The organism is Candidatus Tiamatella incendiivivens (assembly GCA_015522635.1).
GTDB lineage: Archaea > Thermoproteota > Thermoprotei_A > Sulfolobales > Acidilobaceae > Tiamatella > Tiamatella incendiivivens.
On record WALW01000023.1, the window covers coordinates 1 to 57,671 of the forward strand.

Below are 57,671 nucleotides of genomic sequence, written 5' to 3' on the forward strand. Positions count from 1 at the left end.
GGCGAAGCTTGAGAAGAGCCAAAGTGAAAGCCATATTATCGCTATAAACAGTATTCTACTCTTCTCGTTTACGGCGAGGGATCTCCTCAGCTTCTTTATAGCTCTGTAAATTGGGAATATCAACGCGTTATCCTCCACTACCTTATTATTCTACGATGAATCCAAATTATTAAAACTAGGAGTCTCAGTTGTTGTGTCTTAGGTGTTAAGTAAGGGTGCTTGTGTTGAGAAAGATTAACGGTTTACTATTGTATCCAATAGGATATGTATCTATTGACGACTTGGTCAGAGCTCGGTTATTGATCGATGAGGCTTTTCATAAACGGGTATCTACTTATATTGCTACTGCTAAAACTAATCCTCCTGTGCATCTTATTGATTGGAATAGAATCCAGTATAATGCTGAAGAAGTTACATTATGGGTTTCTGAGAAGAGTAGGACTATTCTATCGTCAGGTTTTCTCGTTGTGGGAGTATGTGGATGTGATGCTTATGTGAAGGGGTTGAACTTCGTTTTTGGCCTAGCTATTCCGAGGTTAGGTGTTGCTACAGTTTATACTAAGAGGCTTGAAACAGGAGATCACGAATTGTTTATTAGAAGGCTTGCTAAAGAGATTGCCCATGAGACCGGGCATCTCTTTGGGTTGGATCACTGCAGTTCTAGGAATTGTGTTATGAGTTTCAGTAACAGCATAAGTGATGTTGACAGGAAAAACTATAGGTTCTGTGATAATTGCTGGAGTAGAATAGAAAAATTGCTTAGTGACTAGATATCGACGACGAATGTTAAAACCCAGCAATCTCCCTCCCTATGTATACTCATCTGAGAGTATGTCATGGCTTTAACTATAGTCCTATGCTCGTGTTTCTCTGGATCAAACTTTTCACCGCATACCATTCCTCTGAGGATATATGAATCAGTCTTGCATTGTATTTTATTCACTCTGAAGTATCCGAAGATCAATCCTTCTACGTCGATGTAGTAGAGTAGCTCTTCTATCCACCTGTATAGCAGATTCTCCAGGTCATAACCTTCTATATAGACATCCATCTCCTTTTCACAGGCCACTTCCGAGGTATCCGTTACAACCTCGAAAACAGCCTTTGCAGCTTGCTCGAAGGCTTCTTCTAGACTCCTCCCCCTAGCTTCTATTAACTCATCTGCCGTGTGCTCTTTACTTATGAATCCGGGGCAGGAGGCTTCCGTCAACGTTAACCCTTCGCTACCCCGAGCGGTTTTAATCTAACCACAAGTTTCCCTATACCTACGGCGTTCGCAACTTCCGCTACTTTATCAACATTCTTGTAGGCTTCAGGGGCCTCCTCTACTATTACTCTCTTGTTTGCCGCGCGTATGTAGATGCCTAGTTTAGACAGTTCCCCTAGAACGTCTCCCACAGTCATGGTTCTCAGTGCTTTCTTCCTGCTCATCCATCTTCCTGCACCATGTGGCGCTGTATACCAGCTCTTCGCTCCATCTTCGCTCCCAGCTAATATATAGCTTGCCGTTCCCATGCTACCAGGTATCAACACCGGTTGTCCCACATCTTTGTAGTCCTGCGGTATATCAGGATGGCCCGGTGGAAAAGCTCTGGTTGCTCCTTTCCTATGTACTATAAGCTTCACTCGTTTACCATCTACAATATGCTCCTCAATCTTCGCAATATTGTGTGCAACATCGTAGACCAGCTTCAAACCAAGCTTATCCGCGTCTGTATGGAAGACTTTCCCGAAGCTCTCACGGGTCCAGTAACTAATAAGCTGCCTATTGGTCCAGGCAAAATTGGCTGCAGCAGCCATTGCACGTATATATTTCTGTGCCTCCTCACTAGAATAAGGCACACTCGCTAACTCTCTATCGGGTGGAACTGTACCATACTTCCTCATAGCCCTCTCCATAACTTGGAGGTAATCACTAGCAACCTGGTGGCCGAGACCTCTACTACCAGTATGAATCATAACAGTTACTTGGCCTTCACGGGTGAACCCAAAAGACCTAGCTATCTCCTCATCATAAATCTTATCCACAATCTGGACTTCCAAGAAATGATTACCCGAACCTAACGTACCGAGCTGCTGAGCACCCCTCTGCTTAGCCCTTCTACTAACCATAGAGCTATCCGCTAAACCCCAACTACCATGCTCCTCAATATGCAGAGGATCATCACTCCAACCGTAACCCTTACTAATAGCCCACTCAACACCCTCATCCAGCACCCTATCAAGCTCTTGTATAGAAACCCTAACCTTACCGCTGCTACCCAACCCGGAAGGAACATTACGGAACAACTCATCAACAAGCTCCCTTAACATAGGCTGCACATCGCCAACATCTAGATTCGTAACCATAACCCTAACGCCACAATTATGGACAATTACACCGTTTGCAATGAAATTATGTGCGAAATGACCAACACCAATATCATAGACCTCCTCAGCGTCACTAGGGATTTTCTCGGTTTTTTCAATGATATCAATAACAAATCCTCCCGATGTGCAATATTTCTTAACAAAGTCATCAAAGGTTCCCAACTCTTTCGCAATAAGCCTGTTCATTTCTACCTTCGAAAGGTTTAAACTTCCATATTGTTCTATTAACTTCAGCTTTCTCTTCACATACTCCGTATAGTAAAGGATCTCTTCTTTATTCTCAGTATATTCGTACCCGATTTTGCTTAAGAAGCTATATAGATGTTTCGTATTAGATGGAATTACAAGTCTATAAATCCAGTTATCACCTGTTGATGGTTCTACTTTTCTAATGAAGGCTGAAATACCAAATTCTTTAAGCATATCCCTAATATCTTCAAGGAATTCGATAGCGTTGATTTCTAAGTTTTTATTCCCAGAAATCGTGTAGTTAATAACATTTAAAGGATATAGATGTCTCCTAGTACGTTGAGCTGGTTCGCTTCCATCCGCTCCAAATAAGCCTGCTAGAAAATTTCTTTTCACCCACAACGGGCCTTGTTTTATCCAATCTGGAATTCTAAAGTTGACATTCTGTCTTCTTCTAAGTGGAAAGCCGAGTTTAAGAATTAGTAGTGCAAATGCCTTTGAGTTTATGTGCAATGAATGCTTTGTCCCAATTGTTTCTTTACCTTTAACTACTATTTTCCTCTTACGTGAATATATTTTTGAAACTTTTATTCCTAGATTTTCTTCTAGATCTCTTTTTAATTCTTGAAGCCCTCTTTCTCCGCCATAAATAGCGATAGTAAATCTTTCTCTCTTTTTATCCTTGTATAATTCGGTGTATTTGTATATAGTTCCATTGCTTAATAAGTATCCGAAGAGTCTTGCTATTATTGCAAGTTTTAAGTCCATGGAGTGTAATGGGATTAAGTTTTTTTTCTTAAGGTATTTGATGATTTGGCTGTTTTCATTTGTGAATGCCTCTTCATCTAAAACTAACTTACTGTTACCCTCCTCATAATCTACACCCTCGAAGGGATGCACTATGATTTTATCGCCAGCCTTAATTTTTAACGCAATCTTATATCCCTCTGGAGTAAGAATCGGATGATCTTCCGAGACGATAATTTGTCTGCCCCACTTAGTCTGTATTCTGTATAAAAACTCGTCAGCAGGTCTTGATGCTAGGAGAGTGATTTTAGAGGAATCATTATGTCCCTCTTGTTGATTGAATATTTTTAATTTCAATGCCTTTATTCTTCCTTCCTTTGCCCATTTTACTATATGTTTTACATGCATTCTAAAGCCATAGTGGGTCAAAACGTTTGTACTCGGATGTAAGCAATTCACGTCATAGCCGACGCCGCCTGGGCTTATGACTCCGTCTTCTTCAATGGACATTGCTGCTACTCCTCCTATTGGGAACCCGTAGCCTTGGTGTCCGTCAGGCATTACTAGGCTGTGCTTTTGTATTCCTTTTAGGCATGCTGTATTTGCGGCTTGTTTGAGGGTTAGGTCTTGTTTCATTTTGTCTATCAGGAAGTCGTCGGCGTAGATTATGGTTGGTACCTTCATGCATGGTTGATATTCTTTTGGTATCATCCATTCGTATTTGTTTATTCTTTTTAATGGTGGTGTTGTCAATTGTTTCACCCCATGTATAGTATTGTATTATTTGGTGTTGTAGATTTTATTATATTCTAGTTCGTATATGATTGTATTTGTCGGTGTTTGCTTGGGGATAGTGTTGCTCGAGGTTGAGAAGAAGATTATTATTCCATGCGATTTTATGGAGAGTCTTCGGGTCAGATTAGAGAAGGCCGGTTTTTCCTTGGAGTGGAATGGCTTGGAGGTTGACAGATATTATCAGCATCCTTGTAAGGATTTCTCTGTAACTGATGAGGCGTTTAGGCTGAGGGAGGTTATTAGCGGTGGAGTTAGTCGATTCGTGTTGACTTGGAAGGGTCCTAAGGTTGGTGTAGGTGTTAAGGCTAGGGAGGAGGTTAACTTTGGGTTTGACGGTGATGTTGGTAGGCTCGAATCGATATTAAGTCGCCTTGGTTTCTCTGGAGTAGCTGTTGTGAGGAAGGAGCGGTCTGTTTATTCTGGGCTGGATGTTAAGGTTTACTTGGACCATATCTCCGGATTGGGTTGCTTTGTGGAGGTTGAGGCTTTGGGGGAGTATTCCATTGCTAAGACTTTTGTTGACAGGGCTGTGCATATACTGGAATTGGATTCCTATCCTTCTACGGTTAAGAGCTATCTAGAACTCGTATCAGAGAGATAATTAGCCAATCGTCTATAAGAGATTAGCTTGTTGTCGGAGTAACCTTATATACTATGCTCTCACTGTTTCTACATGGAACAATCCAAACTAAGGTGGATCATTTTGTCCGAAGAAAAGAAAATTGACTGGTATAGTATATCCGAGAAACTTCACAAGTTCTATGGAGGTAAAATAGAAACTATACCCAAAGTACCTATTAGAACATTGAATGATTTCGCTATATGGTATACTCCAGGCGTAGCCGAACCCAGCATGAGAATCGCTAAAGAACCGGAGCTAAGCTTCGAATACACAAGCAGGTGGAATAATATTGCAATAGTAAGCGATGGAACTAGAGTGTTAGGTCTAGGGAAAATAGGTCCCGAAGGAGCATACCCTGTTATGGAGGGAAAAGCCCTCATATTCAAATACCTGGGAGGAGTAGATGCAGTACCACTCGTTCACAGAGCAAGGGATCCTGAGAAATTCCTAGAACTCCTCGAACTAATAGAACCATCATACGGAGGAATAAACCTCGAAGATATAGAGAGCCCTAAATGCTTCTATATCCTTGATGAAGCGAGGAAACGGCTAAAAATACCTGTCTGGCACGACGATCAACAGGGAACAGCAGCTATTACGTTAGCTGGACTTATAAATGCATTGAAAATCGTTAACAAGAACATAAAGGATGTCAGAATAGTTTTAGTAGGAACAGGAGCAGCTAACGTCGCACTCTACAGGATACTGAAACCCTTCGGTGCAGATCCTAAGAAGATAACTGCAATTGACAGTAAAGGTGTACTCCACCCTGATAGGCCCGATATAGACAAGCTGATGGTTTCGAATAAGTGGAAATACCAAATAGCCATTGAAACCGAGGGCGGAGGAATACGAGGTGGGGTTCCCGAAGCAATGGAAGGTGCAGATGTGGTTGTTGCTGCGAGTAAACCAGGTCCCGGGACAATAAAGAAGGAGTGGGTTGCGAAAATGGCTAAGGATGCTATAATATTCCCTATGGCTAACCCTGTCCCAGAAATTTGGCCTTGGGAAGCCAAGGAGGCTGGTGCAAGGATCGTTGCCACAGGAAGAAGCGATTTTCCCAACCAGGTAAATAATAGCTTAGTATTCCCAGGAGTATTCAGGGGAGTACTAAACGTTAGAGCTAGAACTATAACAGATGAAATGGCTATCGCGGCTAGCTTGGAAATAGCAAAGTTCGCGGAAGAGAAAGGTATACATGAAGAGTATATTGTGCCAACTATGGAGGAATGGGAGGTGTATCCCAGAGTAGCTACAGCTGTTGCTCTTAAAGCAATAGAGCAAGGCCTTGCGAGGAAGGTTATGACTAGAGATGAAATATATAATATGTCACTTGAAATAATCAAGGCAACAATGGGGAAATACCAACTTCTCCGCAAGAACGGGTACATAAAAGAAATACCAAAAGAGGTGAATGCTTAATGTATGAGCCTGGTCTAACTGTAAAGGAAGCAGAAGCAAAACATATAGAAGACCTTGTAGACATGACTGTAAGATTCTACAGGTTCAATGAGGAATTCGATCCAGCATACTCTACTAAGCCAGAAATTGATGATGTAGCGAGAGCATACATACAAGAGAGCCTAGAAAAGGAAGACATAATCCTCCTAGTAGCATGCTGGAACGATAAGCTCGTTGGTTTTGCAAGGATAGAGATTAGAAGAAACAGACTTATTAAGAACGAAAAATATGGAACTCTGATTGAATTATACGTTAAACCTAGATACAGAAGGCAGGGGATTGCATGGAAACTTATAGAAGAAACCAAGAAAAAACTAGCGGATAAAGGCATCTACCATGTAGTAGCACAATTTCCTGCGATGAACATTATAGCGGAGAGGTTCTACAAGAAACATGGTTTCAGGCCGTGGACACAGATATTTATACAAGAGGTGGGGTGAAATGTCGTCTAAATCTATAGTTATAAGGAAGCCTGCAAGGGAAGACTCCCAGGTCATGGTTGACCTAGTCGCTAGACTAAAATTTCTCAATGAGGAACTTGATCCTAACTACAAAACGGTAAGTGAATTACAGAACGTAGCTAGAGAATACGTTGAAGAGGCTATAGGGGATCCTAATTCAATTATACTTGTTGCTGAGGATGAAAATACTGGCCAATTGATTGGCATCCTTAAACTAGATATCGAGGATAGACGCTTCTACGAGCCCAAGGTTGCAGGTGTTATAACAGACCTATATGTACATCCTAGTTACAGGAGGAAGAGATTGGGTGTTCTCTTGATTGGTAAAGCAATTGAAGAACTTAGGTCTCGTGGAATTAAAATGATTGCAGCTATCTATCCTGTGAATAACATTATCGCAAGGAGATTTTATGAGAATCTCGGGTTCACAGACCTAGAAGTCGAAGTTTATAAAGAAATTTAAACCCATTTTCTCTTTTTCAATTCTGAGACTACTTCACTAACTAATACATTGGGATTTTTGGAGGCATCTAGAACTAGGAACCCGTATAGTGATGCTAATTCCAGATATATTTTCCTTATATTCTCAGAAAACACCTTGTCCTCTAGTGCTTGCAATCTAGCATCTCCGCTTCTAGCCTCTGCTTCCCGCGGATCTATATCAAGTAGAATCGTTATGTCGGGTCTGACCGCGTAACGGTTTATTTCTTCCACCCATTCTCTTTCAGCCCCCCTAGCAGTCTGGTAAGCTATACTCGAGTAGACGTATCTATCTGTAATAACCCATTCCCCGTTTTCCAAGTTAGGTTCGATGAAGCTTCTTATATGAAGAAGTCTATCAGCTGCGAAGAGAAGCGCCTCAGCATACCCGTCAACCCCTTTACTAGTCGCCTCATTTATTACGTGCGTTATAAGCGGGTGCCAAGGTTCTCTAGTAACTACATTCCGTATTCCCATTCTCGCGAGCTTTATGGAAAGCTGTTTTGCTAGAGTAGTTTTCCCCGATTTATCTATACCTTCTATAGCTATGAATTTTCCCTTACTCATAAATCTCCACCCATCCTCCAGGCTCTATTATTACCTTCCTTAGAAGTCGCGGGGTTCCATAGAAATCTCTAGGCATACCATCTAGGAGTGGTATATCACTTATAACTGCACCTGTTATGATTATCGGCTCTGCCTTATGCATAACCAATGCAAGAGGCTGTTTTCTATTGAATTTTAACGCGTACATTATATAGGATCCAACGGTGCTACCACGCCCTTCAGGTGCGAATAAAACTCTATTAGATACTATTTCACCTTTAACCCTAGAGTCTGGTTGAACTAAGACGCCTGTTTCAGGGTCAACGTCTCCTAGGAACGAGATAGGGTTCTCGACCACCAATCCCCCCCCTTCGATTATTGTTGAAGTATCTACTATCGGCTTCAAATGCAACCTCAATAAGCCATCACCTGAACGATAAATCAACCAGCTTATTCACTGAAGCCAAATATGACTCTAAACCATGTATCCTTTTCATATAGAACATTGTTTTGAAAGAATTTGTAGCTACAGATGCGTTGGTTTCCTTCCATCCAGGACTTACCACTATACAAGTATCTCTCATAACACGAATGTTCTTCTTCTTCAAAATGCCGATAATGCCCTCCGATAACGCTTCATTGTAAACGGATCTACTAGCTGCTACCCAAAAACTATTCACTGCTCGTCCCGGGTGGTTAAGAGCTATTCTCGCGATATCCCTAAGTTCCTCAACGCTCACATGAGGACATCCCAAAAAGACAATATCTGGCCTAGAAGCCGGCTCATATTTCTCAAGTTCAGTTATAATATCGGCTTTCTCTACAGTTATCTCCTCTTCTATTCTAGTTTCATCCATGTTTACCTTAGTTATTCCTGGGATTATGCACATCTCGATATTCCCGACTGCCCCAGCAGCAGCACACATCGATTTTACCTCAGGTTCCCTTATACCTATTATACCCTTGATAAGTGGCTGTTTAATCCTTGTTTGCATTGCTATTATCTCCCCTAATATGCTTGATACCGCTTGGTCATTCTCATAGTACTCTACGTTGAATCTTGTTCTTGGGAGTCTGTTCTCTGGTATGTGGACACCAGAGTAATAGGTCTCTCCCGCTATCGCAGCCATGAGAGCCAGAGGTCCACCTTCCCTGTTAGTCCATGCACTAATGTAGGTATTAGCATAGCCTACAGCACTAGACTCTCCCCATGCTAGATGCCATCCAGACTGGACTCGGTCTACGTAGTAAGGTGTACAAGTCATAACAGGCTTTCCACCCATTGAAGCTATATTATCAATTATTTCTTTTTGCTTCCTGATGAACTCTGGTGTGACTCCGGGTATACCCGTTGGGTCATCAAGGTCGAGTCCTATAGGGTTAATTGTGGTAGGTACCTTGAATTTACCTCCTTTCTCCATTATTTCACGGATAAAATTTAGGCCTGGATCACCTATGTTGTTATATGATATACCTGATATGTGTGCGTGATTTATTGGTATAAGTTTCTCAGCTCCCAATGCTTCCCCTACTTTGACTATAACTTCATATGCTATTCTAATTGCTTCACCATACTCCCCGGCGAGCGCGGCTTCCTCCAGCCTCGTGAGATACAACAATTCCCCCCTCTTTCACTGCAGATGTTAGTTGCTGCATCCTGGTATGGATGCTTTCTCAAAAGTCTCCCCTCCTTGAAGTGGCTTGGTCGCATCTATGCCTATTTTCGCGGTTAAACCATCTTCCGCTGATGGATCTAGAGTTGAACCCCTAGCATTTCGAAGCATAATGAGATCCTTATCCGCCTGGAACCTCGTCGCGATCGCCCATTCAACTTGGTACGGGTCATCAGTGTCTATATCTGCGTCGACTACCACAACATGTTTTAGACTGGGATGACCAGCGAATGCTGCTAGAATAGCATTCTTCCCATCTCCATCGTTATTCTTTGTTATGCTGACTACTGCATGAAGCCATCCCCCACTGGCAGGCGTTAACGATACCTTATGAACTTTTGGAACGACCCGCGACACGCTCTGATATATCGAGGCTTCTCTAGGGAACCCCATTAGAAAGGCGTGTTCCGTTCCACCAGGAAGAATCACTTGAACATATGATGACGGTTTATAGAATATTTTCTCAATTACTATTTTGGGTTGAAGACGAGATCTATCGTAAGTTCCCATTGCATCAACAAATGGACCTTCACGGGTCCTCTCTGGAGTAATCCATCCTTCCACTACAATTGAAGCCTCTGGAATAGGATGTCCGTGTATTGGTGAACCATAGAGTCCTCCACCAAGTATCCTTGCAGAGTGAGACAGTTCAAATACTCCCATCGGAGGACTGGTAGCTGCTGCAACAATGTGCAGGGGATGTACTCCCATAACGATAGTTATGGGTAGATTCACACCTTTCTCCGATGCTTCTCTAGCCATGAAATACAAGTGCCTTGGGACTAATCTAATCGCTATTTCACCAGTATCTGAAAGCATTATCCTGTGAATACTGGCATTACAAAGTTCATCTTTGCATGATACAACTATAGGACTAGTTAAATAATAACCACCATCTCTTTTATAGAATTTTATCCAAGGCAAAATACAAGGGTCTCCAGTGATTTCATAGCTTCCAGGGAGATCTCCATTAACATGTTTTTCAATTTTATTGTTAAACGATGTTATTACCTGGTATGCATCAACAGGGTCTCCTGGTTTACCTAAAAGAGCATAGAGAACGCTTTTCTTAGCTATTAATCCAGCCACTATGGTGTAGGGAGAATCTTTTAGCTTGAAAAAAACAGGAACCTGCTCAGCCTCAGATTTCTTTATCAGGCATGCAGCCTCATATTTCCTGTTAACAATAGGGAGTTCCTGGCTGTAAATAGGAATCAAACCTTTATCTTCCAAGTAACTCTCAAGTGTCGCCTTGTTCAAGAATTCTCAGCCCTCATAACGTTAAGTTGGATGGGTATTCTTATAAATAAGGGTTAGTTTTAAGGGTGGTGAACTCGAGAAAATAGGATAAAAGAGGGTTAAGCTTTCCCTAAAGCATTGAGAACTATTTCCACGATCTTCTCTAATTCAAGTGTTTCCTTTGCACCGTCTAGCATAACTAAGCGAACTTCACCGGTTTGCTTGTCTTTCACCCTCAACTCGTCAACTGCTATAAGCTCATCCCCCTTCTTCTCATGCCTTCTATAGATATCAAGTAACTGTATTCCCTTCTTAGAAAGTAAATCTCTCAACTTCAACGATATCGTCGAGGCCATACTCCACCACCTTGTAATCTCAATAGTTCCACGTACCTCTCCCGGGTTAAAAATTTAGCCAGTAAAAACGGTGGTTGCAATGAGTGAAAGCCGGGTATTAGTCAAACTTGACGTGTTTAGACTAGCATTCTACCTAGCAAGGAAGAAGAAAGCTAAGTATATAAGAATTAGGGATCTCGCTGAAATGCTGGGTGTCTCAACACGTAGTGCAGGTAAACTCCTTGCAAGAATGGAAAACTACGGGTTGGCTAGGAGGTACAGTAACACTGTTTACGAAGTAGTTTCATCTCGAGAGAAAATAAGGGAAGTCATTTAGATGTTCTTCTGCACTTCTCGTAGGAGCTTCTCTAATATTTCCAAGCCTTTATCCACTTCTTCCCTGGTTATAATTAGGGGAGGAGCAACCCTTAAGGTTGAAACGCCAGCGCTAATTATTAGAAGACCACGTTTAAACGCATTATTGATTATCCATGACATTTCCTTCCTTGCAGGTTCCTTTGTTTCACGGTTTTTAACGAGTTCTACGCCTATCATTAATCCTTTACCCCTTACATCGCCTATCAATTCCATGGAATCCTTCAACTCTTCAAACCTCTCTACGATATACTCTCCCTGAACAGCAGCATTCTCCAGCAGGTTCTCCTCTCTGATAACTTCTATGACGGCTTCAGCTGCAGCTAAAGACACGGGATTTCCCCCGAAAGTACTAGCATGGCTTCCAGGAGGAAGATTCATTACTTCTGCTTTTCCACCTATAACACCCAACGGAAGGCCCGAGGCTATACCTTTAGCGCTAGTAATAACATCTGGTTCCACATCCCAGTGATCAACAGCATACCACTTGCCGGTTCTCCCGACTCCAGACTGGACTTCATCGACTATCAGTAAAATACCATGCTCATCAGCAAGTTTCCTCAAGTTAGGCAGAAAGTTATCCGGTGGTACAATATATCCACCTTCCCCCTGTATAGGTTCAATAATAAAAGCAGCTACCTCAGAGGGGTCAACTATCTTAGATAAAATCCAGTCTTCAATGTATCCTATAACAGCATCACTGCATTCTTCTGGAGTTTCAACCTTGAATGGGCATCTGTAACTATAGGGGTAAGGTACATGTATTATTCCCGGGACGAGGGGCGAAAACCACTTCCTTTGCACAGGTTTACTTGCAGTTATACTTACTGCACCCAATGTTCTGCCGTGAAATGCTCCGAGGAAACCAATGATGTACTGTCTCGTACCCTTGAAATACCCTCTAGCAACCTTAACCGCACCCTCTATCGTTTCGGCACCGCTGTTAGCATAGAATAGCCGGGAGTCCGATTTGAACGGCATTATGCTCTTAATCTTCTCTCCGACCCTAATTGCCTCCTCATAGTAGAAATCCGTTAGACTGTAATGGAGAAGTTTCTCTGATTGCCTTTTGATAGCTTCTACGATTTTGGGGTGAAGATGACCAACATTCATGACTGCTATACCGGAGTTGAAGTCCAAATAACGGTTGCCGTCAACATCAGTTACCATAGTACCTTTGGCGGTAGCTACGACGAGAGGATACCATCTGACAAAGCTTTGCATAAGAATATTCCTGTCCTTCTCAAGGATCTCTCTGGCTTTAGGTCCTGGTGGTTCCACAATAATATAAGGAACTTCCATTTTTAATATACACCTCCAAAACGCAATTAATTAACATGGATAATTCCGTATAATATAGGTTGGTGGGACTTAAGTGGAGCTGGAAATCGAAGAAATTATCATCCTAGGAAATAATATAGTCGGTTCGGAGAAGAGATACAAGATCCGTCTAAAAGGAACAAACATCACATTAAACGTAAGAGCTGAAAACGACGAGGACGCCATAGAAAAGGCTATGAAAATAATTAATGGTCTCGAGGGATGAGAGTTACTTAACTTTCACATCAGACTCGCCGGTAATCCAATAAACGCCGTCATCCCTCACTTCTCTCTTCCATATAGGAGCTTCATGCTTAACCAACTCAACAAGCTCCTTCAAAGCAGCAAATCCAGGGATGCGGTTACTAGTTCTCACAATGGCAATAAAAGTGATATCTCCAGGCTTCCGGGTTCCCATATAGTGAATTAATGCAACACTATCTAAACTGTATTTCTCCATGACACTCGAAGCAATATCTCTAAGCCTATCCTCCAAGCTTTCATGCGCCTCGTATTGAAGCTCAGAAACAACTCCACCATTATTCAGCTTCCTGACTGTACCAACGAAAAACAATGTAGCACCGCTCTCATTGCTAGAGTCCAACATCTCGAATAACTCGTCAAGCGAGAAAATGTCATTCTCGTCTGCAATACGTACATAAATACGGGTTCCACCAGAGGAGGGGGGTAAAATATCAATTCTCCCTTCCCTAACCACATCGTTCATCCTTAACCGCCTCCCTTTCTCGTCTAGAACAATGATCCCCTTAAGTTTGGATAAGACTATAGATAACCCTTCATTTAACCCAGTTATAACATTTAGAAGCTTCCTCACGTTGCATTCATCATTGCAGTCAATAACTAGTTCCCTTGAACCAGCAAGTTCAGCTAAGACTGCATAAAGCCTAACTTGAACCCTCAAAACTTATGCACCGCTAGATATCCTTCTCCTTAACCTTAGAAGCCTTAAGCTTATCGAGTTCATCCAAGACTTCGTTAATAGCACTTCTAGCACAGTCCTCATCAAGCCTCTCCAGTAAAAGTCTAAGGAACTTTGATGCACACCTATTGCTATGGAAATACAAGGTAAAACCCGATTTGTTCAGGACTATTCCCTGTCCTATCGGGAACTTTCTACCACAAACATTACATTCATAATAATCTTCAGGCAACTCCGATCACCCATTTGTCCCCTAAATCTAAGAACCATCAACGAATAGAAATATATAAGCTAGATATCCACAATTCTCGGGAGGTAATAGGTGTAGCCTTAATAGATAGTATTTAACGGCACGAATGGGATGGAAGACGATGATGTCTAAGGAAATAGTGGAGTTAATAAGGAAGAAAGGATGGCAAGGACTAAACCAAATCCAGCTCAAAGCTTATAACGAGATACTGGAAGGTAAAAACACGCTTATAATAGCCCCCACTGGAAGTGGGAAAACGGAAGCAGCGATCCTTCCGCTACTAGACATGATGTTAAAAGAAAACTCTAAACCTGTAACAATCCTATATATAACGCCTCTAAAGGCCTTAATCAACGACCTCTACGAGAGAATAAAATGGTGGGCAGTACAACTCGGTTTCACTGTTTCGAGAAAACACGGGGACGTCTCAAAAGGAGAGAGGGCCAGGAGAACCAGGAAGATACCTCATATCATAATAACCACACCTGAAAGCCTGAAAATAGATCTAGACTGGGCGAGTAGTTTTAGGGTTAACTACAGGAACCTGAAATTCATCATAGTTGACGAGGTACACGAACTAATAGGAACTAAAAGAGGTATACAGCTGGCAATACTCCTTGAGAGATTAATGCATCTTACTGGGAGAGACATTCAAAGAATAGCTTTATCAGCAACCATCGGAGACCCAGAAAAAGTGGCACAATTTGTTTTCGGATCATCAAAAAGACCGGCAGCTATAGTGAAACCCCAGGTAACTAAGCCTATCAGGATAAAGGTAACGTATGCTTCTGGAGACGATATTTTCGAGGAAAGCGCTAAGCTGGTCTCAAAGGAAATAGAAGGCAAAACAATAGTTTTCGTAAACTCACGCTTCATAGCGGAGAGATTACAAGACTACCTGAATAAGATAGGTATGAAAGACATTTATGTACACCATAGTAGTGTTTCAGCCGAAATACGGGAAAAAGCCGAGAAGATGTTTAAGGAAGGAAGCATCAGAGCAGTAGTTGCGACAAAAACACTTGAACTAGGTATAGATATAGGTGAAGTAGAAAAAATCGTCCAGTACCGTAGTCCTCCTCAAGTTTGCAGTCTTCTTCAGAGAATAGGTAGAAGCGGCCACAAGATGGGTGTAGAAAGCAAGGGTGCAATAATCACACTAGACCCTGTTGATTATCTAGTAGCAATAGCTACCTCAAAACTAGCGTTAGAAGGCTGGATAGAAAAGCCTACCGATAATATCATACCATTAGACGTAGTATCCAGAGAATTAGTTGGAATAACTCTTGAGCATGGAAAAGCGAGCATTGACCTATACTATGACATACTTAAAGGAGTTGGATCATTCTATGAAGGCTTGAAGAAAGAGGATGTAGATAAACTGGTAAACTATCTAATCAGAAATAAGCTTCTCGTCCATAAAAATGGAGCTCTCAAGGTAGGACCCACATTCTATAAGATATGGAGATTCAAGGACCATGACAAGCCTTGGTGGGCTAAAAGCTTCGCAGAATTCTTCACAGTTATCCCTCGGAATGAGGCTTTCACAGTATATTATAGGCGGAAACCCATAGGCAACATTGACTCCTCCTATGTATACCGGCATCTAAGAGAAGGTGACACTATTAGGTTAGCCGGAAGCCTATGGCAAGTTAAAGAGATAAACGAGCAGCTTAGATCTATAGAGGTCATTAAAGGTGTAGGAGAAGGTGAGATACCTCTATGGAGGGGGGAGACATTCTCGAGAAGCCCAGTCATAGCAGAAACTGCTTACCAGATCCTGGTGAATCTAGCGGAGAAGGGTACCTACAATAAACCTGATACACTCGAAACTGACCCAGGGGCAGACAAGGAGCTCGGGTCAATGGCACGGGAGTACGTTGATATAGGTGTACCAATAGCTTCACGCGATTTAATGCTGGTAGAACAAGCGAATGAGGAATACATATTCCAATATCCTACAGGGAATAGGATAAGCGAGACACTTGGAGCAATAATATCATTCATAATATCCAAGAAACACGGTCTTGGGACGTATTATAGAAGTAGCACAATGGGGTTCTCAGTAAAAGCTCCAAGCGGCATCAACCCTCTAGACATTCTACTAAACTTGGACCTTGAAGACATAGATCAACTAGCAGTAAAAGCTGCTCTCAGAACACCATACTATAACTTAGTTACATCGGAAATCCGTGCTAGTTTCGGAATAGTAGTCAAAGCAGACCCTGAAGAAGATCAGATACTACTGGATGATGCCCTAAAACAAGTGCTGTATAGGATATTCGATGTAGAGGGAGTGAAGAAATTCGTAGGGAAACTGAAGGCTAATGAAATAAAAATATACACTAAGAACACAGGTCCATTAACACCGGTTGCAAAGCATATACTAAGCCTCCCGCAAGTAAAGCCTTGGATGAAAAGGGTTGAACGCCTCCTGGCTGAGAACCTTCAGGGATTCGCTATGACGATCCCAGAACTCTCAGAAACGCTTGATTTAGCAGAGAAAACTATTGAGAATGCGTTAAGGGAAATGAGAAAACCCGGGCACCCGTATAGAGTGTTCTGCTTCAAAGATCCCTATGACAATGATTGTAGGTGGGCACTGATAGGGGATGCTGAAGTAATAATGGAAATGGAAGAGTTTATGGAAAGTTTCCAACCCGTAAAAGATGAGCCGTTCCAGGTTGAGATACATACAAGCAGGGGAGGAGTTCCATACACATTCATGGTTAGTTCTATGGAAGACGGGATAGATAGAAAGTTAAATGTGATTCCGAACGATGTTTACAGCGTCAAGATTAAATCAATGAACCTCTACGATGAAAGGGACGTTGGCTATCTACATACGCCTAAGGAACTAGTGCCTCACCTGATAAGGAATGGAATAGCATACATACAGAGAACGAGAATGTACTACTAGCAATAACTTAACAGTTTAAACTTTTTGTGAGGCAATGATGAACGCTACGACTCCGAATCCCCCTATGTGGAGGGCACGTGTTCCTGAGCCTCCTTGAAAACTCTTTTTATCTATTATTCCGTTATTCTTAGTACTAGAAGGTGATTCCTATATGGAATACAAAATAGAATATAGGCCATCCTTTGCATTATTAAAAGTGAAGTTATCCCCTAGAGATACGATAACCGTAGAAGCAGGTAGCTATATGCTCCATAAAGGGGATATTGAAATCCAAACTAAGACCGGAGGATTATTCAAGGGACTGGCTAGGTCCTTGCTTGGAGGGGAAAGCCTTTTCATGAATACATTTGTTGCAAAATCTCCCTCTGAAATATGGATAGCGCCAAGTCTTATGGGTGACATTATAGAAGTAGACGTTAACGGGTCATTGTTCGTACAAGATATGAGTTACTTAGCACATGCCGGGAATCTAGAGGTATCAGTCGGATGGAGAGGATTGAAAGGGCTCTTGGCTGAGGGAGAACTAGTCTGGCTTAAGATAGAGGGAACTGGTAAAGTGTTCATAAACAGTTACGGGGCAATAGAGCGATTGGATCTACAGCCAGGAGAGAAGACAACCATTGACAACATGCATTTCGTTGCAATGGATGGAACAGTGACGTGGAGAACTAGAAAGTTCGGCGGAATGAAGTCTTTCCTATTCGGTGGAGAAGGAATAGTCATGGATGTGGAAGGCCCGGGTAGAATATGGGTGCAAACAAGGAACTTACCGCTATTTGCTAGGGTTCTACGGAAATACCTTCCAGGTCGAGACTGAAGAATATTAGAGGGCTCGGACGGGGATAATGAGGATCACTGCAACTGAAGAGCTCTCCTCGGGCGCTATCCTCATCGCCCTAAATAGATGTTCTATGAAGAGATATATTTCTAGTCAACGGTGAATATGGTTTGTGTAAATGTAAGCTTATCATCGTTCTAATCCTTTACTCAAAACCTTACGAAACAGCATTACTCAGCCGATTATCACAGGATAAATGTAGACTAGTAAATGCCGAGGAATCTATAGGTAGAATACTAGTTGACTGCTCGGGAGCGAATCTGGATAAAGTCCGGCAATTACTTGTAAAAACGGAGAGCTGGACCGGCGAAGTCAAACTAAAATGCCTATCAAAGAAATGCAAGGTAGTAGGGTTATGTAATATAGGTGGAATATGCTTGGTTAACTCTAGACTCACATTGCTATCCGGAACTTCTAGTGGCTGTGAAGTAAAAGTCTGTTCTAAAACTGTTAGAAAACTTGTTTCACTGATACTAACAGCCATATTTTATACCGCATCATTTGATGACTTAAAAGAAAGGCAAGAAAACCTAGTTAACTTGCAAGGGAAACTAGATTGCAGTGATTGAAATGTTATAATATTTTATCTTGCTCATCCTATAAGATAATTGTTTGACGGTACAGATGAGGTGAACCCCTATCCCCAGACCTCAATAGAACAGGGATGAAGAACAGAAACCCCGTCTGATAATAAGGGGTGGAAAGTTTGCAGCTGTCAACAGAACTAGGAGTGTTTACGACAAGAATGCTAATAGCATTCTTCACAGGAGCCTTAATAGGGCTGGAAAGGGAGAGGACCCGAATTAGGAATCAGAAAAAATATGATTTACCAGGCTTGAGAAGTTTCGGTTTAACCGGGTTGTTCGGAGGGCTTACCTCTTATCTGACTATACACCCATACGGTCTGAATGGAAGCATAATATTTTCTGCAAGTACTATTGGATTCCTGATAGTGCTTGTTTTCTATATAATTCACCGTGCAATAATACTTAAACTCACAGGTATAACTACTTACCTAACATTACTCATAACCTATACTTTAGGCATAATGTGTGGATTAGGACTACTAGTGGAAGCCGTTTCTGCTAGCATACTTGCAACTTTTGTACTTGCTATCAAATATCCTTCTAGGAAACTCATAAGGGAGCTATCTTATAAAGAGTTTATTGCCTTACTGGAGGTAGGAACGCTTAGCCTTATATTAGGTCCCATTATTTATAGCTTGAATGTTACATTCCTCGGTCTTAGCGTTTTCAAGGTATACATATTCTTTATGATTGTTCTGTTGATCAGTCTCTTCTCTTACTTCCTCGTAAAGGTCTTTGGTACTGTGGGTCTTGAGTCAAGTGCTGTTCTCGGCAGTCTCGTCAATAGCGAAGCAACTATAGCGTCTATAACATCCATTTTAGATAAAATAGAGGATGAGCTCACATGGAATAAACTATTGAGGTCTTCCACTCTAATCGTTATATCTACACTCCACGTCAGGTCTGCCATATTAGCTCTAGTTGCAGTATACACGTTCCTTAGTACCCAACTAGCGACGGAGCTAATACTACCTGTGCTAATAGCAACTTTACCTGCAATAGGCGTATTGACAGTGTTATCAATACGGCGTGGAAAAACTATGGGTCCAGGGAAATTCGTCTTGGAAAGCCCTCTTAACTGGGGTGGAGCGCTAAGGACGGCTATAGCATATTCGATTTTAACTCTCACAGTATATTTAGTATCAAGTACCTATAAAGAATTCTTGCCGCTAGTAGCTTTTCTAGGAGGCCTTGTAAACGCCACAGCAACTATCTTCTCATTGACAGCTTATGCATCATCCCTTCCACTGTCACTGGTTGCGAGTAGTTTACTCCTCTCAATAGCCTCTGCTACATTAAACAAGGTATTCTATTTGTCAGACAAGACTTACAGAACAGGAAGGTGGAAAATGGTATTTCTTACATCAATACTTATGAGTATACCGTTCTTCGCTGTTGCCCTATTTGAACTACTTCAATCTTAAGAATTCTTATATACTTGTTGATACACCGTTCAATCATATGTAAAGGGAGTTAGCGGTTTAGAGAGGAGTTGGATATGTCAAGTTCTGGCGTACTTGAAATAAACATTGGGCAAAAACCATTGGAGGAGTATCTTCTAGAAGCAGTAACTGCATATCAAAGCGGAATCGAGGCTATTGTAATAAAAGGAAGAGGATTCAATATATGCAAAGCTGTTGATCTCTACAATGATCTCCTTGAAAGACTAGGGGAGGACGCGTTCAGGGTTGAGAATGTGGAGATAGGAACTGAGAGAGTACGAGAGAAAGGCAGAACAGTCCCGAGGAGCATTATAGTCATAAAGCTAAAATCCGTTCCCCTCTAAGCAGAGCTGATGGTTTCACCTATCTCGCCTCTACCCATAGATTCTGTAATCAAACTCTCAACTTGAGCCTTCAGAGTTGTTAACGCATTATCGATATCCACAGAACCTTCGTATATCAAATCCATAACTCTCTCCATAACTCTACTAGCCTCCTCCGACAATAGCTGGTCGAAATTACCCATAACATAATTATAAGCTTCTACTCCCTGCTTGGTAGGTATCACAAACTTTCTCTTCTTACTCTCAATAACGTAGCCATGACGCTTGTTAGCATGTATAGCATTGGCATACGTGCTCGGTCTTCCTATACCTTTCTCCCTCATAAGCTTTATCAGATCACCGCTCTTATAGAGGGATACTGTACTTGACCTATACACTAAATACTCCTCAACATCCATTTTTTCACCAGGTTCAACATTCATAATCCATGCAAAGGTTACAGGCGGATCAGCGAGATCGTATCCGTGTTCCAGTACTCCAACAACTCCTTTAACCACACTCTCTAAACCATATGGAGCGTTGACCTTGGCCTCTCCCAGGAGTAGCTTGGCAGATTTCATCTGGCTAGCTATGAACCTCCTAAATATCATATCATATAGTTTCAAATGCCAGCTTGTAATCTTAACCTGTACCCTTAGGCTTCCATCTATGATTCTTCTTTTTACCTCCTCAGCATCCAAAGGTTGGGTAGGCCTTATTGCCTCGTGAGCTCCTCCCTCCCCCCAGGATCTGGGTGTCGCTAGGCTTTCCATGCCTTTCTTACGGAGATATTCTAATGCAACCCGTATACCTGTGCTAGATATTCTCGTACTATCCGTCCTATGATAGGTAATGAGGCCAGCTTCGAATAAGTTTTGAGCTAGGGACATGGTTGTCTCGGAGTTGAAACCGAGCTTTCTACTTGCATCAAACAATAGCGAGTCGGTTGAGTATGGAGGAGGCGGGGTTCTAATAATCTCCTCCATCTTCTTATCAGAGATAGTAACATACCCTACTCCATTCTTCCTGATCTCTCTGGCTAAACCCTTGTCATTCATGTAGAATACTATTTTGGCTCCATTAGCTAGTTTGACCATTACTCCGTAACCAAGATTCTTCTTCCATTCCTCATAGCGCTCAATAACCCATCCTAGAACAGGTGTTTGAACCCTACCAGCTCCAAACCATCTCTTCCCAAATCTATCCCATAGTCTTCTCGAGACAGAGAATCCTATCCATCTGTCCTCTATTCTCCTGTAAATCTGGGCTTTAACAAGCCTCATATCGATTTTCCTAGGACTCCTTATGGCTTCAATGACAGCTAGAGGAGTAACCTCATGGAACTCTCCTCTCCATATATTGCTATTATATGGTTTGAGGGTCAGGTAGACATCATATGCTATCTTCTCGCCCTCTGTATCTGGATCAGTCGCTACTATGATTTTGTCTACCTCTCTAGCAAGCTTAGTCAGCACATTTAGCCGTGTGCTACTATCAATAATAGCTTCAGTTTCACCACAGATAGGACACTTGTTCTCTATACTTGCAAATCTGTGGCCACACTTTAGGCATCGTTTGATTGTGCCATATATAGGCATAAAGCCTTTATCTGGAGACAGGCGGACACCGTGGAAACTATCCTTGTCATCTACAACTAGATCATATAAGTGTCCGAGAGTGCTTGTTATAGTGACAAGGTAAGCTTTACCTGTATTTGGATCCATTATTGAAGTCTCATAAACAGTAAGCCGGCCATATCTCCTCCTAGCAGGGCGTCCCCAGAACCAAGCTATCGTCCTAGCCTTGTTGGGGCTTTCAACTATGAATAGCAGTGTTTCTATATCAACCTTTTTGCCAATGCCTTTCCTGGATAACTCTATTTCTTCCAGGAGATCCTTCTTATCTAGTTCCCCATAGGGTTCAAGCTTGTTCTCGAAAACATAAAACTTTAGCCTATCTCCGAAAGCTTCTATTCTCTCTTTTACAGGGTCTATTACAACGCTTAACCCTTTAGTCATAACCATCTTATAAAGCCTACTGGCTCTACCGCTCGCCTGTAAATACGTGGGTATATCTGGGACGTCTATATAGAGGTTTCCACCTCTTTTAACCAGGACGTAGCTTGAGACACGTATTGAACCGCCTTCCTCTACTAGTGAGTCGTATGCTGTGGCTACATAAGCTCCCCACTCTCGAATAAGGTTCACAAGCTCCTCAACCAAACCTGTGGGGGTAATTTTCCCTTGAAGAGCCATCTGGATAACTTCATAGTTCCCTACTTTTTCTAGGAGCCAAGAAATCCGTTCTGCTGCCAGGCCAGCTTTCTTATCACCTCTATCTTGCAGCCCTGATAATAAGCTCACGAGCCTCTGAGGGCTCTTAACAGCATTCTCTATAGATATTCTTCTACCGGGAACTCCTATGAATACAGTATACCTTACTTTCTCAGGTAAATCCAGTCCCCTGACTATAACACCGTATCTCGAGGCCATACCGACTATTACATCAACCTCGCCCTGGGAAAGCTTGCGAACAGCCTTTCTGCTACCTGTTAGGGCTTGCTCGACGCTTACTCCCAAGCTTTTCAGGTGGCTGATCACCCTAACCGCTTCTTCTTTACCGTAGATTTGTGATACGAAAATTAATCCTCCAGCACCTAACTCGCTGACTACTTCCCCTAGTTCCTCATAAGCATTACCTGCTATAATGTATGAGTCAACTATGTCCCTCATATAATCGCTTCCTCCACCTACCTCAAAGCCTAGCAGCTCTTTGAATAGGAAATGTTTGAACCCTCTCGGTCTTCCCGTCGCGGTCGCTATTACGAGCTGACCTATAGGTCTGTCTCTAATGGATTCAGCCAAGGTTTTCTCTAAATCAACTACCTTAGCTTTTAGCTCTTCTATAATATTCTCCCGGCCATTCCTTAGCTCAGCAAAGAACTTCAACCTGGTTTTGACTAGTTTATACGCTATTTCTATGCCTTCAGGAGGGAAGCCTAAGAGGACAAGAACACGGTCTATATTCTTAGAGTTCCGGAGCAGGCTGTCGACATCGTCTATCATTACATAATCAAAATTCTTCTCGGAGAGAAGCCCATATCTTCTCTGGAGGAACCCTGTGGTTATAACGAGTATATCATATTCTCCGGATTCTATTCTAGAGAGAGCCTCATCTCTCTTCTTTTTACTCATACTTCCATAATAGTAAGCTATAGAGACATGCTCCCCAGAATTCTCAGCGATCTCTGCTAGCCTAGCAGCAACCTGGATAACGAGATTCTCTGTTGGGAGAACATAAAGTACACTACCTTCTCCCCCAGAAGCCTTATAAACTGCATAGGTCATGAGAAGAGTGCTCTTGCCAACTCCAGTAGGAGCTATTATAGCGAAACTCTGTCCGTTGAGAAGCCTCTTAGCCCAGCTACTCTGGGCACTCCATAAACTGCTAGCATTTGCCTTCTTGAAAAACTCTTGAAACCTCCCGTATTCCTTTTCCTGGATCCAAAGGAGGGAATACCTGCCGGTTACACCGTTCTTTCTTAAAGCCCTGTAAATCTCTCTAACTCCTCCCTCGACAGGATTAGGTAAGCATCTCTCACAAGGTAGGCCCTTCTCTAGTCTCTCCGCAGTAATAGGTCCACCACAGTTAGGACAGCCCTTGCTAAGTATCGGCATCAAACCTGTAAACCCGAGAAACGCTTAAGTAAAAGGTTTGTTTAATGATGAGCGGCTCGGTATTACCGGTATGAAAAACTAGTGGAAATGAATGAAATGGTTAAGGGGTTAATCTCTCCGGATCCCTAGGTAGAAGCCTAGCCTCCCTAATGTTCTGAAGGCCTAGAATCTGCTTTACAACTCTCTCCAATCCCGTCCCTGCACCGCCATGAGGAGGAGCACCATATTTGAACATTTCAACATACCATGACAAGCCTTCCGGGTTAATGCCCTTATTCTCAATCTGCTTCAGCAAACGCTTGTAACCGTGTTGCCTTTGACCACCTGTAGTCATTTCTAAACCTCTAAATATCAAGTCAAAGCTACATGTAGGAGTCTCAGGCTTTAACTCATCGCAATATTCTTCACTAGAGCTTCCCGCACATGTACATGGCATAGTGTAGAAGGGCCTCAGACCCCAGGGATAACGGGTGATGAAAACAGCATGATAACCATATTCCTTCTCAAGGAACTCGCCCAGAAGCCTTTCTCCCTCAGTATCTAAATCTTCCCCTGGAGGATACTTTTTCCCGTACTCCTTTTTCAATATACCCAGCACATCTTCCAGAGGCATACGCGGTATCTCTTTCACAGGCTCTAGGAGAGCATTTGGATAATATTTCTCTATGAGATCACCATACTTATGTAAAATCTCTGTAGTAGCGTTCTTCAAAAAAGCCTCAGCCACATCCATGATTTGATTGAAATCATTTATGAACCCCATCTCGTAATCCATGCTCGTATATTCCGTCAGATGCCTAGGTGTGTGATGGGGTTCAGCCCTAAAGACCGGTCCTATTTCGAAGACTCTTTCCAGACCAGAAATTACTCCAAGTTGCTTGTAAAGCTGGGGGCTTTGTGCTAGGAATGCCTCTCTTTTGAAATATATTACTGTGAAGACCTCTGCTCCTCCTTCGCTTGCAGCTCCCAAGATTTTTGGAGTGAATATTTCCGTGAAGCCCTTCTCCCTGAGGGTTTTCCTGAAAATATCTGCTACATCAGCCTGAATCTCGAATATCATCCTGATCTTATCATTCCTTAAATCCAAGTACCTATAATCCAGTCTTTTAGCGAGAATAGTCTTTTCCGGTTCTCTTATATCTATTGGTAGCGGTTCCGCCGCTGACAACATCACTAGCTCGCTTACAACAAGTTCCCGCCTGCCAGGAGCTTCATCACTCTCTTTCAAGACGCCTTTAGCCGCAATAGCGCTTTCTATACTTATTTTCTTAGCAAGCTTCCAAGCTTCTTGGGATACGTTCTCCCTTACGACGAGCTGAATTTTACCGGTTCCATCTCTCAGTACTACGAATACGAGTCTACCTATAACCCTTATATGCTCAGCCCACCCGGCGACAACGAGCTCCTTTCCTACTAATTTCCGGTCGGAGAACAGTTCAATAGCAGTCTTCCGCAAACGTAAATCAATAGGCAAAACTTCCACCCTTCACCTGATGCCTAGCTGGAAGAAATCCACACATGTCCTATATATAAACAATATCAGAAGATTATCCTACCTGGAGAGTCGTATGGTGAGGAAGCAGACTTCACATCGAACTAACAGTAATAGCTGTAAACTGAAGCCTGGATATACACTTGTTATTGCAGAGAAGCCTAAGGCTGCCAGCCGGATAGCATTAGCACTTAATGCCGGGAAGAAATGCTACTATGGTAGAGCCTCATATTATATAGATCAGTCCAGGCGTATTGTAATTGCTTCAGCTGCCGGACACTTATACGGTTTATACACTAAAAAGAGTGGGTATCCTGTTTTCACATACGAATGGATACCCATACATGAATATGAGAGAGGCACATATTATCTAAAGCCTTATTATAATTTGCTCTCGAGATTAACGAGAGACGCGGGACTATATGTAAATGCTTGCGACTACGACATAGAGGGAAGTGTCATCGGATATATGGTCATAGCCAAAATGGGTGACCCGAATAGAGCTAAACGAATGAAATACTCAACACTGACGCAAGCTGAACTAAGGGTAGCTTGGAGAAAACTTGTACCTCTAGATACGGATATGGTGGAAGCAGGCATTGCAAGACACGAAGTAGACTGGTTATGGGGAATCAATATAAGTAGAGCATTGATGGATCTAGCAAAAAGGACGACTGGACGCCGTATAATACTTAGTGCTGGCAGAGTTCAGAGCCCAACTCTAGTTAAAGCTTATCAAGATTGGATGGAGAGGAGGCTATACGTACCTGATCCCGTCTTCGAAGTCATTGTATTCCTAGAAAAAGACGGGGTGAAATTTAATGCTAAACTCATAGGTGACCCTGAAACTAGGAAGGAAGCATTAATGATAGCTGAACAAATCGGGCGAGACGGTAAGCTCCAGGTCTTATATGTGGAAAGGAAACCATATGAGAGAAAACCTCCTCCCCCGTTTAACCTCCCAGATCTACAGGCGGAAGCTTCGAGAATATACGGGTACAGTCCCAGTGAGACGCAGAAGCTAGCAGAGGATTTGTATTTAGCTGCTACAATAAGTTATCCGAGAACTAACAGCCAGAAACTACCAGCAACGATAGGATATAGAAACATTATAGGTAAGCTTGGATCGATATATAAGTACAAGGATTTCACAAAAAGCCTTCTCTCCAGGGATAAACTATACCCAAGGCAGGGGCCGAAAGAGGACCCAGCTCATCCAGCAATATATCCTACTGGCTATATATCAGGAGACCTCACACCAAGACACTATAGAATACATGATCTTATTGTGAGGCGATTCCTAGCAACATTCAGCGACAACGCTCTCCTAGTGAGAACGGATTCGACATTAACAGATATCCATGGTAGATATAAATTCCAAGCAACTGGTACGAGCGTCGTAAGGCCAGGCTGGATGGAAATATACATCTTTTCCAGACCGGAGGAGAAGCCTATACCGCCGCTATCTGTAGGTGAACTTGTTGATGTAATGGATGTGAAAATGAAAACGGTATGGCCCAAGCCTACTGATCCGCCCATCAGGAAGATTAACCTTGTTAAGTGGATGGAAAAAGTTGGAATAGGAACAGAGGCAACTAGAGCGAGGATAGTTGATACATTATACAGGAGAGGATATCTCAAGAGAGGAGGAATGGAAGACGAAGTGACTAATCTAGGTGTTGGTGTCGCGAGGCTTGTAATGAACGCCTTCCCCCAACTGTCCACGCCTGATCTTACGAGGAAGCTTGAAGAAGACTTAGAATCCATAAGAATTGAGAGGAATACTAGGAGTAAAGTTGTCCTCGAAACTAGGAGAATTATAACTAAACTGCTTGACTCCTATGAGGATCTACTGGAATCAGAAAAGGCTAATATTGTAGCGGAAGAGGCAGGACTAAGGATCCCTAAGATGAAATGCCGGTTATGTAACATGCCAGCTAAGACCGAGGTCAACGGTGTACCTTTATGTGACGTTCACTATGAGGCATACATAAAGCTCAAGAGAAGGCTTCCATCTCTCAAGTATCGGGTAGAATCTCCAGTTGATAGGTTGCTATCGAAAATCATTAGAGTCTCAGGGAGGTTTGTTGCTGACGTAGCGAAGGAAGCCCTCCGAGATAAAAAGCTTTATACCGAGCTTAGTGCTTGAAGCTAAGCAAACCCAGATACGGGATCTTGAATACCGAGCCGTGAATAGTTAGTACTACACCCTTAATCCTCCCATAGGATATACCTATACAACTACCCCACATTCTATCATACTGGTACTGATCTTCAATACCATTGTTATCCCCCCATACACGGTAATAGTAAACCCCATTATATCTACATGAACTGATTACTCTGTGAATAATATAGTTACCAGTCTTGCTCTTGTAGACAACTATATCACCAGGCTTTATTTCTTCAGGATTTTTGTGAATAAGCATAACCATATCGCCTGTTCTGAGGAGGGGGTACATACTGTATCCTCTTACAACCGCTATCGAAGTTTTTGTCCCCGTGAATACAGGTAGCCAGTAATTCATTGTCAACACTAGTACCAAGATAACTATTGTAGCGGCATAACCAGCTATCTCAACTCTGCTAGGCTTCTCCAATGTTCAACACCATAAACCAGATTATATAGAATAGATTAAACTACAAATTAAGGTGTTACCCTTTTGACTATTAGGGTAATGAGTAAGCTTGCTGGCATCCCTGTGGAGATCATGGAAATAAAGATTAACGCCAATCCCAACATTTGCAATTCAATAAATATCGACGAAGTTTCCCGTAGAATCACATCAAATTATCCCTCACCCCGAGATATAACTGGGGATCCCAGAGTCAGGGAGTATAGGAGAACATTATGGAGTTTCAAAATAGATCCGACGAAAACCAGGCCTAGTCCCGAGGCTCTTCTCCGGAGACTAGTTAGAGGAAAAGGGTTTCCCCTAGTTAATTGCGCTGTAGATATGGTCAACTTGGCAAGTATGGAGTATATCGTTTGTATAGGATTGTACGATAGAAGAAAACTCCCTTCCAAACATATCATCCTAAAAACCTCCTCTGGGTCACAGACATTCTATCTCCTCGGTGGAAATGAGAGGATACTACCGGTAGGAGTGCCGATAGTAGTCTCCGGTGATATAGTAATACACCAATACTCAAGTAGGGATTCCAGATTAACCTCTGTAGACTATTCTAGCGAATATCTAGTAGCTATAGCATATGGACACCTAGGAGATGACCCAGAATATCTAAAGGAATCGCTTAACAGGTTCAAGGAACTCATAGACATGTGCGGTTGCCTTAAAGAGTTATAATACTCTTAGAACATTTTAATGCCAAGCAGAGGTTGGGGTGAATGGATACTTTTGGGATCTATAAGATACTATATAAGGTAGCTGGCGAAGCTGCAGGCTTAGTTAGAGAGCGATTCTGGGATGATTCCTCTAGAGAAATGATTGCAGAAGACACTATGAAGATAGATTTGGAAAGCGAGCAGTATATAGTTGACTCTCTTAGAAGTGAGGGCATTTCAGGCAAATTCATAGCTGAAGAAACCGGAGTAACCGAATACCAGGGCAGCTATAAGATTATCATAGATCCCCTGGATGGAAGCAGAAATTACAAAAGAGGAATCCCTTGGTTTAGTATAAGTATAGCCGTTGCTCCCAAAGAAGGCTCCCTGAAAGACGTTATAGCCGGAATCGTCTATCCACCTCTGGGAATTGAACCGTTAGGATTCGCTAAAGGCCTAGGATGCTATAGAGGATTAGTGGAGACTAAGGCGAAAAAGGGGTCAGAATATGTTTTTGTATATGTAGATAACCCTGAAGCATACAGATTGATGGGAGAGGGCTTCTCGAAACTTAAAGGTAAAGTTGTCAGAAGCATGGGAAGTGCTGCTCTAGAAATCGGTCTGACAGGAATAGGAGTAGGATATGCTTTCATAGATTTACGGGCCAAGTTGCGTGTAGTAGATGTAGCTGCAGCAAGTGGAATAGTATGGGAGTGCGGCGGGACTATTCATATGCTACCGGGAGTAGAGCTTGATGCTCCTCTGAGAAACATCGAACGTTTCAAAATGGTTAACGCTAGCCTAGAAAAGGAATTTGTCGAGTACTGGGATACTATAGGAGGTAAAGAACTGCAATAATATCTATATAATGTTTTAACTATTTAATATATAAAACAAACGTACTAAATATATAATAACTCTATCAGCTATTTTTCTTTAATAGATAAAAGCAATATAAATAGGTGATTGTTCGTGGAACGTAAAATAGGAATTATCTCAGTTATCCTGCTATTTATGCTGGTAATCCAACCGCTAATAGTGTACCAGTCATCAGCTGATACAAACACCAACCACATCATAATAAAGGCAGAGATGAATGACAAGCAGACAGTCCTTCACATAGACTCAAAACTCTACGGTGAAAACGCGAAGAAACTCGCTTCACATAACAACCTCGCAGGAATGAGTAGATCATATGAACTCAACATATTCTACAATTCGACGACAGTCCATCTAAACGGAACCATACAGGTGTTAAAGAATATAACATCAATATCCCAAGGCATACAAACATCAGGGCCAACGGGGCAAGGAATGAGATTTGGCAGTGTTGAAAATCTAACAATAGGAGTAAAGGCCCATCTCGAGTACATACCGCAAACTAATATGACTGATATAAACTACCAAGGACAAGCAAAATTCGACGTTAAATCCAATCAAACAGGAGGCCATTACATAGTAGGATTTACCGGAAAAGAAGCCAGGAATACCACCTTAGTAATTAATAATGTTAACCTAGCCATAAACCACTCCTTCCAAATGACAGCTAATATGTCAGTACCGGAAGCAGGCGGCATGGGGGGATCATCCATACCTTCGACGGGAACGACAGTAACAGCTCATACGTATGTTTATATTTATAGAAATACACTGATAGTCAATAACAGTAGCAATAGCCGCACCCACATAAAAATAATAACTGACGACTCAGCTGACTGGTTTGTTGTTCAAGGTATAGCTTTGATGATGAAGTATCAAGGAGCGAATGTAACAATGCCACCGATGGGTCAGTTACCTATAGTTGGACGGCAAAACGTTACAGTGATTATAGATATGAGTAAATCAGCTCAATTGAACTTCCATATGATCAATGCCACTGAACTAAACATACTGAACGAGACGCATCCTGGCCCATTTACTGCTGATGCCGTTATAAATGTCTCAGAAGACTCTACCGGGTATCTAGTTAAAATCGATGTTAACGGGAAGGGAGACTTCAGTAATGGTGTTCTTTACCCGCAATTCGGTGTAGACGCCACGTATATGAATGTCCATGCAGAGGGATCTAGAGTTCATGGATCAATAGAGCAAGTAATTGTTGGAAATGTTAAACTAAAGCAGGAGGATCCCGGATTAGTCTTCCTAGGAGTAAAACATGCTATGATGAAGTCCTACGCGGAAGTAGGCTACAATGGTACCGTTGAGTATTCATTTAAGTCGGATACTGATAATATGAAATTCCTACTAGATAATAATGAATACACTCAAATAACATTTACATCAGAAAACGCTACCAAGCTACCAGAGCTCAAGTTAAAGTACAATGGAACAGTTATAGGCGGGGCAAACGGTATTTTAGAATTAGTTGTCCTTCAGCACATACCGAAAGCATCAGTGATAATTCCATCAGTAAAGAACATGAGCAAAGTAGTAATTAGAGCAGGAGAATCCGATTCGCTGGTAATACATCCTAAAGGAGGCATTCACGCAGCTAAAGAAGTATTAGTTAATATAACAATTGCCGGTAAACACCAAGTATTAATGCAGCTGGAACCGGGAACAGATGTTTCTGGCGATATAAACATAACTGTAATAAATAATCCGGGAGAAATACAAGGTGTACCAGAAGGCTATGGACTTGCTGGTCCAGCATATAATGTTAATGCGAACGTGCAGGGTAAAGTAATGCTTGGAATAAAGGTTGACAAAGGTGATCTCAACTCAGTACTTATCCTATGGGTGCATGGATCAGGGTCAAACAAGAAGGTAGAAATACTTCATCCGGTAAAAACTGATGAACAATCAAGAATGGTGTTCGTACTAGTGCCTGGATTCAGCACATTTATACCAATAATGCCTATGACCGCAACGACCTCGACATCTTCTCCGCAGCCTACTGAGTCTACAGGAACAGAGACCTCGACAAGTATCTCGACTCAAACCAGTACCCAGACCTCGACATGTTCAACATGTACTTCAACAAGTTCTCCTATTCAAACCGGATCTTCAAGCACTACAGGAACCTCAGGAGCGAAGTCTAACACTGGAGTAATCGCTGGAGTTATACTAGTAATAATAATTTTAGCATTCGCTGGCTACTACCTAGCTAAGCGCTAGCTCTTTCACCATGACCAATGCATCCATACCATCTCTGTAATATTTTTTCTTTACGCCATTAATCTTATATATGTTCTCCTTGTAGAACCTAATTGCATTGTAATTATCCGCCCTAACTTCGAGGTAAAAAGTTATTGCACCTAATGATTTTAGCTCAGCTTCAAGCCTGGACAAGAGAAGAGCCCCGACTCTTTTTCTCCTATAATCTTTTCTGACTGCAATGTTCAATACATGGCCGAATCCTCCTTTCTCAACAATGCCTATGGCATAACCGATGATTTCGCTGGCATCGTAAACCAGGAATCTCGCTGTGTCTAGATGTAAGAAGAAGCCTAGGGCGATGGGATGCCACGCGTCGTCCCCAAAAACTTCTAATTCTATCCTGTAAATTTCCGGCAAATCCTTGTTTGTAGCTCTTCTTATCCTGGTGTTCCCAATCATTGTTATCATCTAGTGCTCTAATTATAATTAGACTTAATGTATCATTAATTACCGTCGGACTATGGTGTGCTAGGGTTGCAGGTGGAGCAACTGAATAAGAAAGGGCGGAGTGTTAGGTTAAAGCTAGAGTCTGAGGAGGATCTATGGATACTTAGAACATTACTGAGAGGCGGAGATATAGTTACGGCGAAGACTACTAGGGACGTCAAAGTGTCTGAGACAGGTGAGGCTGAAAGGAGGCCTATGATACTAACAGTCAAAGTGAGAGGGGTAGAGTTCCAGCCTTTCTCAGGTAGCCTAAGGGTTAAGGGGGTGATTATAGAAGGTCCTGAAAGGTACGGTCTGAGAGGATCATGGCATTCGTTTAACTTTAAACCTGGTATGGAGCTCGAGGTTGAGAAACCTAATGGTTGGAGTAGGAGGGATCTTGAGAGGGCTTCTAAAAAAACGTATGGAGGCAAGGCTATTGTAGCTGCCGTGGATTATGACGAGTATGCTATAGGTCTTGTTAGTGTTCAAGGCATTAAGATTCTAGAGGAGTCTGAAATATATTTACCTGGTAAGGATGATCCTAGTAGAGATCAGGTTTTGGAGAAAGAACTGGCTGCCTTGGCTCGTAGAATAGTAGAGCATACTCCGCGATATAATGCGGATGCTATTGTTTTGGTCGGCCCAGGGTTCTTGAAGGAAATGTTAGCAGGACGTGTAAGGGAACTTGTTCCAGGTAAGAAGGTGTTAGTGGATAATACTAGTATGGGCGGTGTTAAGGGTGTGGAGGAGGCTTTGAAGAGGGATAGAATAGCAGAGGCTCTCGGGGAGGTTGAAGCGGTTAGAGCTGAAGGGATTATTGAGGAATTTAACAGGTTACTCGTCAAGGACCACGATCTCATCGCCTATACACCTGCTGATGTCTCTCGAGTATCCCGTATTGGAGCTGTCAAGAAACTCGTTATAGTTGACGAACTGCTCTATTCTCCAGAGGATACTACTAGAATGCTTGTAGAAGAGATCTTGGAGAATGCAGAGAAATACAGGGCTGATGTTATAATAGTACCTGCCAAATCACCCGTTGCCCGCAGACTACTGCCTCTCGGAGGTGTGATTGCTATACTTAGATATAGGATTACCGGAGACGCTAGATTAAGTACCGATAAGGGTTAAACTGGTAAGTACTCCCTTTAAACTCCTCATCTTTGTTATGATCTTGTCTATTTCCCTCAAAGAAGAAGCCTTCACCTTAACTACAACGTCAAACTGACCATAAGTCACCCTGACATCTTCGACGTTATCCTTAAATTCCTTTTTTACGGCCTCCGCGACCTCGTGTTCCTTTGCCACTTCAGTGTTTATTAGAACATACGCGATTATCTGTTCCTCCAACTTTTTTCCCACCAATTTCCCTTTAATTAATTTAATTTAACAATAAAAGGTTACTTTCACGGGATTGATTAATATTCTACTCTAATACGTATACAATCCCCGGGGTGCTGTCTGAATGGTAGAGCTTAAGCCTAGGATCAAGGAGAAACGCTGGGATATAAAGAGAGAGAAGGAGATCATTGATAAATGGAAGGAGGAGAAGATTTACACGTACACAATGAACTCGAAGGACACCAGGCCACTCCTGGTGATAGATACTCCTCCTCCATATCCAAGTGGTAAATGGCATGTCGCCGGTGCAGCTCACTATTCCCAGATTGACATGATAGCCAGGTACTTTAGACTCAAGGGATACAACGTTGTATTCCCATTCTATGCAGATAGGAATGGTCTCCCTGTCGAAGTCAAAGTCGAGAAAACCTACAATGTGAATGCACACAAAATGGCTTCGACCCCTGAAGGGAGGAGGAAATTCATCCAACTCTGTAGCAGTTTCCTAGACGAAGTGGAAAGCGAGCTTATAACTATAATGGAGAGAATGGGTTGTAGCCATACGTATTGGAAGAATGGGACTGATAGTGTGAAATATAGAACAATGACTCAGGCAACGTTCATAGAGCTATGGAAGAAGGGGATGATTTATGAGGATGAGAGACCTGTCAGATGGTGCCCCAGGTGTAAGACCACTCTAGCTGAAGCAGAAGTCGAGTATGAGGAGAGGAAAGGCTATCTATACACTGTAATCTATACGCTAAAAGAGACAGGTGAACCTCTATACGTTTCGACTACTAGACCTGAACTCATAGCCGCATGCAGAGCTCTAGCATTTAACCCAGAAGACGAGAGATACAGGCATTTGGAGGGGAAGACGGCTCTAGCTCCTATCTATGGGCATGAACTAAAGATCCTCTCTCACCCACAGGTCGATCAAACCTACGGTACAGGTCTGATGATGATATGTAGCTATGGTGATGAAGACGATGTTAGAATGTTCAAGGAATTGGGATTAGAACCCAGGGTTATAGTCAATGAGGATGGAAGGCTAACAGAAGAGGCTGGGCCTTTAGCGGGTCTTAAGGTAGATAAGGCTAGGGAAAGGATCGTTGAATTATTAGAAAGGGAAGGATTACTACGTGATAAAAAGGAGATAACCCACAAGGTACCTACTTGCTGGAGATGCCATACCCCCATACAGATCATCCATAGAAGGGAGTATTTCCTGAAGCAAATGGAGTTCCTCCCAGAGCTAAGAAAGCTGATTGATAAAATAGAATTCAAACCACCTATACATAAAAGGAAGCTCCTCGATTGGATGGATAGTATAACAATGGACTGGCCAATATCTAGAGACAGATATTATGGTACTGAGATACCAGTATGGCATTGCACTAGTTGTGGTGCAAAAATAATCCCAGAGCCGGGGAAATATTATAGACCCTGGATAGATGAACCACCCTTTGACAAATGTCCTGTATGTGGCGCTTCTAAAGATAAACTTGTAGGTGAGAAGAAGACATTTGATACCTGGTTTGATAGTAGCGCATCAATGCTATATGTTACACAATGGTTCTATAACAAAGGTTTCTATGAGAGAGCTAAAGAAAATACCTTACGCCCTCAGGGATACGAGATCATTAGGACATGGCTATACTATAGCCTGCTAAGAGTATACCAGTTAACTGGTAGACCGTCATTCAAGTTGATTAGAATATCAGGTATGGGATTGGATCAGAAGGGTAGAGCAATGCATAAGAGCCTCGGAAATGTTGTAGACCCCGAGCCCATCCTTGGCCAAGAAGGAGCTGATGCTTTCAGATACTGGGCAGCTGCCTCAGCTAAACTAGGGTATGACTATAGATTCAATCCCGACGTGATTAGGACAGGTAAACTATTTGCAACTAAACTCTGGAACATAGCTAGGTTCATAAGTAGCTTCCCAGTACCCGGGGATAGCTACGAATTATCTAATCTAGACAAAGCATTCTTAGGCTTACTGGATGAGTATTTGGAGAGGATAGATGGAGGGTATAGTAATCTAGATGTATTTGACCCTATCCATCTAATATACGAGTTCACATGGAATTTCTTCGCAAGCCACTACTTGGAACTATCCAAGAAAACTGCCTATAATAGAGATGGAAACTATTCCGAGGAAGTGCAGAGAGGTACATGGTATGCTCTCCACCAGATTCTCCGACGAATACTAATAATTCTCTCACCAATTATGCCGGTTGTAACTGACGCTATTTACAGAGAACTCTATGGTGGGAGTGTACATAAACAGTTATGGCCTGAGAAGGTAGGATACGAGGAACTTGCAGATCTGGCAAGGAGCATAGTAAAGATAAACAATGCTATCTGGGGTGAGAAGAGAAAGCTGGGCTTGAAGCTGGTTGACAGTCTACCTGGAAAGCTATGTTTAGCTATTGAAGCCCCTAGCGATATATTAAGTATAATGGAGGAGTTCCACAAAGCACGAATAACGGTTAATACAGATTGCGATGGTATAGAAATAGCTCCTGGGATAAAATTACTTGACTAACCTATTTTGAATCCTGCTGCGAAACCTGCTAGGAAGCTTGCTGCAAAGGGGATGTTCATAATTACATACGTCTTCATGCTAACTCCAGCTCCAGCAATGTGGCCTGCAGCTCCTTCTATCTTATCTTTTAGCGCATCATAGTTAACCGATATTATTCCCTGGTTTGCCAGGTAGAGAAGGCCTAGTGTGAATAGTCCTAGGATTATGAGTAACAGTTTCATCACCTTTTTTACAGCGAAGCCTGTGGCAAAACCCAGTATAAACCCTCCTCCAGCTTGAAACGCCAAGTTCATCCAAATATCACTGTTCGAGGTATCCACTGACTTCACCCCTATGGTTTAACTACTAGTTTCCCCGATTAAGAATAAAAAGGGTGTGGAACCTTGGTTGAGCGTGTTTGTCTAAAGGTATATGTAGAGGGGAGAGTTCAAGGGGTTTTCTTTAGAGCTAATACGCAGGCAATTGCTAAGCAGTTAGGTGTAAATGGTTGGGTAAAGAATCTTACAGATGGACGTGTTGAAATGCATTTAGAAGGGACATACTCTAGTGTCGGGAGCCTAGTGGCTTGGGCGTTGAAGGGTCCTAGGCATGCTAGGGTGGATAGATTGATTGCTGTCAGAGTGGAATGTAAGGATTACGCTGTATTCGATATTATGTACTAATACAGGATTGGGGTCAGTAGCGCCGACCATGCTCATAGGCTATATTTGGGCCTCACGCCGTGGTCTATCTCCATTCCCCATACCGTATATTTACACTAGAACTTGGAATATTAAATCACAGAGAGCTATTGGCGGGTCAGTGAGAGAGCCAGAGATCATCCCCTCTAGCAGGGTCGCCCGGTTTGCTAGTCCTCATCCCCGCTACCTTCTCTTTAATCAATTCTAGTAATCTTTCAACTATATACTCGGAAGGGTCTGTTCTCGTAGCATGGTAGAAACCCCTCCATAGTGGTGCACTATTGACTTCAAGTACTAAATACGATCCATTGTTAACATCCTCGGCAATATCTACTCCAGCAAATTCTAATCCAAGGATTCTAGTTGCCCTCAAAGCTAGCTCCTCTAGTTCTCCGTTTAACTCGGCTTTAACAGGCTTTGCTCCCCTCGCTATATTTGTTTTCCATCCCATTGAGACGCGGTACATACCTCCAAGGATCTTACCGCCAACAACGAAAACCCTAATATCTCTACCCGGCTTCTCAATATATCTTTGAATGTATATTGGTTGACCACTCCTGAGAACAGTTGATAAATCATAGAATGCTCTATCCTCATCGTCTATAAGCATAACACCACGGCCCAAGCTTCCTATTACGGGTTTGATTATCGCTTTACCCCATTTGGATAGGTATCTCAGAGCAGTTGACACACTCCAAGTCATAATAGTTTCTGGTGTGGGAAGGCCTCCCTCGGATAAATATAGTAGCTGGGTTATTTTGTCTCTTGATAAAAGAAGACTTTCAAACGGGTTTATCACAACAGTGCCAGAGAGTTCCAGGCTTTTAATTAAACCTAACTTACCAACAGCTTCTTCTGCAGTGTTAATGTCTCCGAGACCCTTCACTATAGCTCCATCTAGCTTCACCTGCTCGTCTTCTGCAATAGCCAAACCTCCCTCAAGACTATAAGGCACAGAGGTAACCCTGAGGTAATATGGAGTATGGCCTTTCTCTATTATTCTCCTGAATAATTGTCTGACACTCCAAACCATATGCGGTGTATCATGGATTACCGCAATTCTAAACGTCAAACTCGATCCACCAGGGCTCACAGCATGTTTGTATTATATTATCCCAGGGATATTATAATGAGAAGAGGGATTAAGGCTAACGGGGTAGCAGGGACATGAATACTTGTATAGCCAATGCTATCATTGCAGGGATTATAGGGGCAGTACTATACGTTCTCCTAGTCAGACCATATATAAGATGGGCACATAGACATGGGAGAGTCGGTAAGGATATGCATAAACCTCAGCATCCGCCAGTAGCTGAATCTGGCGGAGTAATATTCTTTATCTCAGCGTTAGCAATAGAATCGACACTATACCTTCAAGGCGCATTTAACCTTAACCAGTTATACACTATGTTATTAGTGACAATTATAGCTGGCATCATAGGAATTATAGATGATGAACTCGTCCTCTCGCCAAGTGGAAAAGTCCTAGGCGGCTTAGTACTAGGGGCTCCCTTCATATTATTCAACACCTATGACCCCCACCTAGCTATACCCTTAATCGGTTCGGCAAGGTTTACAATACTTTACCCTGTCGCAATCCCTATAGCAATGACGGTATTCGCGAATGCGGCAAACATGAGCGATACTCATAATGGAGTTCTTCACATAACATCTATATTTATATATCTAACTGCAATTACCTCCGGGTACATACTATGGATGCATGGAGGTACACCCAACGCTGTTATTTTAGGAATCTCCTTCCTCCTATTACACCTTGTAGCTTTACACTACAATTTTTTCCCCGCCAAAGTCTTCAATGGTGATATAGGAAGTCTCACAGTGGGCACACTGGTAGGATTAGTAGCAATACTTGGGAAGGTTGAGTTGGCAATCATACTTGCAATGATGCCCTGGGTTATAAATGGGTATGGTAACATAGCAAGCCTCCGGGGCTTCAGAGGGCGACACCAGTTACGTAAGAGACCGGTTGTTGTAGAGGGATGGGAAATAAAGGGGAGTAGTGAAAAAAGCGTACCCATAACTCTAGTACGGCTCTTAACGAGTGATCACTCACTAACGGAACCTGAAGTGATCGCCGCCTATATAATATTGTCTGCACTAGCTTCCACTCTCTCCTTGATTATAGCTCTCTTTACTTATACAATGTAACAATATTTAGTAGAGTTTACAAGTAGAAAATATTCAACATGGGGATTGTTTTGAACAAAAAATTAGCAGTTCTAGCGGGAACGGGAGACATATCACTTTGCTATGCCCAAGGTATATCAGAAACTTTAGGCCTGGAAATATACCAAGTTGATACCAAAGTCTTCCCCGACGGTGAAAGCTATATACGACTACCTGAAATAAGCAATGAAAACATTGTTCTCATCCAGAACCTAGAGCCTCCGCAGGACAAGCGAATATGGGAAATGCTCCTTACACTTGATAAGCTGCGAAGCACAGGGTACCACGTAATTCTAGTTGCACCATATCTAGCCTATAGCAGGCAGGATAAAGAATTCCTAAAGGGAGAAGCCATCAGCATCGCCCTTCTGCTCAGACTTATAAGGAGCCTAGGGGCAGACGAATTCTATACTATCGAAGTACACCAGATGAATAGCTTGAAATTCTTTACCGGTAGAGCAATTAGCCTAGACCCCTACCCATATATGGCCGGAGTCCTCTCTGACAAACTTCCTCATCCAAGCGAAGTCCTAGTATTATCTCCGGATTTAGGGGCTATAGATAGAGCTAGGAGATTCGCTGACGCCTTTGGATCAGAGTTCGATTACATAGTCAAGAGACGGGATCGGATTACTGGAGAGATATACATGGAACCTAAGAGTATTCCTGTCAGAAATAGGAGTGTCGTAATAGTGGATGATATAATATCAACTGGAGGTACAATGGCGAAGGCTGCAAAAATGCTTCTAGAACAGGGGGCAAACAATGTCTATGCTGTCGCTGCACATGGACTCTTTGTTGGAAATGCTGTAGATAAATTGAAATCCAATGGTATCAAAAGCATATTTGTTGGAGACACTCTTCCAGACAAAGAGGGTGTCAAACAGGTGCAATTATATCCGATTGTTTCCCGGGAGTTTAAATGGGCTAAAGAATCATTGTAGCGGTTTTCTCGCAACCACTACACCTCTAACTAACCGCCTATGAACATGCATTTCAAAATACCCAGCTACCTCGAATCCAACTTCCTCAGCTAATTGCCTTGGTTTAACCTCAATGGGTGAAGCAAAGACAAGGTATCCGCCGGGAGCTATCACTCTCAGTGCCTCGGCAAGAAACTCTTTAACAATAATCCTCCTAGAAACTCCTCCTGTAGAAGTAGTTCTCCCATATGGCGGATCAGTTGCTATTCTCTCTATAGACTCGCTTCTCAGCGGAAGATCGCTGGAATTACCATAATAGAAAATGGGGGAAGAATGCTTGGATAGATAAGCATTGAGATTAGTGACTGCCCCTTTCATCATTTGGTAATCTATATCGCCGCAGATAACTGGGTCATATCCTATAAGTCCTGCTTCTATTGCGAAACCTCCTACACCGCAGAATGGATCAATATAGGAAAGATTCTTCCTGGGACGGGACAAGTTGACGATTACCCTGGATAGTATTGGGTCAAGTGTTCCCGGCCTGAATACCGGCCTTCTCCTTGGAAGCCTATTCAAGAATCCAGTATAGTCTTTCTTTGCTATCCTGATACCAATATGAATAAATCCAGGGTAATGGTCTATCTTCAATATACTTCCTTCCTTAGAGAACTTAGACTCTTTATTAGCTAATACCACCATTCTAATTATCTCAATCGAATGAGGGTTCCACTCTGGTTTCAAGTGTTTCTCATATACTATCCAGTATTCGCCATTGGGAAGCTTGTTTTTAGTTATGTAATCCCTGAAAAGCTTAGGGTCCTCTGGAGCAGTTATCACACTGTATCCTGCTTCCCTTATGTAACCGCTTTCATCAACGATATGCTTTATGACGTCGGGAGGAGTATCAGTGTCTATTATTGCTAGGGATTCCAATCTATATAGTAAGCTTGTCTCTCCCCCCCAAGACTCTAGTAGAGAGGTAAGTTCTCCGTAGGGGAGCGTGGGATGCTCTCCTGACAATAGAGCATAATATAATGTATATTTAGGTGTATATAGTCCTTGCAAGGTCTTCCGCTTCACTCCTCGTCATCCGGTAGTATGGTTCTTTTAACCCTTCTTTACTAATGTATTCTGCAATTAGTCTAGTTATTGATTGGATGGTGCAAATCAGTATACCAGCAGTATTCCCGGTTTCAGGTTCAATTAGATCTTCTAGGAAGAGAGGGTTAGACTTTTTCATAAGAACAGACAGGAATTTTCTAGGAAGCTTGTCTCTCGGGTATAATATAACGGGGGTTTCATAATCCTTAAGGCTGAATACAGTTGCATGCATAAACTGTTCGAGGCGTTCAGATCTCGATGGCCACCCTAGATCCTCGTGTGCTTTGAGCATTGCGAAATATGCTACGCCATAACTCCATGTCTCACCTATAAAGAAAGGCGTGGCCATAGTAATATTCTTTGGACGGCATTGCGAATTGTAAGCAGGTTTCTCATCAACTCCTAGGAGGCCTGCTATTGCTGCAGTCATACTAACATAACTTCCGAAACCGCTCCCCAGAATGTAGGATGGGTGAACGACTTCTACTATTTTGTCACCCAACTTGGCCAATGGGGATTCCAAGTTACCTGTGACAACAATTATCTTCGAACCATTGTGCTTGTGAATAGATACTGAGTTAACTAGACTTCTAGTCTTCCCTCCTAGGGAGACTGCTATAACAGTAATTCCACTACCCTTAGGGTAATTGGATAATTCTCTTGGATCTACCGTCTCACCTTCGTATCCTGATAATGCTACTCCGGTTAACGATGCAGCATAACTGTCTCCGGCGCCAGAAACAAGTATTCTCCTACCATCTAATACGCTTTCCAAGTTGTCAAGCTGTCTAGAATAAATCACCTGGTATAACTCGGCTTCCTCTTTTAATTTCTCAGCAAACTCCGTCAATATAGGGTCCCAACTTGAATATACTGAGTAAGCTTGGTTTTTAGATTTGAGCATCCTTCGGGGGCTCTGCTGGACTAGGAGTCTTCACAGTTTCAGACTCTGTTCCGGGTTCACATCATCACAGCCCCATATACTACTAGTACTAATATATGGCGTATAAACAACCTCATCGTTTACAACATGTTAAGCCTACTTAAATTTATCTCAAGCCAAGCCGGCTGGTCCTGTTATATAAAAACCTTGTTGAAAACTTGGTTTGAAGGAGGTGTCGATGGATATTGAGTACATCAATAAACCCCCCAGGTGCAGTAGGGTTTCCCCTACGTGAGTGGACTCACATAGAGCCGGGGGCTAGGGATCTAGCTGGTGACTTTGTAGCCCATCTTGCAACAGTCTTCGTTTTAGATTATCCGGAGGATATTAGGGAGCTAGTTAATGCTGGTAGGGTTCTTGATGAGATGCTGTTGAGGGTACCGTTATACAACTATGATAGAGTGAAGGATTATTTCAACCGGCCTCTTCTAGATATATTCGAATTAGCGGAATGTGTAGGTTTAGATGGGATAGAGGAAATTCTAGCTTGGAGCCTCTCTACTCTAGAGGGAGGAACACTTGAACCAGAACCTTCCACAAGTCTGGTCAAGATATTTGGTGGCTGCGTAGGCTGGAATAGTGAGCCAAGTGACCCTCTGGACCTGGCTAGCCTGGTATTCCTTTCGACTATAGCAGTCTACAATAAAACGCTAAATAATACCGGTGAATAAACATATAATCACCCCGGCTCTCCAATCACTTAAACGGTGCTATTTTTGCCCAGGTCGGGCCTTTTCAGGAATAGGATAGAAATATATGTTGCAAGGCTTGCAGCTGAACTAGTTCCATGCAGCGAGTTCGATACACCCGTTCTTCCAAGAAACATAGTATATGCCATTAGGAATATAGGCCGATTACTCTCGAAGAGAGATGGCAATGGTAAGTATATGTGTGCACTCTGTGGGAAAGGTGGTTTCACGAAGAGAGGACTATATCTTCATCTTATTAGAATGCACGGCGATGAAATAAGAGATCTTGTATCGCGAGAAGGTGAAAGAATACTCTCTAAGAAACAGGTTTACATTGAGTGAGCGTCCTCCTACCCTTTTCTGTATCAAGTATAACAAGTAATGCATCCTCTGGAGCCTCGCAGAATCCCTCGAACACGTATACTTCCTTTGACGCTACGTCAATCCACTTTATATCCTTGTCCTCTACCTGGAACTTACCACTATCGGTCTCCTTCTTACGGACGACCCCTATCCTTATCAGCTTACTCGGACTAGGGAACAGCACTTCATCCCAGTCATAATTAGGTCGATCACCATGGGTTACAACAAGCCCTGGAGCCTCAACAGCTACTTCAACATACCCGAGATCTCTTAGCTCTTTATCCTTTGATACCCTAGTGGCATAGCTCAGTAAAGCATCTAAAGGTCCCTGCCTACTACGGAGTTTTTTCTCTTTCCAGTCCTCCTTAACTCGCTTTAAGACACCAAGCTTTATTCCTTTAACCTTAAGGATATCTGGGGAATAGCCGGAAACATTATAGATTATCGTTTTCTTCGCCAATTCTGCCAACCCGACAGACAAGATATAATGTTGGGCATATTAATAAGATAGTATAATTATCTATATTTAACTTGGGTGAAAAGTAGTGGAATCTAAGCCTCCTACATTAAATCTTACACCGGAAGTTCACTCAATAGAAGGAGAAACAAGTTTTGCATATCTGTCAAAGGCTAGGGAAGTACACGAGAAAAAAGGCATACCTATATATAGTTTTGGTATAGGTCAGCCGGACTTCCCTACTCCGAAACATATAGTTGAGGCAGCCAAGAAAGCGTTAGACGAGGGCTTCACAGGATACACTGAAACAGCAGGTATCCCTGAGCTAAGGCAAGCGATATCCGATTATTTAAATGGGAGGTATCATGGGGAGGTCTCGCCTGATGAAATTGTGGTTACACCTGGCGCTAAAAACGCTATCTACCTTACACTTGCTTCATATATAACAGAAGGAGATGAAGTAATAATCGTAGAGCCCAGCTACTATGCTTACGCGATGGTCGTGAAGATGAGGAGAGGAAAACCCGTCTTTGCCGCTGCTGACTTCGTACCTGGAAAAGGATTTGTGGTTAACACGGATAAGATACTGGATAAAATAACAAGCAAAACAAAAGCAATAGTGATAAACAATCCCCATAACCCTACTGGAAGCATATTTTCGCCGAGTCAGATAAACGGTCTCGTGGAAATAGCTAAGGAAAAAGGCATTCTCCTCGTATCTGACGAGATATACGATAACTTTGTGTTCCACGGGCAATTCAAGAGCCTCCTAGAATATGAAGACTGGCGTGACAATAGCATCGTTATCAATGGTTTCTCCAAGACCTTCTCTATGACAGGATGGAGATTAGGCTATTTGGTGGCAAGAAAAGAAGCTATCCCGAGGCTCACTAGTCTAGCAGTAACGATGTATAGCTGTGCTACGAGTTTTGCACAAAAAGCTGGTGCTGTCGCTCTGAGAGGCGACTGGACTCCTGTTAGAGAAATGATCCAAGAGTTTAAGGAGCGAGCTAAACTCCTTCACAGCGAACTCTCAAAAATACCTGGATTTGAAAACTATCTTCCAGAAGGCGCTTTCTACCTATACCCTAGAGTGGAAAATCTGCTCAAAATGGTTAACATGAATACGGAGCAATTCGTAAACTACCTTCTAGAAGAGAAAGGAGTGGTAGTATTACCGGGAGCATCATTTCCAGATAAGGCAGGAATTAACCACATAAGATTCAGTTTCGCGACAAGCAGAGATGTGATAAAGAAGGGAACAGAGCTGATCAAGGAAGCCGTAGAGGAACTATTGAATAAGTAATAACCTGCTCCAACCTTAGCCTAAGACCTTGGGGGATTTCGTATTGTTTTTAATTCCATTAATTCTCTCACTAGCTCGCTTGGAAGGGTAAAATAGTATAGCTAAGATTGAAAGTGAAATAGTATAAATACCAGCAGTCAATCTCAATGGAAGCTCCAGATTAATATCGAATAAATATCCTCCTACCATCCTGCCGAAACCAGCTGGAAGAGTCCATGAGAGGCTCATTAAGCTACTTGCTACTCCCCTTTTCTCGAAAGGCACTAGGCTCAAGGAGAATGACTGGAACAATGGATTCGCTACATTCATAAGTATACTTCTAGTTATAAAGAAGCTACTAGCCAGAGTATAGTTATTCGTTAAAGTGATCAAGACGAGTAAAGGTATACTAGAGTACGATACCACCAGGTAAAGCTTCAAAGGACCACCGACTCTGTCTGATATATGTGGCATAGCGACCATTATGAACGCCATTATTAACTGTTGAACACCGAAGACGCTTCCAAGGAGCCCGCTGTTAACATTGTACTTCACGGTAAAATAATAGTCTATATTATGGATGCTCATAGCTGCGGCAAACCCTATCAAAGCATTCACTATAGCAATCCACCAAAATGCTCCTAAACCATGGAAACCTGAGAAGAAGCCTTTCCCCCCACCTTCTAACCTCTCCTCTCTAACAGTTAAAGGCAATGGAAATGATAGAATCGTTAATATGCCTAGAATAAAGAAGGTGTCCTCGTATGCTTCTACAAGAGATAGTCCCATAATACGGGACGCGTAAACTGGAGCCCACCCAAGGAAGCTTCCAATTCCTCCCCCTAAAGTCTGGCTAGCAGAGAAATAGCTGAACCTATAATGCATGTCTTTATCCAAGCCCGTTCTAGATAGTAGAACAGTTACACCAGTATAAAGCAGACCTCCTCCTATCCCATTGATTAAAGCAGCTGTATAAATTAACGAGACAGTACCCTGGCTTAGTATGATGAACCCTATTCCAGAAAAGATTACTCCAACTAGACTAACAATCCTGCCTCCATACCTATCGCTGAGAGGCCCAGCTATGAATGTTACTACTGCAAGAGTTAGAACATTTAGCCCACCATAAAGCCCGTACATCTTACCAGTGAAACCTAACCCTCTCAGATAAGGTGCCATTGTAGCCCAGGAAATACCTCCAACTATACCAAGCAGAAAGCCTATCGTAACCATTGGAAGCTGAAGTTTACCGGTAAGCTTCATTCCACATGTACCGGTCATACTAGACGTAATGTACTAGTTTAAATATATAGAAATATTGTATAATAGAGGAGAACCATGGGAAATGGGCTGTAATAATCCTATCATTAAAATGAATCCGATAAGCGAACAGCCAGTGACCAACGCTAGAAGGGTGTGAAAAGCTTTCAGCGGTAGAGGATCCTGGGAAATCACTTTAGAATAAACCGAACCTAGGTCTCCTCAAATCCCCTCTGAACTCTCCCCTGATATTTAGCTTGTAACCGCAATTAGGGCACTTATTACCTTTCTCCAGTCGCCAAGCAGTTATATAGAATCCATACCTTTCAATAACCAGATAACCGCATTTCGGGCAGTACGTATTCTCTAATCTATGTCCCCATATGTTACCCACGTAAACATGCTTCAAACCTTCCTCCACCGCAATTTTAGCAAGCTTCTCCAATGTCTCAAGTGGTGTAGCAGGAAGATTTCTCAGTTTATAGTCAGGGTGAAACCTCAGCAGGTGGAAAGGAGTTTCCTCCCCCAGATTGTCCCTAACCCATCTTGCCAGTTTCCTAATGTCCTCTGGTTTATCGCCTATCTCAGGCACAACAAGGTTTGTAATCTCTAGAAACCAGCCTTCTCTATCCATCTCTAAGATAGTTTCATAGATAGGCTCAGGATTCCATACACCCATAATCTTACGGTAAAACTCCTTGTTACCTCCTCCCTTCAGGTCTACGGTTGCAGCATCCATCAAGCTACCTAGCTTTCTAACCGCTTCAGGAGTCATATAACCATTGGTAACCATTGTATTATAGAGGCCATGCTGTTTAGCTAGCTTCGCAGTATCATATAGGAATTCGAAGAAAATAGTAGGCTCATTGTATGTATAAGTTATCCCGTCAGCACCTAGGGATAAAGCCTCTTCAACCACCTTCTCAGGAGGCATATAAACACCATACAATCCTTCTTCCAGTCTAGACTGGCTGAGCTCCCAGTTCTGACAGAATTTACAGTAGAAGTTACAGCCTACAGTAGCTATGCTGAAAGTGGAGCTTCCAGGGTAGAAGTGCATGAGAGGCTTCTTCTCAATGGGATCCAAGTGAGCCGCTGAAACTAGTCCGTAGACCATAGTATATAATCTCCCATCGATATTCTTTCTAACACCGCAAGCTCCATATTTTCCAGGGGCTATAATGCACCTCTTGTGACATAGATTACACTTTACATAGCCGGGCTTACCTTCTACCGGCTCCCAGAAATCTGCTTCACGAACATAGGGCTTCCCTCTGAGATCCTTTGGCAAGTGTATACACCCGTAAATTAAGGCCTGATTTTGAAGTATATTCTTCTATTATTTCTTCCCTTATTCTTCAAGCGGAGGAACACTATTTCCCCTATCTCCCTAGTGTTCTTAACGTGTGGGCCTCCATCTGCCTGAATATCTAAACCTGGTATCTCAACTATCCTCAACGTATCTACACTGGGTGGGAGAGCGTTTGCTAGCTTTACAATTCCAGGTATCTTCATAGCCTCCTCCTTAGGCAGATAGTAGATCTTAACCTCAATACCTTTGCTGACAATATCATTAGTCTCCCGGATAGCTTGCTCAACAATACTCCTATCCGGCTTCTCCAGGTTAACATCAACCCTACTCTCATCGAGCCCTATCTGATTACCTGTAACGAGAACACCTGTCATTCTATTCAACACGGCAATCAGTGCATGCAAACCTGTATGAGTACGCATAACCCTATACCTCCTCTCCCAATCGATAATACCGTGAACGATTGTTCCCAAAGGAATAGCAGCTTCTTCCAGGTAGTGATTAACTATGCCACCCTCCTTAACGGCACGAGTAACCTTAACCTCATTGCCACTCCATTTCAAGACTCCAGTATCACAAGGCAATCCTCCACCGCGTGGATAGAAAGCAGTCTGATCAAGTATAACCCAGTTCTCACCAGAGTCAATAACTTTAGCATCGAACTCCTTCAAATAGGAATCATCCATATAGAGGAGCTTGGTTATCAATAGCCTGTCACCCCACTAGTTAATAATTGTTGCCTACAGGATAAATGTATAGTAACTGGAGCCAGAGGGATGGCATTGTCTGATAGCTTTGAACATTTACAATTATTGGGACTTGGGAGATGCCTACCAGAAGCACTACCATTATACCATTACTGCTTATACTCAACATGCCTCAGAATAACACCGTTACACAAGAGAACATTGCCATTTGAATGTAACACCTGTAAGATAGGACAACTAAATGTACCTCCAAGTGTAACCTTTCCAGTGCAAACAGCAATACCCCGGATACGTGGAATCCTAGACAAGTGGAAGCCTTGCTGTATATTCTTGGATGGAATTGAACCTATGGAAAACACAAGTCTCGAACACATTGAAACCCTTAATTTCCCAATCGCAGCTAGGACTCAAGGCTATTCTAGTATACCTGAGAGCATTGAAGCAGTAATATTAGACGTTTTCCCCGGAATGTATATTGGAGCTGGTGGAGTCAAGGTAATAGAAGCCTTAAGCGATATTGTTTCATCAAGAATACATGTTGAAATAGTTTTTTATTTAAGAGAACTGGGAACTGCCCCATTAGCACCATACATTCAATCACTACCGTCGAACACCATTATTCACCTAGACTATCAGGGTGTAGCAAGTGTATCTAAGGCGGAGAAACTAAAGGAGTCACTGAAGGAAAAAGGATACCATTACATCTACCTCCGAGACAGTGAGAGATGGATTTGGGATGAAACTGAATGCCAGAACTGCGGGAGCAAGATAGTGACTAGAAGGAATAGCATAACAGTAAGCCATCACGTAACTGTTGATGGAAAATGCGGTTACTGCGGTGGAGAACTCCCTTTCAAGCGGGTTTGTAAGAAAGAGGATAATGTTAGAAAAATAATGTCGAAAAAATCAATCCTCACTGAATGGTTGAATGTTTACAGGATGGCAGGATAATCACCTGTCTTTCTTGCTGAGTTTATCTAGGAGCATCCTGTAGAACTCCAGCTTGTTCAACTCCGGGTCAAGAATGGGCGTAGAGGGAGCGGTGAGACTAGCGAGAGCATCCTTCAACTCGAAGGATCCTATTTTGCTTGGTATACTTTCTACCATGCATATTCCTTGCACTATGTTCTTTTCATCGCCCTTGCTAGTCTCCATGTAAAGGGTACTGGTTTGGATGCCGCCCTTCTTACGGAGAACTATAACCTCAACCTCTTCGCCATCCTCAATGTTAATAGGCTCCCTAAGCTCTAGCTTCCCATTCCTATAAACAGCTTCTCCCTTCAACACATTAGGCATAACGATTCACCATCCAACCAGTTAATATTTCCTGTAAACAAAGTATTATCTAGGTTACGGTGGGAAAGGCATTGAAGAGGATTGCAATCACAGTAATGATACTGGCAGTAATGATGGTAATTCCACTCACATTTCCAGCTTACTCCGGAAACCAGACGGCATACACTATTCTCTTCGCTTTCATCCCCGAGAAACCTTCCTCAACAGGCTTCACAATGGGAGCTCCCAGATGGATCCCTGGTAACGGTCAGGAAGCTGAGGTAATGCATGAGTTAGATACTCCATATTACAGCTGTGAAATGGTTAAATGGAGCATCAAAAACACCATTGAACGATACAAGGAAGCCCCGCTATCCACGGAGTCTACCAGCCTCTTCAATTACACAAATCCAATAGTAGTAGGCTTCATTCGGAATAACATAACCAAACTCGGCTTGAACGGTCTCTCCAACAAAGATAAAATAAGCAAGATAGCAGACTACGTCTACAAGCACTTTAAGTACCAAGTAGGTCAATACCCTCACTATCCATGGGAGACCATAGAACTAAGGCACGGAGACTGTGATGATCTTGCAATACTTGTAGTCACTATAGCCAGAGCGTATCGTGTACCCTCTGCGGTAGCAACCGGTCTTCTAATAATACCTGGGCTCGAATCCAGCATCAAAGCTGGAGGCATAAACTACACAATCAGAGGAGTAGCGGGTCATGCATGGATAATATATGAAAACGATAAAGGCGAACCGGTTGTAATGGATAGACTGGTACCTTTGAATGCGGTCCCGGATGAAAGGAGGATAGTACTTGACTATCCCGTCAACGGCTACAGGTATGTGAACCAGACGAGGAGTGAGGTAATGCAGCAAGAGGGGAAGGCGTATATAATGCTATACAATGGTAATACATGCCCCTCTCCGCAGGAACTAGAGAATCCCACTCAAACAACAAGTGAGTCAGCTCCGCAGATAAGCATAAGTGACAGGCAAGCTGTGATAGCTCTAGGCTTACTCGGTTGGATACTAGTAACACTTGCCTATTACATATACTCAAGTGTAACAAAACCATATTGGAGTAGGTGGTGAATAATTCACATATTCAAAGCCAAACTTCTAGGGACAAGCGCTGCCATCCCCCTTCCAGACCACATGCTACCTGCCCTTCACGTTAAGGGAGTAACAGGCGAGAGCATACTCATAGATGCTGGAGAAGGAACACAACTTCAGCTAAATAAGGCTAATATAAGCATAAACAGGATAAATATAATACTAATCACACACATGCACGGAGATCATATCTTCGGGTTACCAGGCCTACTGGAAAACATGAGTTTAACCGGTAGAACTAAGGATCTCCTAATAATAGGCCCCAGCGGTCTGGTGGACTATATAGCTGAATCGTTTAAGGCAACATATTTCTACCCTAGATATAGGCTATACTATGGGGAGATAAGCGGCTGGGGGTCATACAAGTACGGCTCCATAACCATAGAATGGTTCCCAGTGTGCCACACAATAGAAACCTATGGATATAAGCTGATATACCATAAGAGGCCTAGGCTCAGTAAGGAAAAACTAGGTCAGGTAGGACTCCTGAATAGTCCGCTGACAAGTAAATTACTCCAGGAAGGCGAAGTCGTTGTTTCCGGGAGAAAAGTAAGGCTGGAGGATGTCTTAGCTGAACCTGCGAAAAAGTATTGCCTAGCATACACGGGAGACACAGCGCCATGCGCCCGCATCATTGAAGAGGTTAAGGGATGCGACATACTGTTCCACGAGGCCACATTCGCGTCAGATCACAGGTATGAAGCCTGGGAATACGGCCATAGCACGGCAATGGATGCAGCAATAATAGCCGAGGAAGCAGGAGTAGGCAAACTAGTCCTCTACCACAACAGTACTAGGTATAAGGAGAATTATAACATACTCGAAGAGGAGGCTAGGGATATCTTCCCTAATGCAGAACTAGGAGTAGATTTGGGGGAATATGTTATATAAGGGATAACAGGGGATTCTTGCATTACCTATACGTTTACATGTAATTAGTACTTACACGGTATCTTCTCTGAATAACAAGGGTTTCAATTACATACAGTGTATTTAGTTAAAATAACTCAGTACATAATCCCTAATGGATTGGTATAAACTGTCATTACAGCTATGCTTATACCTTGACAATAAACTCTTAAGGCTCTCGTCAACCTCTGTCCCAACCCTCCTAAGCAGTGCACCAGTAATGCTCGGCAAGTTCTTACAAAACCCTAAGGAAGATGAGCCAAAGTCGATTATTACAGCATTAGCCTCCGTAAGATATACATGCTTCCAAGGCCTACTAAGCTCATGGTGATACACCCCCGCGTTATCCAATGCATAAGTGGAAGATAAGATTATCGAAACATCACTTCTGCTTAAAACAGTTAAGTCTCTCAGTGGAACCCCTTCAAGGAAATCCATCACAATCACGTTATTCCTATAGCAATAAACCCGGGTAGCTACACCAGCCCTCCAAGCCGATTCCTGCAATGCACCTTCGCTCTGAAAGGACTCATGCTTAGAGTCAGTCCTCCTAATCTTCACAGCCACAATCCTGCCGTTATAGCATCCAAGAGACACAACAGAAGCATGCCCCTTACCCAATACACGACCCCAAGGAAGAACAACACTACCCCATGAAACAAGAGACTCAACACCGCAGTCAGTAAGATCCCTGAGAACACCTCTACACACCTCTAACTTAGATTTATTCCAAGGAAAGCATGTTGCCATTCTAGCGAAAACGCTGTCCGGAACAGGATTCAAAGCCAGGCCGGCTGACGCCTCCAAACATCCATGACGGTACTCTTCAACCAATCAGGCTCTCCTCCCGGCGGGTAAACAATAGGCTCGTGTCCCTTGAAGTGAGGCGGGATAGTATACTCACTCCACCTCTTAGCTAACAACTCCCTCAAAGTCATCTTCCTCCGCTTATACGAGTAAAACCTACCATCCCAACCAACCCAAACAGGCATACTATCCCTAGCCCGTGACTCCACGTAACTAATAGCGCCATTCCTCCAAGACTCAGGGCCCACATCAAGCACAAGCTCAGGCTTCTCGCCTTCAACCTCAACCACAACAACAGCAATGCTCGACAAGTCAGTGGAGGAGCCCGTGTAAACAGGGTTATAACCCCAATTGCGGAGGAACCCCCTAACCCGGGACTCCAGCCTCCTCAACTCACCGTATACAGTCTGCTCGGGCAAAACAGAGAGATCCAGCTTATAAACAAGCACAGCCCCCCTATCCACAGGAGGTACTATGGGAACATCCTCTCTATTAACATAGTGAAAGAAGTCCTCCCTAGGCATAGCCAGAAACTTCTTAGCCGCTAGCACAATCCTCGACAACGGCTCGAATCTAACTGCAGCCGCTACATTCCGGGAAGGATCAACAGGGTCAACCCAGATAAGGGGGCTGTCCCTGAATCGCTTCAACAATTTCCCCTTATCCGAACCCCACTCCATATCCACAACAACAGGAGGACTCCATCCAGCAATACCCTTGAGAGCGTCGAGGAACCCGCCATAATGAATAACCATCAGCTCAGCCAAATAACCGCTGAACCCACCAACCTTAACCTCAGCACCGTAAACCCCCACACCTTTCAAGAACGACTTAAGTAACCTAACGTCCCTTCTAAGCTCACTGGTAAGCTTCTCCCAGACATACCTAGTGTGGAACGGAGTACGCTCCACAGCAAGACGGGTATCACCCGGCTTCTCAGCCCGTAATACAGGGACAACATTAGCCTCCAAACCCATTAACACGACAGTCAAATATGGATGCTGAGCAAAGTCAACCTTAAACGGCAGATCACTCAAGCAACCCTCTAGCAAGCCAAGGCTCTCATCTAGAATCCAGTCCCTACCAAGCTCACGGGGAAAAATAACAAACACGTCCAAATCGAAGGAACCTGAAACCCAGGTATCCTTAGCAAAACTACCCTCTAAACTAACCTTCCCATAGGCCCTTCTAAGCTCTTTACAATTCTCCAATCTAGATCTAACTAAGTTATAGAAACGGTTGCCAACTAGATATTCCAACCTAGAGGGTGTTACCCTCCTAGTTGCAGACTCTAATACTTCCTCAAGTGAAGCCACTGCACACCACATGAAGAGACAAGTGTTAAATCCAGAGTATTAAATCATGCATGAAAAAATTATTTGAGTGAATTGTTCATTCACCTGAAATCCAAGGATTTAAATTCTATTAATACATATTCTATGTCTAACTCAGTGTCGCTGATAGAGGGAACTCGAGGTGGTATTGCTTGAATTCGAGAACTATAGAAGACCCTGTTAAGGCTACTAAAGTTCTTAAGCAGGCCAAGACTGTTGCTGTAATTGGTGCTTCAGGGACTACCAGTAAGGATGCTTATAGAGTCCCAGTGTATTTAATCAAGCACGGTTTCGACATTATACCGGTTAATCCTATTAGGGAAGAGTTATATGGTAGGAAGGCTTATCCCTCATTGCCCAGTATCCCACCTGATCTCAGGTCTAGTATTGATATTATTGACGTGTTCCGCCCGCCTAGTGAAGCATTGAGAATTGTTAAGGATGCTGAGTCCATCAGAGTTAACGGTAAACCGTGGGTTATCTGGTTCCAATGGGATACTGATACAGAGGAGGCGGTTAGGTATGCTGTTGAGAGAGGGTTTATTGTATTCTGTGGATTATGTATTAAGAGGTTTTACTCCTCCATGCTGAGAAGCTAGTTTCTACCGGTGTTTCTAGGCTTTTCCGCGGTAATGAGCGTGGTATACGAATACTTCTTTATTGTCGATATCTAACCTGCATATTATTCTAATATTGCCTATTCTTAGTCAGAGAAAACCAGTCCACTTTCCTTTGAGTCATTTTACATCTATCCTATGGAAGGGATGGTTCCCCTGGTTAAGATTCTCTAGTAATTCAATTATTTCTCATTGACTAGCTTCTTTTGATAACAAGGAATGCCTTCGATGGATCTAAGTGCTTTCTCATTTATTTTCACTTGCCATTCCATTCTAAGAATTCTCCTCCTTATAATCTTTGGGGGAACCGCTTTTTTTCATAGTTTTCCATTTGTTTTCCATCGCTTATTGTAGGCGTAATCTCTAGAAGCGCCTCTAACAGGGCTTTCTTGACTTCTTCTCTTATTATTTTCAACAATGTTTCCTCAGTCAATAACGTTGACAGTTCCAGTCCTCATTTCATTCTATAGTGGTTTAAATTCTATAATTATTATACCAAATTTCTAACATTGATTACCTCGTTTTCAGAGTGAATTATGTTCTATAGGATATTTATCGCCGGGTGATTCTAGGTTTAATATATGAGTGTAGGTATAGTATTTATTATACTCTGAACTAATTCTATTCCTTGAAGCTCGTTAGAATATATTGCTGGTTTGGGGTGTTTGTTTTGAGTGTTAATTATGGTACACTTGGCGAACTCAAGAAGGGAAGTTACATTGTATTAGACGGTGAGCCCTGTAGGATTGTTGCTGTGACGAAGGCTAAGCCCGGTAAACACGGTAGCGCTAAGGCTAACGTGACAGCTATATGCGTATTCTCGGGCAACAAGAAGAACTTCGTTGCACCTGTTGACACTCAAGTCCAGGTGCCTGTTGTAGAGAAGCATATAGCCCAGGTTCTAGCAGATATGGGGGAGCAGATTCAGCTGATGGATATGGAGAGCTATGATACGTTTGAGGTTGAGAAGCCTAAGGATGACCCTCAACTCACCTCCCGCCTCCAGCCTGGTGTAGAGGTAGAGTACTGGCTTATCATGGGTAGACCAAAAATTGTAAGAATCAGGAGCAGTACCCACTAAGGCCTCCTTTGAGTCACTCTAGAATATTTCTCTTCCACATACCTCGTTTATTTAACCCTCTAAAACCTGATGTACTTATAGGTATAAGTAGGGAACGGTGCTAGGAAATTGGTTTTAGACGGCTTGAAAGGCGCGGTTTCTAAGTTCCTCAAGGGAACCGGTAGTTATGAGAAGAATGTTAACGAATTCGTTAAAGAGATGCAGAGGGAGCTTATCAAGTCTGATGTGAACGTTAAACTTGTACTCGAGCTTTCCAAGAGGATTAGGGAGAGAGCGTTGAAGGAAGCTCCTCCTCCGGGGGCTAGTAGACGGGACTGGTTCATCAAGATAGTCTATGAGGAACTGGCAGGATTCTTCGGAGGAGACGTTCAACACCATGTAAAGCCTTCAAGGAATCCTTGGGTTATAATGCTCATAGGAGTGCAGGGGTCTGGTAAAACTACTACGGCAGGAAAACTAGGCTACTACTATAGGCATCGCGGCTACAAAGTCGGGTTGGTCGCAGCGGACACTCATAGGCCGGGTGCTTATGACCAGCTTGAACAGCTCTCGGAACAGGTAGGTGCATTATTCTACGGAGAGCCAGGGGAGAAGGATGCAGTAGGCATCGCTAGAAGGGGTGTCGAGGCTCTCATAGAGAAGGGTGCTAATATCATTATAGTTGACACTGCAGGTAGGCATGGTTATGGTGATGAGCAGGGACTCTTGGATGAGATGGAAATGATATCCAAGAAGATAAAGCCGGATGAAGTAATCCTCGTAATAGACGCTGCAATAGGGCAGAAAGCCTCCGACTTAGCCAGAAGGTTCCACGAGAGAACACCTGTAGGCTCAATAATAGTCACCAAGCTAGACGGTACTGCGAGAGGGGGAGGTGCACTGTCAGCTGTAGCTGCTACAGGTGCAGGAATAAAGTTCGTAGGAACAGGTGAGAAAATCAGTGAACTAGAGCCATTCCGGCCTAAACGATTCGTAGGCCGTATACTGGGAATGGGGGACATAGAAACACTTCTTGAGAAGCTTCAAGCTCTCGAGGAAGCAGAGGAGCTGGAGAAGAGAACCCAGGAAATGATGGAAGGCAAAATAAATATGAGGCTAATATATCATCAGCTCAAAGATATGAGGAAAATGGGTCCTCTAAGCAAAGTCCTCCAAATGCTCCCCGGCCTCAGTCTCTTCAAACTAGACGCTGTTGACACGAAGCTCGGAGAAGAGAAGATAGATAGGTGGCTGGCAATAATAGAGTCAATGACGTATAGGGAGCTTGATAAGCCCGAGATTATTGATAAGAGCAGGATGAGGAGGTTGGCATTCGGAAGTGGGGCCACTCTCGAGGATGTCAAGGAGCTACTTGCATACTATGATAACTTGAGGAAAATGCTTAAGCAGTTGAAGAGGAAGAAGAGGCTCCTAAGGAAGCTAGGCGGAGCAGAGTTAGGAGCATAGTCCATAGTGGAGGGAGGAGTTATACCTATACACATACTCCTCGGCCGGTATAAAACGTGGATCATAGCATCATTCCTATCCTCAGCCCTCCTAATAAGCCACGGTGTAAGGAGGGATATGGACGCGGTATTCCAAGCAGGTGACAAAACCGTTATAGTCAAGGGAAGCAGAGTAAGATACCTCCGCCCGGACCAGGATAGTGGGGAAGGATATGTGAAGGCAGTTCTCAGAGGTAAAGCATCGCAAATGGGGGCTATCATCCAGGAGGAATATGATATTCAGAAGCCTTGCCTTAACGTTACACAGTTCAATGGAGCAGATTTTTTCACAATGGATCCACACAAATATAAGTCCTTCATCTACGGAGAAAGAATAGAAGATTGCGTGACAGGCTTCCTGGGAGCAGAGGTACCTGTTAACCTGATGCCTGCAGTAATCAACATCATACTAGACAGGAGTAAAGCTGTGGGGGGGTAGCGTTGTCCAGTAAATTTCCATACAAAGTATACCGTAAGGGGCAGGAGGAGGTAGCTGAGAACGTCAAGGAGACCGTTAAGAACAGTGAGATCCTCCTACTAGAGGCTCCTACAGGATTCGGTAAGACAGCTGCAGTAATTGAGGGACTTGAAAGGGGAGGGGCCGAGAAGGTATTATGGGTGGTGAGAACTGTAAATCAGATAGAACCTGTACTGCGAGAGCTTAGGAGATTCGGTTTATCCTACACATATGTATTCAGTGCAAGGAGGAGCTGCCCTCTAGTGGAGGGCTCTGACATACCTGTTGAGGATTTCTGGGTAAACTGCAGGCACCTCAGGAGCCAAGCTAGGTGCAGCTTCTATCTCAACACCATGGAAGGTAGCGTTGAATACCTCCAGTCACTACTAAACGACTACAAGGGGTATACTGCTACAGAAACAGCCTCCCTCCTAGCTAAGATGGATGGCTTATGCCCGTTCTTCTCCCTCCTACGCCTAGCAGGCCACTCAAAGTATGTAGTAGCCACTTATCCTTACCTTTTCAAATGGGACCTATTCACTCATGTTCTAGACATAGGAGACTATAGTGACCTAGCCTTAGTAGTTGATGAGGCACATAGCATACTAGGTATACACAGCATATACGAGTACAAGATAACGGTTGACATTGCCGAGAAGAGCCTTGATGAGGCGAGGAAATACACTGATGATGAGTCCCTAGTAGAGAGACTAGAAGTCTTCAGCAGGCTTCTCCAGCAAAAAACAACAAGCATAACACCTGGAATATACCCTCTCGATAAAACGCAGATAATTGAGGTACTAGGAGACCCGGAACAACTGG

At 42.9% G+C, this 57,671-nt stretch carries 59 protein-coding genes (1 of these 59 running past the window's edge); 32 read left to right on the forward strand and 27 right to left on the reverse strand.

Annotated features, from left to right (window positions below):
- Positions 1 to 224 precede the first annotated feature (224 nt).
- Positions 225 to 770 (forward strand): archaemetzincin family Zn-dependent metalloprotease, encoded by a 546-nt coding sequence (locus F7B60_05925; GenBank protein MCE4615045.1) that lies wholly within the window; start codon positions 225 to 227, stop codon positions 768 to 770.
- Here F7B60_05925 and F7B60_05930 read toward each other — a convergent pair.
- Positions 767 to 1,210: an archease gene (locus F7B60_05930; GenBank protein ID MCE4615046.1), complete on the reverse strand. Its 444-nt coding sequence runs from the start codon at positions 1,208 to 1,210 to the stop codon at positions 767 to 769. The two genes, F7B60_05925 and F7B60_05930, sit on opposite strands and share 4 nt — an antisense overlap.
- Positions 1,211 to 1,212: 2 nt before the next feature.
- A complete protein-coding gene (locus F7B60_05935) occupies positions 1,213 to 3,867 on the reverse strand; it encodes an RtcB family protein (protein ID MCE4615047.1) in 2,655 nt (884 codons plus the stop codon).
- 295 nt (positions 3,868 to 4,162) lie between these two features.
- Here F7B60_05935 and cyaB point away from each other — a divergent pair, with 295 nt between their 5' ends.
- The 4 genes from cyaB to F7B60_05955 all read left to right on the forward strand — a co-directional run bounded on the left by cyaB (position 4,163) and on the right by F7B60_05955 (position 7,108).
- Positions 4,163 to 4,702, forward strand: coding sequence for a class IV adenylate cyclase (gene cyaB, locus F7B60_05940; protein ID MCE4615048.1), 540 nt, complete (start codon positions 4,163 to 4,165; stop codon positions 4,700 to 4,702).
- Positions 4,703 to 4,804: 102 nt separating this feature from the next.
- On the forward strand, positions 4,805 to 6,145 hold the full coding sequence (locus F7B60_05945) for an NADP-dependent malic enzyme (protein ID MCE4615049.1): 1,341 nt from the start codon (positions 4,805 to 4,807) through the stop codon (positions 6,143 to 6,145).
- A complete protein-coding gene (locus F7B60_05950; protein MCE4615050.1) occupies positions 6,145 to 6,624 on the forward strand; it encodes a GNAT family N-acetyltransferase in 480 nt (159 codons plus the stop codon). The genes F7B60_05945 and F7B60_05950 overlap by 1 nt, the downstream gene beginning before the upstream one ends.
- A gap of 1 nt (position 6,625) precedes the next feature.
- Entirely contained in the window at positions 6,626 to 7,108 is a 483-nt protein-coding gene (locus F7B60_05955) for a GNAT family N-acetyltransferase (GenBank protein MCE4615051.1), read from the forward strand.
- Here the strand turns inward: F7B60_05955 and tmk are convergent.
- The 5 genes from tmk to F7B60_05980 form a co-directional block, all read right to left on the reverse strand.
- Complete coding sequence (tmk, locus tag F7B60_05960; protein ID MCE4615052.1) at positions 7,105 to 7,692, reverse strand: dTMP kinase; 588 nt, start codon at positions 7,690 to 7,692, stop codon at positions 7,105 to 7,107. The two genes, F7B60_05955 and tmk, sit on opposite strands and share 4 nt — an antisense overlap.
- Entirely contained in the window at positions 7,685 to 8,089 is a 405-nt protein-coding gene (locus F7B60_05965; protein ID MCE4615053.1) for a DUF126 domain-containing protein, read from the reverse strand. The genes tmk and F7B60_05965 overlap by 8 nt, the downstream gene beginning before the upstream one ends.
- Positions 8,090 to 8,096: 7 nt before the next feature.
- Positions 8,097 to 9,287: an aconitase X catalytic domain-containing protein gene (locus tag F7B60_05970; GenBank protein MCE4615054.1), complete on the reverse strand. Its 1,191-nt coding sequence runs from the start codon at positions 9,285 to 9,287 to the stop codon at positions 8,097 to 8,099.
- A gap of 27 nt (positions 9,288 to 9,314) precedes the next feature.
- Positions 9,315 to 10,604 (reverse strand): UbiD family decarboxylase, encoded by a 1,290-nt coding sequence (locus tag F7B60_05975; protein MCE4615055.1) that lies wholly within the window; start codon positions 10,602 to 10,604, stop codon positions 9,315 to 9,317.
- A 98-nt stretch (positions 10,605 to 10,702) separates the two neighbouring features.
- Positions 10,703 to 10,939: a hypothetical protein gene (locus tag F7B60_05980; protein MCE4615056.1), complete on the reverse strand. Its 237-nt coding sequence runs from the start codon at positions 10,937 to 10,939 to the stop codon at positions 10,703 to 10,705.
- Between the two features lie 79 nt (positions 10,940 to 11,018).
- Between F7B60_05980 and F7B60_05985 the strand changes: the two genes are divergently transcribed.
- Positions 11,019 to 11,255 carry a hypothetical protein gene (locus tag F7B60_05985; GenBank protein ID MCE4615057.1) on the forward strand — a complete coding sequence of 79 codons (237 nt, stop codon included), beginning with the start codon at positions 11,019 to 11,021 and terminating at the stop codon, positions 11,253 to 11,255.
- Here F7B60_05985 and F7B60_05990 read toward each other — a convergent pair.
- Positions 11,252 to 12,595 carry an acetyl ornithine aminotransferase family protein gene (locus F7B60_05990; GenBank protein ID MCE4615058.1) on the reverse strand — a complete coding sequence of 448 codons (1,344 nt, stop codon included), beginning with the start codon at positions 12,593 to 12,595 and terminating at the stop codon, positions 11,252 to 11,254. The genes F7B60_05985 and F7B60_05990 overlap by 4 nt on opposite strands.
- A gap of 73 nt (positions 12,596 to 12,668) precedes the next feature.
- On the opposite strand from F7B60_05990, the gene F7B60_05995 reads away from it, so the two are divergent.
- A complete protein-coding gene (locus F7B60_05995) occupies positions 12,669 to 12,839 on the forward strand; it encodes a hypothetical protein (GenBank protein ID MCE4615059.1) in 171 nt (56 codons plus the stop codon).
- A 3-nt stretch (positions 12,840 to 12,842) separates the two neighbouring features.
- Here F7B60_05995 and F7B60_06000 read toward each other — a convergent pair whose 3' ends face one another.
- Positions 12,843 to 13,535, reverse strand: coding sequence for a molybdenum cofactor biosynthesis protein MoaE (locus F7B60_06000; GenBank protein ID MCE4615060.1), 693 nt, complete (start codon positions 13,533 to 13,535; stop codon positions 12,843 to 12,845).
- Between the two features lie 13 nt (positions 13,536 to 13,548).
- Positions 13,549 to 13,785 carry a hypothetical protein gene (locus F7B60_06005; protein MCE4615061.1) on the reverse strand — a complete coding sequence of 79 codons (237 nt, stop codon included), beginning with the start codon at positions 13,783 to 13,785 and terminating at the stop codon, positions 13,549 to 13,551.
- 139 nt (positions 13,786 to 13,924) lie between these two features.
- On the opposite strand from F7B60_06005, the gene F7B60_06010 reads away from it, so the two are divergent.
- The 5 genes from F7B60_06010 (at position 13,925) to F7B60_06030 (ending at position 19,934) form a co-directional block, all read left to right on the forward strand.
- Entirely contained in the window at positions 13,925 to 16,723 is a 2,799-nt protein-coding gene (locus tag F7B60_06010) for a DEAD/DEAH box helicase (GenBank protein ID MCE4615062.1), read from the forward strand.
- A 151-nt stretch (positions 16,724 to 16,874) separates the two neighbouring features.
- The gene (locus tag F7B60_06015) at positions 16,875 to 17,540 is read left to right on the forward strand and encodes a TIGR00266 family protein (protein MCE4615063.1); all 666 of its coding nucleotides are present in this window, start codon (positions 16,875 to 16,877) and stop codon (positions 17,538 to 17,540) included.
- 131 nt (positions 17,541 to 17,671) lie between these two features.
- Complete coding sequence (locus F7B60_06020) at positions 17,672 to 18,130, forward strand: hypothetical protein (GenBank protein ID MCE4615064.1); 459 nt, start codon at positions 17,672 to 17,674, stop codon at positions 18,128 to 18,130.
- 137 nt (positions 18,131 to 18,267) lie between these two features.
- On the forward strand, positions 18,268 to 19,572 hold the full coding sequence (locus F7B60_06025; GenBank protein MCE4615065.1) for a DUF4010 domain-containing protein: 1,305 nt from the start codon (positions 18,268 to 18,270) through the stop codon (positions 19,570 to 19,572).
- A gap of 74 nt (positions 19,573 to 19,646) precedes the next feature.
- Positions 19,647 to 19,934, forward strand: a complete 288-nt coding sequence (locus F7B60_06030) for a DNA-binding protein (GenBank protein MCE4615066.1) — start codon at positions 19,647 to 19,649, stop codon at positions 19,932 to 19,934.
- Here the strand turns inward: F7B60_06030 and rgy are convergent.
- Positions 19,931 to 23,590, reverse strand: coding sequence for a reverse gyrase (gene rgy / locus F7B60_06035; GenBank protein ID MCE4615067.1), 3,660 nt, complete (start codon positions 23,588 to 23,590; stop codon positions 19,931 to 19,933). The genes F7B60_06030 and rgy overlap by 4 nt on opposite strands.
- A 100-nt stretch (positions 23,591 to 23,690) precedes the next feature.
- A complete protein-coding gene (aspS, locus tag F7B60_06040) occupies positions 23,691 to 25,064 on the reverse strand; it encodes an aspartate--tRNA(Asn) ligase (protein ID MCE4615068.1) in 1,374 nt (457 codons plus the stop codon).
- Positions 25,065 to 25,158: 94 nt separating this feature from the next.
- Here aspS and topA point away from each other — a divergent pair, with 94 nt between their 5' ends.
- On the forward strand, positions 25,159 to 27,231 hold the full coding sequence (topA, locus tag F7B60_06045; GenBank protein MCE4615069.1) for a DNA topoisomerase I: 2,073 nt from the start codon (positions 25,159 to 25,161) through the stop codon (positions 27,229 to 27,231).
- On the opposite strand, the gene F7B60_06050 is transcribed toward topA, so the two are convergent.
- Complete coding sequence (locus tag F7B60_06050; protein MCE4615070.1) at positions 27,221 to 27,682, reverse strand: signal peptidase I; 462 nt, start codon at positions 27,680 to 27,682, stop codon at positions 27,221 to 27,223. The genes topA and F7B60_06050 overlap by 11 nt on opposite strands.
- Positions 27,683 to 27,745: 63 nt before the next feature.
- On the opposite strand from F7B60_06050, the gene F7B60_06055 reads away from it, so the two are divergent.
- The 3 genes from F7B60_06055 to F7B60_06065 all read left to right on the forward strand — a co-directional run bounded on the left by F7B60_06055 (position 27,746) and on the right by F7B60_06065 (position 31,485).
- A complete protein-coding gene (locus F7B60_06055; GenBank protein ID MCE4615071.1) occupies positions 27,746 to 28,390 on the forward strand; it encodes a hypothetical protein in 645 nt (214 codons plus the stop codon).
- Positions 28,391 to 28,431: 41 nt separating this feature from the next.
- Complete coding sequence (locus F7B60_06060) at positions 28,432 to 29,226, forward strand: hypothetical protein (GenBank protein MCE4615072.1); 795 nt, start codon at positions 28,432 to 28,434, stop codon at positions 29,224 to 29,226.
- Positions 29,227 to 29,340: 114 nt separating this feature from the next.
- Positions 29,341 to 31,485, forward strand: coding sequence for a hypothetical protein (locus tag F7B60_06065; protein ID MCE4615073.1), 2,145 nt, complete (start codon positions 29,341 to 29,343; stop codon positions 31,483 to 31,485).
- Here F7B60_06065 and rimI read toward each other — a convergent pair.
- Positions 31,471 to 31,926, reverse strand: a complete 456-nt coding sequence (rimI, locus tag F7B60_06070) for a ribosomal protein S18-alanine N-acetyltransferase (GenBank protein ID MCE4615074.1) — start codon at positions 31,924 to 31,926, stop codon at positions 31,471 to 31,473. The two genes, F7B60_06065 and rimI, sit on opposite strands and share 15 nt — an antisense overlap.
- 81 nt (positions 31,927 to 32,007) lie before the next feature.
- Between rimI and F7B60_06075 the strand changes: the two genes are divergently transcribed.
- A complete protein-coding gene (locus F7B60_06075) occupies positions 32,008 to 33,087 on the forward strand; it encodes an mRNA surveillance protein Pelota (GenBank protein ID MCE4615075.1) in 1,080 nt (359 codons plus the stop codon).
- On the opposite strand, the gene F7B60_06080 is transcribed toward F7B60_06075, so the two are convergent.
- Positions 33,067 to 33,306, reverse strand: a complete 240-nt coding sequence (locus F7B60_06080) for an Lrp/AsnC ligand binding domain-containing protein (protein MCE4615076.1) — start codon at positions 33,304 to 33,306, stop codon at positions 33,067 to 33,069. The two genes, F7B60_06075 and F7B60_06080, sit on opposite strands and share 21 nt — an antisense overlap.
- A gap of 115 nt (positions 33,307 to 33,421) precedes the next feature.
- Between F7B60_06080 and F7B60_06085 the strand changes: the two genes are divergently transcribed.
- Positions 33,422 to 35,848 carry a valine--tRNA ligase gene (locus F7B60_06085; GenBank protein ID MCE4615077.1) on the forward strand — a complete coding sequence of 809 codons (2,427 nt, stop codon included), beginning with the start codon at positions 33,422 to 33,424 and terminating at the stop codon, positions 35,846 to 35,848.
- Here the strand turns inward: F7B60_06085 and F7B60_06090 are convergent.
- Positions 35,845 to 36,168, reverse strand: coding sequence for a hypothetical protein (locus F7B60_06090; GenBank protein MCE4615078.1), 324 nt, complete (start codon positions 36,166 to 36,168; stop codon positions 35,845 to 35,847). The two genes, F7B60_06085 and F7B60_06090, sit on opposite strands and share 4 nt — an antisense overlap.
- 63 nt (positions 36,169 to 36,231) lie before the next feature.
- Between F7B60_06090 and F7B60_06095 the strand changes: the two genes are divergently transcribed.
- The gene (locus F7B60_06095; protein ID MCE4615079.1) at positions 36,232 to 36,510 is read left to right on the forward strand and encodes an acylphosphatase; all 279 of its coding nucleotides are present in this window, start codon (positions 36,232 to 36,234) and stop codon (positions 36,508 to 36,510) included.
- A gap of 136 nt (positions 36,511 to 36,646) precedes the next feature.
- Here the strand turns inward: F7B60_06095 and F7B60_06100 are convergent, their stop codons facing one another.
- Complete coding sequence (locus F7B60_06100; protein ID MCE4615080.1) at positions 36,647 to 37,600, reverse strand: RimK family alpha-L-glutamate ligase; 954 nt, start codon at positions 37,598 to 37,600, stop codon at positions 36,647 to 36,649.
- 95 nt (positions 37,601 to 37,695) lie between these two features.
- Between F7B60_06100 and F7B60_06105 the strand changes: the two genes are divergently transcribed.
- Both F7B60_06105 and F7B60_06110 read left to right on the forward strand, forming a co-directional pair.
- Positions 37,696 to 38,700, forward strand: a complete 1,005-nt coding sequence (locus F7B60_06105; GenBank protein ID MCE4615081.1) for a hypothetical protein — start codon at positions 37,696 to 37,698, stop codon at positions 38,698 to 38,700.
- A 50-nt stretch (positions 38,701 to 38,750) separates the two neighbouring features.
- Positions 38,751 to 39,662, forward strand: a complete 912-nt coding sequence (locus F7B60_06110) for a ribose-phosphate pyrophosphokinase (GenBank protein MCE4615082.1) — start codon at positions 38,751 to 38,753, stop codon at positions 39,660 to 39,662.
- On the opposite strand, the gene F7B60_06115 is transcribed toward F7B60_06110, so the two are convergent.
- Entirely contained in the window at positions 39,654 to 40,724 is a 1,071-nt protein-coding gene (locus tag F7B60_06115) for a hypothetical protein (GenBank protein ID MCE4615083.1), read from the reverse strand. The genes F7B60_06110 and F7B60_06115 overlap by 9 nt on opposite strands.
- Complete coding sequence (locus F7B60_06120; GenBank protein ID MCE4615084.1) at positions 40,687 to 41,595, reverse strand: SIS domain-containing protein; 909 nt, start codon at positions 41,593 to 41,595, stop codon at positions 40,687 to 40,689. The genes F7B60_06115 and F7B60_06120 overlap by 38 nt, the downstream gene beginning before the upstream one ends.
- A gap of 278 nt (positions 41,596 to 41,873) precedes the next feature.
- Between F7B60_06120 and F7B60_06125 the strand changes: the two genes are divergently transcribed.
- Together F7B60_06125 and F7B60_06130 are read left to right on the forward strand one after the other, a co-directional pair.
- The gene (locus F7B60_06125; protein MCE4615085.1) at positions 41,874 to 42,359 is read left to right on the forward strand and encodes a hypothetical protein; all 486 of its coding nucleotides are present in this window, start codon (positions 41,874 to 41,876) and stop codon (positions 42,357 to 42,359) included.
- A gap of 45 nt (positions 42,360 to 42,404) precedes the next feature.
- Positions 42,405 to 42,719, forward strand: coding sequence for a hypothetical protein (locus F7B60_06130; GenBank protein ID MCE4615086.1), 315 nt, complete (start codon positions 42,405 to 42,407; stop codon positions 42,717 to 42,719).
- Here F7B60_06130 and F7B60_06135 read toward each other — a convergent pair.
- Positions 42,694 to 43,200, reverse strand: coding sequence for a hypothetical protein (locus tag F7B60_06135; protein MCE4615087.1), 507 nt, complete (start codon positions 43,198 to 43,200; stop codon positions 42,694 to 42,696). The genes F7B60_06130 and F7B60_06135 overlap by 26 nt on opposite strands.
- Positions 43,201 to 43,285: 85 nt before the next feature.
- On the opposite strand from F7B60_06135, the gene F7B60_06140 reads away from it, so the two are divergent.
- On the forward strand, positions 43,286 to 44,503 hold the full coding sequence (locus F7B60_06140; GenBank protein ID MCE4615088.1) for a pyridoxal phosphate-dependent aminotransferase: 1,218 nt from the start codon (positions 43,286 to 43,288) through the stop codon (positions 44,501 to 44,503).
- A 15-nt stretch (positions 44,504 to 44,518) separates the two neighbouring features.
- On the opposite strand, the gene F7B60_06145 is transcribed toward F7B60_06140, so the two are convergent.
- From F7B60_06145 to F7B60_06155, 3 genes are all read right to left on the reverse strand, one after another.
- Positions 44,519 to 45,745 carry an MFS transporter gene (locus F7B60_06145; protein ID MCE4615089.1) on the reverse strand — a complete coding sequence of 409 codons (1,227 nt, stop codon included), beginning with the start codon at positions 45,743 to 45,745 and terminating at the stop codon, positions 44,519 to 44,521.
- A 193-nt stretch (positions 45,746 to 45,938) separates the two neighbouring features.
- Positions 45,939 to 47,033 (reverse strand): AmmeMemoRadiSam system radical SAM enzyme, encoded by a 1,095-nt coding sequence (gene amrS, locus F7B60_06150; GenBank protein ID MCE4615090.1) that lies wholly within the window; start codon positions 47,031 to 47,033, stop codon positions 45,939 to 45,941.
- A gap of 17 nt (positions 47,034 to 47,050) precedes the next feature.
- Positions 47,051 to 47,761 carry an alanyl-tRNA editing protein gene (locus F7B60_06155; GenBank protein MCE4615091.1) on the reverse strand — a complete coding sequence of 237 codons (711 nt, stop codon included), beginning with the start codon at positions 47,759 to 47,761 and terminating at the stop codon, positions 47,051 to 47,053.
- A gap of 75 nt (positions 47,762 to 47,836) precedes the next feature.
- Between F7B60_06155 and F7B60_06160 the strand changes: the two genes are divergently transcribed.
- Positions 47,837 to 48,712, forward strand: a complete 876-nt coding sequence (locus tag F7B60_06160; GenBank protein MCE4615092.1) for a hypothetical protein — start codon at positions 47,837 to 47,839, stop codon at positions 48,710 to 48,712.
- Here the strand turns inward: F7B60_06160 and F7B60_06165 are convergent, their stop codons facing one another.
- The gene (locus tag F7B60_06165) at positions 48,713 to 49,057 is read right to left on the reverse strand and encodes a DUF104 domain-containing protein (GenBank protein ID MCE4615093.1); all 345 of its coding nucleotides are present in this window, start codon (positions 49,055 to 49,057) and stop codon (positions 48,713 to 48,715) included.
- 71 nt (positions 49,058 to 49,128) lie between these two features.
- Between F7B60_06165 and F7B60_06170 the strand changes: the two genes are divergently transcribed.
- Together F7B60_06170 and F7B60_06175 are read left to right on the forward strand one after the other, a co-directional pair.
- The gene (locus F7B60_06170; protein ID MCE4615094.1) at positions 49,129 to 50,139 is read left to right on the forward strand and encodes a transglutaminase-like domain-containing protein; all 1,011 of its coding nucleotides are present in this window, start codon (positions 49,129 to 49,131) and stop codon (positions 50,137 to 50,139) included.
- 63 nt (positions 50,140 to 50,202) lie between these two features.
- On the forward strand, positions 50,203 to 51,051 hold the full coding sequence (locus F7B60_06175; GenBank protein ID MCE4615095.1) for a ribonuclease Z: 849 nt from the start codon (positions 50,203 to 50,205) through the stop codon (positions 51,049 to 51,051).
- A 102-nt stretch (positions 51,052 to 51,153) separates the two neighbouring features.
- Here the strand turns inward: F7B60_06175 and F7B60_06180 are convergent, their stop codons facing one another.
- Complete coding sequence (locus F7B60_06180) at positions 51,154 to 51,903, reverse strand: hypothetical protein (GenBank protein MCE4615096.1); 750 nt, start codon at positions 51,901 to 51,903, stop codon at positions 51,154 to 51,156.
- Entirely contained in the window at positions 51,849 to 53,192 is a 1,344-nt protein-coding gene (cca, locus tag F7B60_06185; GenBank protein MCE4615097.1) for a CCA tRNA nucleotidyltransferase, read from the reverse strand. The genes F7B60_06180 and cca overlap by 55 nt, the downstream gene beginning before the upstream one ends.
- Before the next feature lie 170 nt (positions 53,193 to 53,362).
- Between cca and F7B60_06190 the strand changes: the two genes are divergently transcribed.
- Positions 53,363 to 53,809 (forward strand): CoA-binding protein, encoded by a 447-nt coding sequence (locus tag F7B60_06190; protein MCE4615098.1) that lies wholly within the window; start codon positions 53,363 to 53,365, stop codon positions 53,807 to 53,809.
- Positions 53,810 to 54,116: 307 nt separating this feature from the next.
- Here the strand turns inward: F7B60_06190 and F7B60_06195 are convergent, their stop codons facing one another.
- Positions 54,117 to 54,260 (reverse strand): hypothetical protein, encoded by a 144-nt coding sequence (locus F7B60_06195; protein MCE4615099.1) that lies wholly within the window; start codon positions 54,258 to 54,260, stop codon positions 54,117 to 54,119.
- A 237-nt stretch (positions 54,261 to 54,497) separates the two neighbouring features.
- Here F7B60_06195 and F7B60_06200 point away from each other — a divergent pair, with 237 nt between their 5' ends.
- The 4 genes from F7B60_06200 to F7B60_06215 all read left to right on the forward strand — a co-directional run.
- Positions 54,498 to 54,908: a translation initiation factor IF-5A gene (locus F7B60_06200; GenBank protein MCE4615100.1), complete on the forward strand. Its 411-nt coding sequence runs from the start codon at positions 54,498 to 54,500 to the stop codon at positions 54,906 to 54,908.
- Positions 54,909 to 55,016: 108 nt separating this feature from the next.
- Positions 55,017 to 56,354 carry a signal recognition particle protein Srp54 gene (locus F7B60_06205; GenBank protein MCE4615101.1) on the forward strand — a complete coding sequence of 446 codons (1,338 nt, stop codon included), beginning with the start codon at positions 55,017 to 55,019 and terminating at the stop codon, positions 56,352 to 56,354.
- A 6-nt stretch (positions 56,355 to 56,360) separates the two neighbouring features.
- The gene (locus tag F7B60_06210; GenBank protein MCE4615102.1) at positions 56,361 to 56,831 is read left to right on the forward strand and encodes a hypothetical protein; all 471 of its coding nucleotides are present in this window, start codon (positions 56,361 to 56,363) and stop codon (positions 56,829 to 56,831) included.
- A gap of 2 nt (positions 56,832 to 56,833) precedes the next feature.
- Positions 56,834 to 57,671 carry the start of an ATP-dependent DNA helicase gene (locus F7B60_06215; GenBank protein ID MCE4615103.1) on the forward strand. 1,028 nt of this gene lie beyond the right edge of the window, so the window shows 838 of its 1,866 coding nt (coding positions 1-838); its start codon is at positions 56,834 to 56,836; the stop codon falls past the right edge of the window.

Coding starts and splice junctions, on each gene's coding strand:
- F7B60_05935 (MCE4615047.1), bottom strand. CDS start 3,867: ATGCCTGACGGACACCAAGGCTACGGGTTCCCAATAGGAGGAGTAGCA.
- F7B60_05950 (MCE4615050.1), top strand. CDS start 6,145: ATGTATGAGCCTGGTCTAACTGTAAAGGAAGCAGAAGCAAAACATATA.
- F7B60_05955 (MCE4615051.1), top strand. CDS start 6,626: ATGTCGTCTAAATCTATAGTTATAAGGAAGCCTGCAAGGGAAGACTCC.
- tmk (MCE4615052.1), bottom strand. CDS start 7,692: ATGAGTAAGGGAAAATTCATAGCTATAGAAGGTATAGATAAATCGGGG.
- F7B60_05980 (MCE4615056.1), bottom strand. CDS start 10,939: ATGGCCTCGACGATATCGTTGAAGTTGAGAGATTTACTTTCTAAGAAG.
- F7B60_05985 (MCE4615057.1), top strand. CDS start 11,019: ATGAGTGAAAGCCGGGTATTAGTCAAACTTGACGTGTTTAGACTAGCA.
- F7B60_05990 (MCE4615058.1), bottom strand. CDS start 12,595: ATGGAAGTTCCTTATATTATTGTGGAACCACCAGGACCTAAAGCCAGA.
- F7B60_06010 (MCE4615062.1), top strand. CDS start 13,925: ATGATGTCTAAGGAAATAGTGGAGTTAATAAGGAAGAAAGGATGGCAA.
- F7B60_06015 (MCE4615063.1), top strand. CDS start 16,875: ATGGAATACAAAATAGAATATAGGCCATCCTTTGCATTATTAAAAGTG.
- F7B60_06030 (MCE4615066.1), top strand. CDS start 19,647: ATGTCAAGTTCTGGCGTACTTGAAATAAACATTGGGCAAAAACCATTG.
- rgy (MCE4615067.1), bottom strand. CDS start 23,590: ATGCCGATACTTAGCAAGGGCTGTCCTAACTGTGGTGGACCTATTACT.
- topA (MCE4615069.1), top strand. CDS start 25,159: ATGGTGAGGAAGCAGACTTCACATCGAACTAACAGTAATAGCTGTAAA.
- F7B60_06060 (MCE4615072.1), top strand. CDS start 28,432: ATGGATACTTTTGGGATCTATAAGATACTATATAAGGTAGCTGGCGAA.
- rimI (MCE4615074.1), bottom strand. CDS start 31,926: ATGATTGGGAACACCAGGATAAGAAGAGCTACAAACAAGGATTTGCCG.
- F7B60_06085 (MCE4615077.1), top strand. CDS start 33,422: ATGGTAGAGCTTAAGCCTAGGATCAAGGAGAAACGCTGGGATATAAAG.
- F7B60_06105 (MCE4615081.1), top strand. CDS start 37,696: ATGAATACTTGTATAGCCAATGCTATCATTGCAGGGATTATAGGGGCA.
- F7B60_06145 (MCE4615089.1), bottom strand. CDS start 45,745: ATGAAGCTTACCGGTAAACTTCAGCTTCCAATGGTTACGATAGGCTTT.
- F7B60_06165 (MCE4615093.1), bottom strand. CDS start 49,057: ATGCCTAATGTGTTGAAGGGAGAAGCTGTTTATAGGAATGGGAAGCTA.
- F7B60_06175 (MCE4615095.1), top strand. CDS start 50,203: ATGCTACCTGCCCTTCACGTTAAGGGAGTAACAGGCGAGAGCATACTC.